50 protein-coding genes and 4 tRNA genes (2 of these 54 only partly in view) are annotated in these 57,671 nt (G+C 35.2%); 22 read left to right on the forward strand and 32 right to left on the reverse strand.

Annotation, left to right across the window (positions count from 1 at the left end):
• The 3 genes from AC51AA_RS14425 to AC51AA_RS14435 all read left to right on the forward strand — a co-directional run.
• A protein-coding gene (locus tag AC51AA_RS14425) for a M1 family metallopeptidase (protein ID WP_500702927.1) crosses the window boundary here: on the forward strand, window positions 1–229 show its final stretch. Its footprint begins 2,348 nt before the window's first position; 229 of the gene's 2,577 nt are visible here — the last part of the coding sequence; its start codon lies off the left edge, out of view; its stop codon occupies window positions 227–229.
• Window positions 226–1,152 carry a DUF58 domain-containing protein gene (locus tag AC51AA_RS14430; protein WP_500702928.1) on the forward strand — a complete coding sequence of 309 codons (927 nt, stop codon included), beginning with the start codon at window positions 226–228 and terminating at the stop codon, window positions 1,150–1,152. The genes AC51AA_RS14425 and AC51AA_RS14430 overlap by 4 nt, the downstream gene beginning before the upstream one ends.
• An 86-nt stretch (window positions 1,153–1,238) precedes the next feature.
• Window positions 1,239–1,312 (forward strand) — tRNA-Asp (locus tag AC51AA_RS14435).
• Window positions 1,313–1,663: 351 nt separating this feature from the next.
• Here AC51AA_RS14435 and AC51AA_RS14440 read toward each other — a convergent pair.
• Window positions 1,664–1,852 (reverse strand): hypothetical protein, encoded by a 189-nt coding sequence (locus AC51AA_RS14440; protein WP_500702929.1) that lies wholly within the window; start codon window positions 1,850–1,852, stop codon window positions 1,664–1,666.
• Window positions 1,853–2,169: 317 nt separating this feature from the next.
• Between AC51AA_RS14440 and AC51AA_RS14445 the strand changes: the two genes are divergently transcribed.
• From AC51AA_RS14445 to AC51AA_RS14465, 5 genes are all read left to right on the forward strand, one after another.
• Window positions 2,170–2,243: transfer RNA gene (locus AC51AA_RS14445), tRNA-Asp, on the forward strand.
• 140 nt (window positions 2,244–2,383) lie between these two features.
• A complete protein-coding gene (locus AC51AA_RS14450; RefSeq protein ID WP_500702930.1) occupies window positions 2,384–3,205 on the forward strand; it encodes a helix-turn-helix domain-containing protein in 822 nt (273 codons plus the stop codon).
• Window positions 3,206–3,484: 279 nt separating this feature from the next.
• Window positions 3,485–4,804 carry a TolC family protein gene (locus tag AC51AA_RS14455; protein WP_500702931.1) on the forward strand — a complete coding sequence of 440 codons (1,320 nt, stop codon included), beginning with the start codon at window positions 3,485–3,487 and terminating at the stop codon, window positions 4,802–4,804.
• Between the two features lie 37 nt (window positions 4,805–4,841).
• Window positions 4,842–5,894 carry an HlyD family secretion protein gene (locus AC51AA_RS14460; protein WP_500702932.1) on the forward strand — a complete coding sequence of 351 codons (1,053 nt, stop codon included), beginning with the start codon at window positions 4,842–4,844 and terminating at the stop codon, window positions 5,892–5,894.
• A 1-nt stretch (window position 5,895) separates the two neighbouring features.
• Window positions 5,896–7,479: an efflux MFS transporter permease gene (locus AC51AA_RS14465; RefSeq protein WP_500702933.1), complete on the forward strand. Its 1,584-nt coding sequence runs from the start codon at window positions 5,896–5,898 to the stop codon at window positions 7,477–7,479.
• A 348-nt stretch (window positions 7,480–7,827) separates the two neighbouring features.
• Here AC51AA_RS14465 and AC51AA_RS14470 read toward each other — a convergent pair whose 3' ends face one another.
• Both AC51AA_RS14470 and AC51AA_RS14475 read right to left on the reverse strand, forming a co-directional pair.
• Complete coding sequence (locus AC51AA_RS14470; protein ID WP_500702934.1) at window positions 7,828–8,673, reverse strand: class I SAM-dependent methyltransferase; 846 nt, start codon at window positions 8,671–8,673, stop codon at window positions 7,828–7,830.
• A gap of 360 nt (window positions 8,674–9,033) precedes the next feature.
• A tRNA-Leu gene (locus AC51AA_RS14475) sits at window positions 9,034–9,115 on the reverse strand.
• A gap of 108 nt (window positions 9,116–9,223) precedes the next feature.
• Here AC51AA_RS14475 and AC51AA_RS14480 point away from each other — a divergent pair.
• The 4 genes from AC51AA_RS14480 to AC51AA_RS14495 all read left to right on the forward strand — a co-directional run bounded on the left by AC51AA_RS14480 (window position 9,224) and on the right by AC51AA_RS14495 (window position 12,936).
• Entirely contained in the window at window positions 9,224–10,612 is a 1,389-nt protein-coding gene (locus tag AC51AA_RS14480) for a dipeptidase (RefSeq protein WP_500702935.1), read from the forward strand.
• A gap of 301 nt (window positions 10,613–10,913) precedes the next feature.
• Window positions 10,914–11,339, forward strand: a complete 426-nt coding sequence (locus AC51AA_RS14485; RefSeq protein ID WP_500702936.1) for a hypothetical protein — start codon at window positions 10,914–10,916, stop codon at window positions 11,337–11,339.
• Window positions 11,340–11,344: 5 nt separating this feature from the next.
• The gene (locus AC51AA_RS14490; protein ID WP_500702937.1) at window positions 11,345–11,716 is read left to right on the forward strand and encodes a BlaI/MecI/CopY family transcriptional regulator; all 372 of its coding nucleotides are present in this window, start codon (window positions 11,345–11,347) and stop codon (window positions 11,714–11,716) included.
• Window positions 11,713–12,936, forward strand: a complete 1,224-nt coding sequence (locus tag AC51AA_RS14495) for a M56 family metallopeptidase (RefSeq protein ID WP_500702938.1) — start codon at window positions 11,713–11,715, stop codon at window positions 12,934–12,936. The genes AC51AA_RS14490 and AC51AA_RS14495 overlap by 4 nt, the downstream gene beginning before the upstream one ends.
• Window positions 12,937–13,021: 85 nt before the next feature.
• Here the strand turns inward: AC51AA_RS14495 and AC51AA_RS14500 are convergent, their stop codons facing one another.
• Window positions 13,022–14,386: a saccharopine dehydrogenase family protein gene (locus AC51AA_RS14500; RefSeq protein ID WP_500702939.1), complete on the reverse strand. Its 1,365-nt coding sequence runs from the start codon at window positions 14,384–14,386 to the stop codon at window positions 13,022–13,024.
• Window positions 14,387–14,583: 197 nt separating this feature from the next.
• Here AC51AA_RS14500 and AC51AA_RS14505 point away from each other — a divergent pair, with 197 nt between their 5' ends.
• A complete protein-coding gene (locus tag AC51AA_RS14505; protein WP_500702940.1) occupies window positions 14,584–14,970 on the forward strand; it encodes a DUF423 domain-containing protein in 387 nt (128 codons plus the stop codon).
• Window positions 14,971–15,276: 306 nt separating this feature from the next.
• Window positions 15,277–16,881, forward strand: a complete 1,605-nt coding sequence (gene pckA / locus AC51AA_RS14510; RefSeq protein WP_500702941.1) for a phosphoenolpyruvate carboxykinase (ATP) — start codon at window positions 15,277–15,279, stop codon at window positions 16,879–16,881.
• A 105-nt stretch (window positions 16,882–16,986) separates the two neighbouring features.
• On the opposite strand, the gene AC51AA_RS14515 is transcribed toward pckA, so the two are convergent.
• Window positions 16,987–18,048, reverse strand: coding sequence for a phytase (locus tag AC51AA_RS14515; RefSeq protein WP_500702942.1), 1,062 nt, complete (start codon window positions 18,046–18,048; stop codon window positions 16,987–16,989).
• A gap of 67 nt (window positions 18,049–18,115) precedes the next feature.
• The gene (locus AC51AA_RS14520; protein ID WP_500702943.1) at window positions 18,116–20,926 is read right to left on the reverse strand and encodes a TonB-dependent receptor; all 2,811 of its coding nucleotides are present in this window, start codon (window positions 20,924–20,926) and stop codon (window positions 18,116–18,118) included.
• Between the two features lie 235 nt (window positions 20,927–21,161).
• On the opposite strand from AC51AA_RS14520, the gene AC51AA_RS14525 reads away from it, so the two are divergent.
• Complete coding sequence (locus tag AC51AA_RS14525) at window positions 21,162–22,262, forward strand: DUF4407 domain-containing protein (protein ID WP_500702944.1); 1,101 nt, start codon at window positions 21,162–21,164, stop codon at window positions 22,260–22,262.
• A gap of 93 nt (window positions 22,263–22,355) precedes the next feature.
• Here the strand turns inward: AC51AA_RS14525 and AC51AA_RS14530 are convergent, their stop codons facing one another.
• From AC51AA_RS14530 to ruvC, 6 genes are all read right to left on the reverse strand, one after another.
• Entirely contained in the window at window positions 22,356–23,078 is a 723-nt protein-coding gene (locus tag AC51AA_RS14530; RefSeq protein ID WP_500702945.1) for a PH domain-containing protein, read from the reverse strand.
• 71 nt (window positions 23,079–23,149) lie between these two features.
• On the reverse strand, window positions 23,150–23,521 hold the full coding sequence (locus AC51AA_RS14535) for an MmcQ/YjbR family DNA-binding protein (RefSeq protein WP_500702946.1): 372 nt from the start codon (window positions 23,519–23,521) through the stop codon (window positions 23,150–23,152).
• Window positions 23,522–23,538: 17 nt separating this feature from the next.
• Window positions 23,539–23,940, reverse strand: a complete 402-nt coding sequence (locus AC51AA_RS14540) for a GNAT family N-acetyltransferase (RefSeq protein WP_500702947.1) — start codon at window positions 23,938–23,940, stop codon at window positions 23,539–23,541.
• Window positions 23,941–24,000: 60 nt separating this feature from the next.
• Window positions 24,001–24,771 carry a cyclase family protein gene (locus AC51AA_RS14545; protein WP_500702948.1) on the reverse strand — a complete coding sequence of 257 codons (771 nt, stop codon included), beginning with the start codon at window positions 24,769–24,771 and terminating at the stop codon, window positions 24,001–24,003.
• 82 nt (window positions 24,772–24,853) lie between these two features.
• Complete coding sequence (hemW, locus tag AC51AA_RS14550) at window positions 24,854–25,990, reverse strand: radical SAM family heme chaperone HemW (RefSeq protein WP_500702949.1); 1,137 nt, start codon at window positions 25,988–25,990, stop codon at window positions 24,854–24,856.
• Window positions 25,991–26,055: 65 nt separating this feature from the next.
• Window positions 26,056–26,610: a crossover junction endodeoxyribonuclease RuvC gene (gene ruvC, locus AC51AA_RS14555; RefSeq protein ID WP_500702950.1), complete on the reverse strand. Its 555-nt coding sequence runs from the start codon at window positions 26,608–26,610 to the stop codon at window positions 26,056–26,058.
• A 56-nt stretch (window positions 26,611–26,666) separates the two neighbouring features.
• Between ruvC and AC51AA_RS14560 the strand changes: the two genes are divergently transcribed.
• Window positions 26,667–27,611 carry a hypothetical protein gene (locus AC51AA_RS14560; protein ID WP_500702951.1) on the forward strand — a complete coding sequence of 315 codons (945 nt, stop codon included), beginning with the start codon at window positions 26,667–26,669 and terminating at the stop codon, window positions 27,609–27,611.
• A 152-nt stretch (window positions 27,612–27,763) separates the two neighbouring features.
• Here the strand turns inward: AC51AA_RS14560 and AC51AA_RS14565 are convergent, their stop codons facing one another.
• Entirely contained in the window at window positions 27,764–28,249 is a 486-nt protein-coding gene (locus AC51AA_RS14565) for a hypothetical protein (RefSeq protein WP_500702952.1), read from the reverse strand.
• Between the two features lie 381 nt (window positions 28,250–28,630).
• Here AC51AA_RS14565 and AC51AA_RS14570 point away from each other — a divergent pair, with 381 nt between their 5' ends.
• Window positions 28,631–29,131, forward strand: a complete 501-nt coding sequence (locus AC51AA_RS14570) for a DUF456 domain-containing protein (protein ID WP_500702953.1) — start codon at window positions 28,631–28,633, stop codon at window positions 29,129–29,131.
• 273 nt (window positions 29,132–29,404) lie between these two features.
• Window positions 29,405–30,001 carry a DUF937 domain-containing protein gene (locus AC51AA_RS14575; RefSeq protein WP_500702954.1) on the forward strand — a complete coding sequence of 199 codons (597 nt, stop codon included), beginning with the start codon at window positions 29,405–29,407 and terminating at the stop codon, window positions 29,999–30,001.
• A 77-nt stretch (window positions 30,002–30,078) separates the two neighbouring features.
• On the opposite strand, the gene AC51AA_RS14580 is transcribed toward AC51AA_RS14575, so the two are convergent.
• From AC51AA_RS14580 to AC51AA_RS14595, 4 genes are all read right to left on the reverse strand, one after another.
• Entirely contained in the window at window positions 30,079–30,987 is a 909-nt protein-coding gene (locus tag AC51AA_RS14580) for a pseudouridine synthase (RefSeq protein ID WP_500702955.1), read from the reverse strand.
• A 351-nt stretch (window positions 30,988–31,338) separates the two neighbouring features.
• The gene (locus AC51AA_RS14585) at window positions 31,339–32,295 is read right to left on the reverse strand and encodes a geranylgeranylglycerol-phosphate geranylgeranyltransferase (protein WP_500702956.1); all 957 of its coding nucleotides are present in this window, start codon (window positions 32,293–32,295) and stop codon (window positions 31,339–31,341) included.
• A 138-nt stretch (window positions 32,296–32,433) separates the two neighbouring features.
• Window positions 32,434–33,372: a mevalonate kinase family protein gene (locus tag AC51AA_RS14590; RefSeq protein ID WP_500702957.1), complete on the reverse strand. Its 939-nt coding sequence runs from the start codon at window positions 33,370–33,372 to the stop codon at window positions 32,434–32,436.
• A gap of 49 nt (window positions 33,373–33,421) precedes the next feature.
• Window positions 33,422–34,525, reverse strand: coding sequence for a diphosphomevalonate decarboxylase (locus AC51AA_RS14595; protein ID WP_500702958.1), 1,104 nt, complete (start codon window positions 34,523–34,525; stop codon window positions 33,422–33,424).
• Window positions 34,526–34,690: 165 nt separating this feature from the next.
• On the opposite strand from AC51AA_RS14595, the gene AC51AA_RS14600 reads away from it, so the two are divergent.
• Complete coding sequence (locus AC51AA_RS14600) at window positions 34,691–35,167, forward strand: TspO/MBR family protein (RefSeq protein WP_500702959.1); 477 nt, start codon at window positions 34,691–34,693, stop codon at window positions 35,165–35,167.
• A 15-nt stretch (window positions 35,168–35,182) separates the two neighbouring features.
• Here AC51AA_RS14600 and AC51AA_RS14605 read toward each other — a convergent pair whose 3' ends face one another.
• The 11 genes from AC51AA_RS14605 to AC51AA_RS14655 all read right to left on the reverse strand — a co-directional run bounded on the left by AC51AA_RS14605 (window position 35,183) and on the right by AC51AA_RS14655 (window position 49,438).
• Window positions 35,183–35,917, reverse strand: coding sequence for a BamP family beta-assembly machinery protein (locus tag AC51AA_RS14605; protein ID WP_500702960.1), 735 nt, complete (start codon window positions 35,915–35,917; stop codon window positions 35,183–35,185).
• A 67-nt stretch (window positions 35,918–35,984) separates the two neighbouring features.
• Window positions 35,985–36,734, reverse strand: a complete 750-nt coding sequence (locus AC51AA_RS14610) for a BamP family beta-assembly machinery protein (protein WP_500702961.1) — start codon at window positions 36,732–36,734, stop codon at window positions 35,985–35,987.
• Between the two features lie 145 nt (window positions 36,735–36,879).
• Window positions 36,880–37,533, reverse strand: coding sequence for an HAD family hydrolase (locus AC51AA_RS14615; protein ID WP_500702962.1), 654 nt, complete (start codon window positions 37,531–37,533; stop codon window positions 36,880–36,882).
• A 4-nt stretch (window positions 37,534–37,537) separates the two neighbouring features.
• Window positions 37,538–38,746, reverse strand: a complete 1,209-nt coding sequence (locus tag AC51AA_RS14620) for a BaiN/RdsA family NAD(P)/FAD-dependent oxidoreductase (RefSeq protein WP_500702963.1) — start codon at window positions 38,744–38,746, stop codon at window positions 37,538–37,540.
• A gap of 70 nt (window positions 38,747–38,816) precedes the next feature.
• Window positions 38,817–39,494, reverse strand: a complete 678-nt coding sequence (locus tag AC51AA_RS14625; protein ID WP_500702964.1) for a glycerophosphodiester phosphodiesterase — start codon at window positions 39,492–39,494, stop codon at window positions 38,817–38,819.
• 239 nt (window positions 39,495–39,733) lie between these two features.
• Window positions 39,734–41,608 carry a glycoside hydrolase family 13 protein gene (locus AC51AA_RS14630; RefSeq protein ID WP_500702965.1) on the reverse strand — a complete coding sequence of 625 codons (1,875 nt, stop codon included), beginning with the start codon at window positions 41,606–41,608 and terminating at the stop codon, window positions 39,734–39,736.
• A 76-nt stretch (window positions 41,609–41,684) separates the two neighbouring features.
• Window positions 41,685–43,799, reverse strand: coding sequence for a glycoside hydrolase family 97 protein (locus tag AC51AA_RS14635; RefSeq protein WP_500702966.1), 2,115 nt, complete (start codon window positions 43,797–43,799; stop codon window positions 41,685–41,687).
• Window positions 43,800–43,826: 27 nt separating this feature from the next.
• Window positions 43,827–46,127: a glycoside hydrolase family 65 protein gene (locus tag AC51AA_RS14640; RefSeq protein WP_500702967.1), complete on the reverse strand. Its 2,301-nt coding sequence runs from the start codon at window positions 46,125–46,127 to the stop codon at window positions 43,827–43,829.
• A gap of 67 nt (window positions 46,128–46,194) precedes the next feature.
• On the reverse strand, window positions 46,195–46,851 hold the full coding sequence (gene pgmB / locus AC51AA_RS14645; protein WP_500702968.1) for a beta-phosphoglucomutase: 657 nt from the start codon (window positions 46,849–46,851) through the stop codon (window positions 46,195–46,197).
• 21 nt (window positions 46,852–46,872) lie between these two features.
• Entirely contained in the window at window positions 46,873–48,228 is a 1,356-nt protein-coding gene (locus tag AC51AA_RS14650) for an MFS transporter (RefSeq protein WP_500702969.1), read from the reverse strand.
• A 178-nt stretch (window positions 48,229–48,406) separates the two neighbouring features.
• Entirely contained in the window at window positions 48,407–49,438 is a 1,032-nt protein-coding gene (locus AC51AA_RS14655) for a LacI family DNA-binding transcriptional regulator (protein WP_500702970.1), read from the reverse strand.
• A 236-nt stretch (window positions 49,439–49,674) separates the two neighbouring features.
• On the opposite strand from AC51AA_RS14655, the gene AC51AA_RS14660 reads away from it, so the two are divergent.
• The 3 genes from AC51AA_RS14660 to AC51AA_RS14670 are packed head-to-tail and all read left to right on the forward strand — an operon-like array spanning window position 49,675 to window position 55,141.
• Window positions 49,675–52,656, forward strand: a complete 2,982-nt coding sequence (locus AC51AA_RS14660; RefSeq protein WP_500702971.1) for a SusC/RagA family TonB-linked outer membrane protein — start codon at window positions 49,675–49,677, stop codon at window positions 52,654–52,656.
• A 37-nt stretch (window positions 52,657–52,693) separates the two neighbouring features.
• Complete coding sequence (locus tag AC51AA_RS14665) at window positions 52,694–54,301, forward strand: RagB/SusD family nutrient uptake outer membrane protein (protein ID WP_500702972.1); 1,608 nt, start codon at window positions 52,694–52,696, stop codon at window positions 54,299–54,301.
• Between the two features lie 24 nt (window positions 54,302–54,325).
• Entirely contained in the window at window positions 54,326–55,141 is an 816-nt protein-coding gene (locus AC51AA_RS14670; RefSeq protein WP_500702973.1) for a SusE domain-containing protein, read from the forward strand.
• Between the two features lie 130 nt (window positions 55,142–55,271).
• Here the strand turns inward: AC51AA_RS14670 and AC51AA_RS14675 are convergent, their stop codons facing one another.
• The 4 genes from AC51AA_RS14675 to AC51AA_RS14690 form a co-directional block, all read right to left on the reverse strand.
• A complete protein-coding gene (locus AC51AA_RS14675) occupies window positions 55,272–55,496 on the reverse strand; it encodes a DUF6814 family protein (RefSeq protein WP_500702974.1) in 225 nt (74 codons plus the stop codon).
• Between the two features lie 15 nt (window positions 55,497–55,511).
• The gene (locus tag AC51AA_RS14680; RefSeq protein ID WP_500702975.1) at window positions 55,512–57,008 is read right to left on the reverse strand and encodes an MFS transporter; all 1,497 of its coding nucleotides are present in this window, start codon (window positions 57,006–57,008) and stop codon (window positions 55,512–55,514) included.
• A 185-nt stretch (window positions 57,009–57,193) separates the two neighbouring features.
• A tRNA-Phe gene (locus AC51AA_RS14685) sits at window positions 57,194–57,266 on the reverse strand.
• 273 nt (window positions 57,267–57,539) lie between these two features.
• On the reverse strand, window positions 57,540–57,671 hold the 3' portion of the coding sequence (locus AC51AA_RS14690; RefSeq protein ID WP_500702976.1) for a DUF2200 domain-containing protein. The gene runs 234 nt beyond the window's last position; 132 of the gene's 366 nt are visible here — the last part of the coding sequence; its start codon lies beyond the right edge, outside the window; it ends in the stop codon at window positions 57,540–57,542.

Raw genomic sequence — 57,671 nt, forward strand, 5'->3', positions numbered from 1 at the left:
TAGGTTATCATTAAATTTGGTGGAAGAAATCCAGCGCACAGGGGATATCTTCTTTCCTAAAGACTGGTTGAATAATACGGTTGGAAAATACTCATCTAAGGATGCTTTCGATCAAGTACAGCAATTTTTAAAAGAAAACCCTAATTTCAGTCCTATTCTTAAAAGGAAATTATTGCAGGCAACAGACGGTTTGTACCGAGCCCAAAACATTAAAAAGGAAATCGAATGAAAATCGAATCGGAAATAGAAAAAGTATCGAGCTTTCAGCATTTGGAAATGTTGGCCAATCAAGTGGTAGAAGGTTTTATATCTGGAATGCATAAAAGTCCATTTCATGGATTTTCGGCTGAATTTGCGGAGCATAAAGTTTATAATGCTGGAGAAAGCACCAAACATATCGATTGGAAGTTGTTTGCTAAGACAGATCGTTTGTATACGAAATGTTTTGAAGAGGAAACTAATTTACGCTGTCATCTTATAGTGGACAATTCCTCTTCCATGCATTATCCAGAGTTAAAATCAAATCAATCTTTTTATGAAAAAAAGATTGGGTTTGCGGTTTTGGCTTCAGCTGTATTGATGAATATATTGAAGAAACAACGTGATGCTGTTGGTTTAAGTGTGTTTTCGGATCATTATGAGTATTATGCGCCTGAAAAAGGAAGTGATCGACATCATCGGATGTTGCTCAATAAGTTGGAGCAATTGTTAGAGCAATCTAAGGTTAGGAGGCGTACGGATACCATTACGTATTTGCATCAAATAGCGGAGAAGATGCATCGACGTTCCATGATCATCTTATTTACGGATATGTTTCAATCTGAAGATGATGAAAGGCTGTTTAATGCATTACAACATTTAAAACACAATAAACATAAAGTAGTGCTGTTTCATGTAGTTGAGAATAAAACAGAGCTTAAATTTGATTTTGATAATGCTCCACGTAAGTTTATCGATATTGAAACAGGTGAAGAAGTGTCGATCTTTGCGGATAATGTTAAGGTGGAGTATGAAAAAAGGGCAAAGGAGTACTTTACTAATTTGGCTTTAACCTGCGCGAAGAACCAAATTAAGTATGTTCCGGTCAATGTTGGGGATAATTTTGAAAAAATACTTACTACGTATTTGGTTGAAAAACAAAACTTTGGATAATAATTTGAATATTAATTTAAAATATTTTGTAAAAACGCTTGCAGAAACGAAATTCTATACTATCTTTGCAACCGCAATAACGCAGAGGTTTGGTAGTTCAGTTGGTTAGAATACATGCCTGTCACGCATGGGGTCGCGGGTTCGAGTCCCGTCCAGACCGCAATATTGGGAAAAGCCTTTCTTAACGGAAAGGCTTTTTTGCCCAAATACGGTATCTAAAATTAGTTGTGTTGTTTTGCTACGACTTTGTAACTCGTAGCTGGTTTAGTAGTTAGACCAATGAAAAGCTTTCCACTTTTGTGGATGGCTTTTTTGATTTAAACCCTTTTTGGTTTTGCTGAATTTTGAAACAAACGCAAAGGGGATAGGAGTAGCATTTACTTTTAAAGATGCTGTTTCTGCTAGAAGCTCCGCAAAAAAGAGCAATACAAATACAATTATTTGGACTGGAGTCTATTGATCTCTTTTTAACAAGACGTAAACTCTTGCGTTACGCCAGTTCTGTCCGCCACTAAATTCCAATTTCTAAAAACGACTTTTCCGGTATCCTCATTAAGTCATCTTCTTCGAGTGATATGAAGATACACTGATGTCCACGAATAGGAAAATCTTGAATTGTTATCTCAACAAAGAATCCTTTTTGCGTTAGCTTAAACCCTCTGTATTCTTTAGGAGTCAAATAGATCTCTCTTAAGTACAAGTGAAGTTTTTTATTTTCCTTTTTTGTAACTTTTTCACAACTGTAGATTTTAATTCGAAGTAGGTGTATTTGTTTTGAAGGAGGTTGTTGAGGTGTTTTTTGTATATAAATAAGAGAGTTTTGTTTTATAAAAGGGTGTAAAGCGGTGCTATTGTTATTGAGATATTTAACTAGTAAGAAAATACATCTTTTTGTGTTTTTCTATTTTAATAGAAATCAATAGGTTAAAAAAAATATTGATTTTATTCGTTTAAAAATCGAAAAAAACCTTGTAGAATCAAACTTCTATTGTATTTTTGCACCACAATAACGCAGTAGGTTTGGTAGTTCAGTTGGTTAGAATACATGCCTGTCACGCATGGGGTCGCGGGTTCGAGTCCCGTCCAGACCGCAATATTGGAGAAAGCCTTTCTTAACGGAAAGGCTTTTTTATTTTAATACAATTCTACATTGTATAATTTTCTTCCTTATATTTATATAGCGCAAAAACTAGATAATCCAATAAAGCTTGTTTATATCCTTATTGCCTAAATGGAACAATTCAATAATAAAATTGAGAAGTATTACACCAAGAAAGTTGATGCTGATAAAAAAAGTATTTATTGTCATCATGATTTGATGGGAGAATTGTTTGTTACGACACATAAACATAATAAAGCACAATTACTATATGCTGAAGGAGATGTTGTGTTTGTGACTACGGAGACTAAAACTTATTTTTTACCTGCACGACATTTGATTTGGATTCCAGCTGGTGTAGAGCATAGTATTCATCCGAAGTCCAAAAACGTGATGATGCGAAATTTGTATTTTCCAGTAGAGAAAGAAGAGGATGTATTTTATCAGAATGAAGGTATTTATCCGGTGAATAATCTACTGCTACAAATGATGCTTTTTACCAATCAATGGAATGGTGATCTTAAGAAAGGAAGTTCTAACTTTGTGATCGCTAAAGCTATTAAAGCTATATTGCCGCAAATTTGTCTAACAAATCTACCTTTAGAATTGCCTTTGCCTAAAGATCCACGATTAGGTAAAATTTTGCGTTATATCGAGAATAATTTAGGAGAAACTATACTTTTTAGTAATGTGGCACAAGAATTTGGATATAGCGAGCGCTCTTTGTATCGTTTGTTTCAAAAAGATCTCAAGATGTCATTCATTCAGTATTATACGATTAGAAGGATTTTGAGGGCAATTGAATTACTTCTAGATAGAAAACTTTCGGTCAAGGAGGTGGCTCAGGAAGTAGGATATAGTAGTGTGCCGACATTTAGCAATACTTTCTTTAAAGTTCTGGGGCAGCGTCCATCAGATTACTTGAATGGTGAGGATATTTTGAAAAGCAGGTAATACCATAGTTATTTAAGTTTTGGACTTGTTTTTTGACTGGTGGCTTAATCTCTGAAGTCAACTGAAAAATTTTTGTTTGCTACTGTTTTGAGTAAATGCTTGATTTTTAATTCATTGAAGTTGTGTCTTCTTAGTGTGAAAAATTAACATTTGTCCGAAATGAATATGTTATTGACTTTTTAGAATTATCAGTCAACAAAAAAATGAGGGAACTTTGCATTATAAATTATTTATGTATTCATGTTCCTTAAAAAACAGATTTCCGCACTACAGTGTTTCTTGAAAAAAACTGCGATAGCCTTATTTTTTCTCGGATTCACCACTTTACAAGCGCAACAAATAAATTCGATTTCATTAAGTGAAGCGATTAAAATTGCCAAAGAGAATAATAGAAATATTCTCAGATCTCAACTCGAAGTAACACTTTCCGAACAAAACATCAAAGAAAACAAGGATCTTCGATTGCCTGAAATTGAGCTAAACGGTGCCTATTCCAGAATTACCAATATAACTGAGTTTAAAGGTGGTTTCTTGAAGGGTAAAGAAGTTACGCGTACAATTCCTGAAATTTATGAAGTTGGAACTACTTTTAAAATGCCACTTTATGTTGGGAATAAAATCAACAATGCAATAAAAATTGCGAATCAGGAGAGTCAAATTGCACGTATAAAAAAAGAAAAAACCGAAAATGATATTGAATTAGAGGTTATCGGAACTTATTTGGGTATTTACAAAATGAAGGAGCTTCAGAAGATTATTGAGGAGAGTATCAAAGAAGAGCGAAACCGATTAAAAGAAGTTCTGTCTCTGCAGAAGCATGGGACAGTAACTAAAAATGAAGTGTTGCGTGCAGAGTTACAACTTTCCGACCGTGAGTTGAATGCGTTGACTAATTCTAAAAATATTAAAATTTCACTTCACGATTTAAAAACCTTGCTTCAATTGCCGGAACAGCAAGATGTTGATGTTGATATGGCTATGGATATTGATGAAATGCAAGGTATTGATTCCTATGATTTGTTTTTGAATAATGCATTAAGAAATGAGGAAATGCGAATTTCAAGTCAAGAACTGGCTGTGAAGAAAACTGAATTAAGTGTGGTAAAAGGGAATTATTACCCAAGTATTAATTTCTTTGGAAATTATAGTTTTAACTATCCTAATTATAAATTTTTCCCTCCAAATCCATATTTGTACACCTTAGGACAAGTTGGGATCGAAGCTAGTTTTGATTTGTCGGGCTTGTATAAAAACAAGACTAAGGTCCAAATGGCGACAACCAGAATTCAATGGCAGGAAATGCAGTCTGAAATTGTAAAAGATAAAATTCAAGATGAGTTATATCGAAATCATACGCAATATCAAGAAATCACCGAGAAGTTTAAGGTTGTTGATAAGGCTTTAGAATTGGCCGATGAAAATTACCGAATTGTAAAGCTAAAATACTTGAATCAGCTGGTTTTAATAACAGAGATGGTGGATGCTGATAATGCGTTGCTGCAGGCAAAATACAATAAAATTTCGATTCGAATTGATGCTGTAATGAAACATTACGAATTGCTCCGTACTGCTGGAATGTTGCAAACGAAATTTAACTAGATTAAGAAAATTAAAGTAGAATATAGAAATAAAGTATATGGTAAAGATTAAAAATGAAACTAGAACAAATAAAACATTTCATATTGCAATAACGATTATTGCATGTGCATTGGTTGTTAGTGGAATTATTTTGGGAATTTGGTTTTATGTATTCAATCAAAATCACGAAGCGACCAATGATGCTCAGGTGGAGCAATATGTAACGCCTATTATGTCTCGTATCACAGGGTATGTACAGGAAGTTCGTTTTGAGGAAAATCAATTTGTTCATAAAGGAGATACGTTGGTTGTTATTGATAATCGCGAATACAAATCGAAGTTAAATGTGGCCTTGGCTGATGTTCAAAGTGCAAGGCAGAGTAGTGTTGTAGCTGAGAGAAATGTTGTGACAACGGCAAGTACAACGGCAATTGGAGAATCACAGTTGGCGGGTGCAAAAACAACTCTTTGGAAAACGAAATTAGAGTATGAGCGCTATAAAGCTTTGGTAAGAGAAGAGGCTGCAACTTCGCAGCAATTAGAAAAGGTAAAGGCGGATTATGAATCGGCACAAGCTCATTTTCAGGAAATGAGAGATCGAATTCAATCTTCAAATTTAAGTACGTCTCAAGCGCAAGCAAATGTTCCTACTTCTCAAACTGTTATAGTGTCTAAGCAAGCTGTTGCCGATAATGCTGCATTGTTTCTTTCTTATACCGTAATTACGGCACCTTATGATGGATGGGTAGGGAAGCGAGTTTTACAGCCAGGACAGTTGGTGAAAGAAGGTCAGTCCTTGGTTTCTATTGTGAGTAAGGAAAAATGGATAACAGCCAATTTTAAAGAAACGCAGTTGCAATATTTAACCGTTGGTCAGGAAGTGAGAATTCAGGCTGATGCGATAAGTAATAAAGAGTTTACAGGAGTTATTACGTCATTATCGCCAGCAAGTGGTGCAAGATTTTCGCTATTGCCTCCTGATAATGCAACAGGAAATTTTGTGAAAATTGAACAGAGAATCCCAGTGCGAATTCAGTTAAAAGATACAGACAAACAGGCTGAGTTTTTAAGAGCAGGGATGAATATTTCAGTTACTGCTGAACATCAATAAAATGGAAGATAAGAGTATTTTTAAATCCTGGGTCCCGAATTGGGCGATCATTATTATTTTGTTTGTGTGTTTGTTGCATTCGATGATATTATTGGGTGTTTATAGTTCTAATGTGGCTTATGCAGCCAGTTTTTTGGATATCGAAGCAGAGGATTTGCAGTTTGCTATGTGTGTGACCTATGGGACTTTGCTGGCTACGATTTTAATAGAGAGTAGGTTCTCGAATTATTTTCCGGCCAAAAGTTATTTGATGGCTATTTATTGTCTGATTGCTGTGGTTATCGCAGCATCTAGTTATGTGACTAACTTTGCTGTATTTATTGTTTTAAGAATACTTGAAGGGGTTCTAATGGCTCTGCCCGTGATGATATTGAGGCAGTTGCTGGTCGAGCGTTTTAAATCTAAGAATGCTATTATCATTGGTTTTTCGGTTTATTATGGATCGCTTTTATTGGCGACGCCTTTTATAATGAATATTGCGGTTTGGTTTCTGGATCATTACGATTGGAAATACATGTTATATGTTTCGGGTATGCTTCAAGTTATTAATGTTTTTTTGATATTGGTAACTTTTAATAGTCATCGAATCACTAAGAAAATTCCGCTTTATCAAGTTGATTTTCTGAGTTTTGTTTTGATTTTAACATCTGTTTTGACTGGTGCTTACTTCTTTGTTTATGGGGAAAGAAAGTACTGGTTTGAATCGTCACAGTTAATTTTGTCTTTAATATTCTGTTTGATTACGGGAGGTTTGTTTGTATATAGGCAATTATTATTAAAGCGACCAAGCTTTGATTTTGAGGTTTTTAAGTATGCAAATTTAAGAATCGGTTTTCTGTTATTTTTTGTTTTTTACATCGCCAGGGCTACCTTGAGTATTTGTCATAGCGCTATGTTTACGATCTGGAATTGGGATCCGTCACGGGTTGCGGCTGTGCAATATGTAAATGGGCTAGGAAATGTAATAGGACTTGTTCTTGCAGCTTTTTTTCTGATGAGATCTGTGTCGACAAAATATATATTTATGATTGGGTTTTCGCTTTTAGCAATTTATCATTTTTGGTTTACTTTTCTTTTTGTTGCCGATGTCTCTTTGATGGATATCATAGTTCCTTATGTTTTGCAAGGAATAGCTGTTGGGGTTTTATTTGTTCCTTTGGTGTTGTTTACCGTAACGGCGGTTCCGTCAAAGATGATGACATCATCTGGGGTGATTGGAGTTTCTGGTCGTTTTTGGGGGAGTACCATTGGATTTTGTATCATGCAGAATGCACAGGTGTTTTTAAATAAAAAGCACTTTTTGAAATTGAGTCAATTTGTAACTGGAGAAAATACCCAGGCTCAGGAAGTCATCGCTAGGACATCGGAAGGTTTTATGTCAAAAGGGTATTCGCTTGACGAATCAAATGCTCTTGCGTTAAAAAAGGTTTTTAGCACGGTTGCCAAACAATCTGCATTGTTGTCTAATATGGAGATTTACACTGTTGTAGGGTATTCGTTGTTGATTTTAGTTGTTTTAATCGGAGTGAATCAACATTTAAAGCATACAGCGAATTTGTTTAAAAAGAAGATTTGGATAAGCTAGAGAGCTTTTGATAATAAAAAAATATTGAGGAGTGATTACCTTGATTTTTTCGATTGATGATTGATGCCCGTGCTGATTACACGGGTTTTTTTGTTTGTAAAAAAAACGAAATAGGATTGATCTCTAATGTGTGTTGAATTGAAAATTAAATCTCCTAATTTTTGTATTTTATATATCGGAATTAAGAGTGCGGGTAGTCTTACAATAGAAGCTAAAAAATAGATTAATTGATTTCTTTTATAGTGGTACCGAAACAAGATGTATGGCAAGATAATACGTTGCTTAAATTATGTTATTGTCTTGGGAATAATGCGAGATCTTGAAACGACTCTTTCGATGTCGAGTTGGTTATTTTTCACCATAAATTATAAGCGCAGTTCCGTCTATAATTACATTTTCTTCTGGATATTTTTCATTAATTAATTCATAAACCTCTTGTTTTATTTTTTCTTTCATGCTATCATCTGCGTTACTGAGAGCGGCAACAAAAGGCGCTGCGATTTCGGTCATCATGTTCCAATAAACCTCGGACGTTCCACAGTTTAATTTACCGACTATTTCTTTTTCAGAAATGTTTTTAAAACCAGCCTGACTAAAAATATCTATCATTAAACCAGGTCTTGCACAACGAAACATTCCAGGGGCTTCTGGCGCAGGTGGAGCTAATTGCATGTTTCTGTTAATAGTACCGCCAACGGCAGTTACCCAGAAATTTTTCTCCGGTACGCTCCAAACTGCAATTGCAATTTTTCCGCCAGGTTTTAAAACCCGATACATTTCTTTGGCGGCCAAAAGCATATCAGGGAAAAACATAAAGCCCATTCGGCAACTAATGGCGTTGAAAGTGTTGTCAAAGAAAGGAAGTTCGCTTACATCGCAGGCATGAAATTCAATATTTGTTATTTTTTTTTTAGCCGCATTTTCACGAGCAATATCGAGCATGTCATCTGCAAGGTCGGTAATAATCACTTTTCCGTCTGAAAGCATAGATGCAATGCTTAAACCAGGCTCGCCAGTTCCTGCGGCAACATCTAAAATTACTTCTGCATTTTTAGGGTTTATCAGGCGAATAATTTCATTAGCAAAAGGCTTCATAAAGTCTAGAATTTCAGAATCCCATTTCTTCCAACCGGGAGAAAATTTATTCCAAGCCGCTTTTTGCTGTTCGCGAATTTCTTGAAGTTGTGGTTCCATTTCGTTTGTTTTTAAATGAAAGACTCAATTGCAGAGTTATTAAAGTAACAACTGTTAATTTTTTAACCGAAACAAAATTTGAAAATCGGTTTCCATGTAGGTGAATAGACGAAGTTGGTTTAGTGTTTTTAAGCTTATCAAAGGTAAGGAAGAATTCTTGAAATTAGCTATTTAGCCGTGTGTATTTATTTGATTTTTAGTTGACTATCGTTTAATTTTTTTTGGGAATGTTTTGGTGAAAAACGGATTACAAATACGGATATCAAGCTCTAATTCTTTTTCTATATCATGTTTGTGTAATTAAGAAGAAGACAAGTTATAAAAACAAAAAAGCTTCTGATTTCTCAGAAGCTTTTTCAGTGCGGATAATAGGACTCGAACCTACACGCCTTGCGGCACCAGATCCTAAGTCTGGCATGTCTACCAATTTCACCATATCCGCTCAATTGTGGTGCAAAGATAAGCATAACTTCTATATTTCAAAGTATTTTATGAAAAAAATATTCATTCTATTTTTTGTACTTTTGAAACTCTATAAAAAAATATTTAAATGGAAATCATAAAAGCTTACGTTCAACAGCATAAAGATCGCTTTATCAGTGAGTTGGTGGAGTTATTAAAAATTCCGTCGGTAAGTGCCGACACTGCATATTCGCAAGATGTGATTGATACTGCAGAAGCAGTTAAAGAAAGTTTATCAAAAGCAGGCTGCGATTTAGTCGAAATTTGCGACACTCCGGGCTATCCAATCATCTATGGAGAGAAAATAATCGATCCAAATTTGCCTACTGTTCTAGTGTATGGTCATTATGACGTTCAGCCGCCAGATCCAATAGAGTTATGGACATCACCTCCTTTTGAGCCAGTTATTAAAAAAACAGAAATTCATCCAGAAGGTGCAATCTTTGCTCGTGGAGCTTGTGACGATAAAGGCCAAATGTATATGCATGTAAAAGCTTTAGAGCTTATGGTACAAACCAATACTTTGCCTTGTAATGTAAAATTTATGATCGAAGGTGAAGAAGAGGTAGGTTCAGCAAGTTTAGCTTGGTTTGTAGAACGCAATCAGGAGAAACTAAAGAATGATGTGATTTTAATTTCAGACACTGGAATGATTTCTAATCAACAGCCATCAATTACTACTGGTTTACGTGGATTAAGTTATGTAGAGGTTGAAGTTACAGGTCCAAATCGTGATTTGCATTCAGGTTTATATGGAGGTGCAGTAGCTAATCCTATTAATGTTTTGGCTAAGATGATTGCATCGCTTCATGATGAAGACAATCATATTACTATTCCAGGATTTTATGATAGAGTTGAAGAATTATCCCTTGAAGAGAGAGCTGAAATGGCAAAAGCGCCGTTTAGTTTAGAGAAATATAAAAAAGCTTTAGACTTAAACGATGTGTATGGTGAGAAAGGCTACGTAACCAACGAGCGCAACTCGATTCGTCCAACATTAGATGTAAACGGAATTTGGGGCGGGTATCAAGGAGAAGGAGCAAAAACGGTTATTGCAAGTAAAGCTTTTGCGAAAATTTCGATGCGTTTGGTGCCGAATCAAGATTGGGAAGAAATAACGACTCTTTTTACGAAACATTTCACGAACATCGCTCCGGCTGGAGTTACTGTTAAGGTAACACCACATCATGGAGGACAAGGTTATGTGACGCCGATTGATAGTATTGGTTATAAAGCTGCAAATATGGCGTATACAGAAACTTTTGGAGTTCCTGCTATTCCAGTGCGCTCAGGTGGAAGTATTCCAATTGTGGCATTATTTGAAAAAGAGCTTAAAAGTAAAACTATCCTAATGGGATTCGGTTTGGATAGTGATGCAATTCATTCGCCGAATGAGCATTTTGGAATTTTTAATTACTTAAAAGGGATTCAGACTATACCATTGTTTTACAAATATTTTGTAGAACTTTCTAAATAATCCAAAGATCATTTTTTTTAAGTTGTTAAATAAAGATAGCTTATAATTCTTTGATAAAGGAGGAAATTGTAAATCCGCTTATTCTTAAAAAGAGTAAGCGGATTTTTTATTGGTATGGCCTCCCTTAGGACTATTTCCTCAGTTGTTATAGGTAAGGTTTGAATTTTAAGGAGCAAAAAATATATTTATTATGGATTTAAAGTCATTGTAGTCAGAAAGTTAGAAAAACATATTGTATATTAAAAATTTATCTCTACGTTTGTAGAGCTAAATCTACTGTTGTAGAGTAAAATGAAAAAATATGCGTCAACTTTTTATAGTCTTGTTTTTTGGAATAGTCTTGTCAGGCTGTAAAACCAAATTAGTTAATCAGAAAATTGACAAGAAGAAAGAAGGTGCTTGGATTGATGATTATACCCAAGATGATATAAATTACAAATCATATGAGTATTACAAACATGACCAGCCGGTAAGAAAGTGGAAATCCTACATCAACGGCAAAATCTACAAAACCGAAAAATACAAAAACGGAAGCTGTACAGTTAAAAATTATTATGAAAACGGAAAAGTGCAATCCAAAGGGAAAACAAAAATAGAAGGAGAATCAAGACAACTACATTGGTTTTATTTTGGCGATTGGAAATTCTATTCAGATAAAGGAAGATTAACAGAAATCAAAAAATACAATAACGGGGTATTGCTTTCGGAACAAAAACTAAAAAACTAAAAAAAATGCAATTATCAAACTCAGAAGAACAATTAATGGAACATCTTTGGAAGCTTGAAAAAGCTTTTATGAAAGATTTGCTCGAAGCGTATCCAGAACCAAAGCCAGCAACAACAACAATTGCTACGCTTTTAAAACGAATGATCGATAAGAAATTTGTGGCCTATAATGAATTTGGGAATTCAAGAGAATATTACCCACTGGTTAAAAAAACAGCCTATTTTTCAAAACATGTAAACGGATTAATTAGTAGTTTCTTTAATAATTCAGCATCTCAATTTGCCTCTTTTTTCACAACCGAAACCAATTTATCAACTTCGGAATTGGAGGATCTTAGAAAAATAATTGATTCAGAAATTCAAAAAAAGAAAAAATGACAACTTATCTTTTAAAATCAGGAGTGCTACTTATCTTATTCTATGTAGTGTATAAATTGTGGTTAGAAAACGAAAAGATGTTTCGTTTTAATCGTGCTTATTTGTTGGCGAGTTTGATTTTTAGTTTTATAATTCCGTTGCAAATTGTTTCGTTTGCCACTTCTTTTTCGGCAAAAACGGGAATTGTTCAATTGGATGAGTTGGTGATTCGAAAAAGTAATGAAAACCTCAAGACAATTTCTGAGAGTGATATTGTAATGGCATTAATTATTGGGTTTTATGCGGTGGTGGCCTTGTTGTTGATTGTTCGTTTTGTTTTGAATATTTATTCGTTTTATAAAAGAATTAAGGAAAATGAAGTGGTGTTGGTAGATGGGACGGAAGTTGTTTTGCTCGACCAGACTCTTTTACCGCACTCATTTTGGAAAACTGTTTTTGTAAGTAAGGATGAATTTACGAAAGGTAAAGTGCCATCTGAATTAATAGCTCACGAAAAAGCACATTTGGATCAAAAACATACTTTGGATGTTCTTTTTGTAGAGATTTTACAGATTGTGTTCTGGTTTAATCCTCTGTTGTTGTTTTACAAAAGAGCAATCAAACTCAATCACGAATTTTTAGCGGATCAGGCCGTAAATGCGCAATTTCAATCCGTTAAGAATTATCAAAATCTATTGTTAGCTTTTGCTGTAGATAAAGGTACAATTCAATTGGCGAGTAATATAAATTATCTAATAACTAAAAAACGTTTACTTATGATGACTAAAAAAGAATCTCAGGTTAAAATTATGTTTAAGGTATTTGGTGTGGGGGTAGTTTATGCATTGGCATTGTTTGTCTTTAGTGCAGAAATGAGAGCCCAAGAAGTGGTGGATAAGTCAAATTCGAAAGATACAACGCTTCATAAACTGGGAGAAATGGAGAGAAAACCAAGTTTTCCTGGTGGAACGGCAGAATTCTACAAGTTTATTGGTCAAAATTATAAAGTGCCAGCAACCCCTACAGGTATAAAATTAAGTGGTAAGATTTATATCACTTTTGTCGTGGAAAAAGATGGTTCTTTGTCAGATTTTAGATCATTAAGGGATATTGGATATGGAACAGGAGATGAAGCCATCCGAGTACTAAAGGTGTGTCCAAAATGGATTCCGGGTTATGTTAAAGGAGAGCCTGTTCGTGTAATGTATAGTCTGCCTATTACAGTACAGTCAGCAAAGTAGAAAAAAAATCCGCTTCTATAATTTTAGAAGCGGAAATTTAAAAACTAAAAAAAAAATTCTAAAAAAAAAAAAACAATTGCAAAAACTAAAACAGATCTGCATTGTAACCAAAATAGGGCATAAGCTGTTCGTTAAAAACTACCCCATATTCTTCTAACTCTTTTAAAATAGGTAAGTATACTTCTTTTCTTATAGGAAGTTGTACACCAGGAGTTGTTATTTTACCATTTAAAATTAATAAGGTGGCCATGGCTACAGGTAATCCAACTGTTTTGGCCATTGCGGTGTAGGTTTGGTCTTCACCAATGCACACCATTTTTGAGTCTATTTGCTGTTTTTTGCCATTTAATTCATATCCAAATTTATGATACATTACGATCATATCTTTGTCGTGAGGGGCTAATGTCCAGCTGTCTGAGAGTATCTTCTCTAATATTTGGGCAGGAGTTGCATGGGGTAAATTCACTTTCTTGTCTGGATTGAACAAGTCTAATTCCAAAAGTTTGTCCCACATAATATCGTCCTGATCAATTTTTAGAATCAATCTGGTTTTGATCTCCACAGAATCTGTTGGATGATACGGTAAAAAGGAATTTACAAATTGACGGTAACTCATGTTTTCAGAATCCTCCATGATATAACTATCATCCGTCATTCCGAGCTGCACAAACATGTTCCAAGCTTTTGAATAACCAACTCTTCTGATTGTGCCTCTATATAAGGTTAGGATATGATCTAATCCGTAAATCGACCTGTATTTTAATGAATCTCGGTTGGAATAAGCCTCGAATTTGCCGTAACCTTCCACTTCTAGAAATTCCGTTCTGCGAAATAAAGCGCTGTACGGAATGTATTTATAAGTACCTTCTTGAATAAATTTTGCTGCTCCACCTTGTCCAGCTAAAACTACGTTTCTTGGAGCCCAGGTAAATTTATAGTTCCATAGATTGTTGTCGGATTCAGGTGCTACTAAACCACCGCAGAATGACTCAAAGAGTAGCATATTGCCGCCTTGTGATCTAATTTCATCAATGGCTTTCATGGCGCTCATATGATCAATTCCTGGATCAAGGCCAATTTCATTCATGAATATCAAATTATGCTGCTTTGCTTCTTCATCAAGTGCCTGCATGGCATCACTTATGTAGGAAGCTGTTACTAGGTGTTTCTTAAATTGAAGGCAATCTTTTGCGATTTCTATGTGTAAATGGGCTGGTAACATCGAAATGACAATTGAGGCCTGCTCTATAGCTGATTTTCTTTCTTCAGTATTAAAAATATCTAAAGCTATTGGAGTAGCATTGGGGTGCTGCTGCGTTTTCTTCTCGGCTAGAGCCAAAGACAAGTCCGCTACAACAAGGTGTAAATTTTCGCTTTCTGATTTTGATAATAAATAGCGAATTAATGAAGAGGCTGATCGACCAGCTCCGATAATTAAGATCCTTCTCATTTTTTAAATATATAACACAAATGTATTAAAATGTTATAGATATAACAATGTAATTTTTGTAAAAAAATGAGTTATTTTAAATTTTAACAAAAATACATATAATTTCATTCTCTATAAGGGTATTTTAATGGTGTTGGAAAATGCTTTTTAAATTGTATTGAAGTACATTTGTTATATAACATTGAAATACAAATAAGATGAATAGGAAAATAGTTTTAACTGGGATTTTTATGGGTGTGTTAGCCATCATACTGGGGGCTTTTGGCGCTCATCTCTTGAAAAAATGGCTGTCAGTAGAACAACTTGTTAGCTTTGAAACAGCTGTTCGTTATCAGATGTACCATGCTTTTTTCCTGTTTTTTCTATCTACTCAAAAAGAGATTTCTGAAAAAGTATTAAAAAGTGTTTATAATTTGACGGTGTTTGGAGTGCTATTATTTTCGGGCTCAATCTATTTGTTAGCCACAAATAATCTTACTTCATTTGATTTTAAAATTATAGGATTCGTAACACCTTTGGGTGGATTGCTATTAATTGTTGCTTGGAGCTACTTATTCTTCAGTATTCTAAAAAGAAAATCATAAAATTCAGTATAAAAAATCTTATCTGAAATTTAATCTTTAATTTTGCATTATATATAACATATGACGTTGCTTATGTGAATTTATAGTATTGTTTTGTCTTAAAAGGCAATAATATAACAAATTCATTTAGTTAAAGTTATAAGAAATCAATCTAAAAAGTATTAATTTTTTTTTATTTCGAGAAAGTAAATTGTCATTTTTTACTTTTTACATATAAATAAAAGGGAAATTTAAATAATTTAAAGGGATTGAAAATAAAATTATATTTTTGTACTGGATCAAATAACATACACAACATTAAAATTTATGGACGCTAACACACTTTTTACGCAATCGATTTCGTTAAAAGAATTAGGAATTGAAAATGCTAAAGTTCGCTATCAATTATCAGCAGATGAATTGCATGCGGCTACTTTGCAATCAGGCCAAGGTGTTGAAAACTCTACGGGAGCATTGGCAATTAACACGGGAGAATTTACCGGACGCTCACCTCAAGATCGTTTTATTGTAAGAGATAGTATTACCGAGGATCAAGTTTGGTGGGGGAAAGTAAATATTCCTTTTGCGCCTGAAGCTTTTGAGAAATTATATAATAAAGTAACCCAATTTTTATCCAATAAAGAAGTTTTTGTTCGTGACTCGTATGTTTGCTCTGATGCAAATTATCGATTAAATGTTCGTGTTGTTACCGAAACGGCTTGGTCTAATTTGTTTTGCTACAATATGTTTTTGAGACCAGAAGATGCTGAATTGGCTAATTTTACACCAGAGTGGACCGTAATATGTGCGCCAAGTTTTATGGCAGACCCTGCCGTGGACGGAACGCGTCAGTCTAATTTTGCGATTTTAGATTTTACTAAAAAAGTAGCTCTTATTGGAGGAACAGGATACACAGGAGAAATGAAAAAAGGAATTTTTTCTGCCTTAAATTTCATTTTACCTGTTTTCAAAGATACCTTGCCAATGCATTGCAGTGCCAATGTGGGTGAAGCGGGAGATACGGCTATCTTCTTTGGATTATCTGGAACTGGAAAAACAACCTTATCTGCTGACCCAGCTCGTAAGTTAATTGGCGATGATGAGCATGGATGGACCAGTGAAAACACAGTTTTCAATTTTGAAGGGGGTTGTTATGCGAAAGTGATTAATTTATCCGAAGAAAATGAACCAGATATTTTTAGGGCGATCAAAAAAGGAGCGCTTTTAGAAAATGTGGTTTTTAAAGCAGGAACAAATGAAGTGGATTATGATGATATTTCCATTACACAAAATACACGTGTGAGTTATCCAATAACACATATTGATAATATTCAGCCAGGTTCTATTGGGCATAATCCTAAAAATATATTTTTCTTAACAGCCGATTCTTTTGGTATTTTGCCTCCAATTTCTAAGCTTACTCCAGGACAGGCTGCTTATCATTTTATCTCAGGATATACGGCAAAAGTCGCAGGAACTGAAGCGGGAATTACAGAGCCACAACCTAATTTTTCAGCTTGTTTTGGTGCGCCATTTATGCCTTTGCATCCGACGCGTTATGCAGAAATGCTTACTAAAAAAATGAAAGATGCAGATGTAAAAGTTTGGTTGATCAATACAGGTTGGACAGGTGGAGAGTACGGAACAGGAACTCGTATGAAGTTAAAATATACACGTGCTATGATTACGGCGGCGTTAAACGGAGAATTAGATAATGTGGAATACAAAGACCATAAAGTATTTGGGATTGCAAAACCACAATCTTGCCCTAACGTTCCGAGTGAAATTTTAAATCCTAGAAATACTTGGGCAGATCCTGAGTTGTATGATAAAAAAGCGTTGGAATTAGCTCAGAAATTTAAAGCTAATTTTGCAAAATTCGAAGAGTTTGCAAATGCTGAAATCTTAGCTGGTGCACCGATTACCGAATAAGGAAGATTACTAATTCAAACTAAAAAAAGCTGTTCGTTAGAACAGCTTTTTTGCTTAATACGGTTTTTATGAGACAGAGCACTAATTCTGCAGAGGTGATCTGTTTTATTTTTTTGCTTGAGCGTCAATTTGTTGTTGAATCAAATCCCATGCGTAATAATGAAATGTCATGCCATTGCTCATGGCAACAAGAAGGCCATTTTTAAATTTCCCTCCTAAATTGATGTTTGTTGCATCAGCGCCATCACATTCGATTGTTGACGTTGGAATTTCAGCCAATAGGGGATAATGGTTCGGATTGCCCTTGGCACCTTCTCTAGGATAAACCATAAAAGTATTCGCTTGTTGATTGGATACTAAAATATAACCAGTAGTGGCTGTTTTTTTGTAAATCGCGATTCCTTCGTTATCTGATTTAAAACCAGTTTTTCCAAAAAGCACCAATTCTTTATTGTTTTTTAAGGCAGGATCAGCATTGTATTTTCTAATTCCGAATTGTTCATCGCAATAAAAAATAGCCCCTAATTCGTTGTCAACTGCAATGGCCTCAATTTCTTTCTTTCCGCTGTAAGCACCAAATTTGCGAACGACTTTTGCTGTAGCAAATTTCCCAGAAGCTAAAAGTTCGTATTGCCATAAATAACTGCCTGAAGGTCCAGACTTTCTTCCTACTACAGCGAAAATTTTACCATCGGTTGGGCGTGTATACAAGGCAATTCCCATTGGATCACGTAATGCCTCACCTTCAAAAACTGGAATTCCACCGTTGTCAATTGCTTTTAAATCAGGTAAACTGAAGATTCTTATTTTGTTAGATTCGCGTTCAGTGGTTACGGCAACATCTACTTTTTTGCCATCAATAAGAAAACCATAAGCGATATCTACATTGTTTGGACGCTGTAAAGGGATCGATTTTTTAAGGATTTTGCCATTTAAATCAAAAGCATATAAACCACCATCGGTATCTTTATCTGTTCCGACGATAATACTTTTTGAGGCATCAGTGGGATGTATCCAGATAGCAGGATCATCGGTATCATGCGGTAAAGCTTCTGTAACAGTTGTTGGCTTAATAGCATTCGGAGCAATAAGAGCTAGTTTGTCGTCTTTACAGGCTGTACATAAGAGGCTTAAGAGTAAAGAAGAGAGTATAAGTTTGTTTTTCATTCGATTTTATTTGAATATTTATGAGACAGAACTGTTCTGTCTCATATAAGGATTTGTCATTTGTAGTTTACAAGTCAAACTTTAACCCCAAATTGTATCGAGCTTGGTAGTATTCGGCTTGTTTGGTATGTGCTTCAACTCCTTGATAATAACGTAACGGCTGATTGGTTAAATTGTTGGCTTCAGCAAAAACACGAAGATGAGAAGTAATTTTGTAAGAAGCATTGGCATCTAAGAAAAATTGTTTGTCATAATAACTGTCTTTGTACGATTCAGAGCCTAATTCATCTAAGTAATCTGAGGTGAAATTAGTTGAAATTCTAGCTGAAAAACGTTTGTTTTCCCAAGATAATGACCCATTAAACATATGAGGAGTTGTTCCTGGTAGACTGATGTCATTTCTTTCGTTTCCATCTTCATCGGCGATTCCTTGGGCTTTAGATTTGGTGTAGGTGTAATTTAAATAGATACCAAATCCTTTTAAAAATTTCCCGGGTAAGAAATCTAACTGACGTTGGAAAGCAACTTCAAAACCATAAACATCAACTTTGTCTCCATTCCTAGATTGAATAAATGACCAATTTTCCCCTGCAGGAATTGGGTTAGACTGATTTGGGAAATCGTTTGCAAATTTTGTGTCGGTATATTGATTATCACTATAATTGTAAATGAAATCATTTAATCTTTTATAGAAAACACCTCCAGATATTAATCCAACCGATTTGAAGTAGTTCTCCGCCATGAAATCATAATTGTATGAATAGGTCACATTTAGATCTGGATTTCCAGCTGTAATTTCTTTATCGGCTGCAATATTGTTTACATAAGGAGCTAATGCATAATAATTTGGTCTTGCTAAAGCAGTAGTCGCAGCGGCTCTTAAAACTAAATCTTTTGTAGCGTTGTATTGAAAGGAAATACTTGGCAATACATTGGTATAAGAGTTGGTGTTGTTGATTTTGCTTTCTAATTCTTCTTCGTCTAATACACGATTTCCAGTATAATCAATGTGAGTATTCTCAACACGGAAACCTAGAACCATAGATAATTTGTCATTAAAGTCTTGATCCCATCTCACATAAGCAGCATAAATGCTTTCTTTGGCATTATAATTTACGGCTAAATATTCTGCTGGGTCGGCTTTTTTATCAAATAGGATAGGGTTATTTAGGTCTAAACCTCCTAAGAAGGCTGCTGAAGCAAATGTTCCTGGAACATATTTGCTACCTTGGTTAAAGTTTTTTCCATCATAATGACTTGTTGGAATTTGAGACAACAAAGCCATGTCATCATTGATTGGGTCATAAGAATAGAAAACATTGTTTCTTTCCTTTTCCTTTAAACGAAGTCTAAGCCCAGTTCTAAGCCTTCCTTTTTGTGAAGGAATGATGGTAAAAGGAAAACGGATATTTATTTTGGCTCCAAATTCACTCTCACTTGTTTCATCTGTATTTTCGGTAACGGAATCAAATTTGAATTTATCCAACAATTCTCCCGTTGCAGTGATTAATGGAAATCTTAAGTCAGTTAAATCTTCCATCATTTCCAAGCCTTTTTGACGATATTCAATATAACGTTCTCCGGGTCTATATTCTCTGGCTTTTGCATAATTTGCTGACCAATCCAAATCTAATTTAGAGTTGATTAAGTGTTCTCCACGAATCGAGTAATTTTGGACACGTTGGTCTTCTAATCTCCTGCTTTTGTTTCGGCTATTATCAATACCACCTTTTGTCTGGTGTTTTACGCGGCCTTCAAAACCAGTAATTTCTTCGCCATTGTAAATGGGTTCAATATCGTCATAAGTTGTTCTGAAGCGATTCTCTCTATCATCTCTCCAGTTGTAGATGGCATTTGCAAAAATGGTATTGTTTTCATTGAATTTATAGTCTAGAGCTACAGATCCACTGCGACGAATACGTTGGACGTCGTATTTTCTAATCTCTGATGCCTGTAGATATTCATTTCCGAAATCATCTTTTACCCACTCGTTTTCGATGTTGTCAGATCCATAATCAACATTATTATAGGATCCACTCAAAACGGCTCCTAATTTACTATCAAAAAAACGGTTTCCATACACTAAACCTGCGGTGTAAGAAGCGTGTTCGCGTATTGGCAAGTACCCTCCGGCAACTGTTGCTGAGATTCTTTCTCTGTTAGGAGTAGCTCTGGTTACTAAATTTACGGAACCACCAATGGCGTCAGCATCCATATCAGGAGTTAAGGTCTTGTTGACTTCAATAGTCGAAATCATATCAGACGGAATTAAATCCATTTGTACGTTTCTATTATCTCCTTCTGCTGACGGAATTCGGTCACCATTTAAAGTAACAGAGTTCAATGAGGGAGCCAAACCTCTAATAATAATATTACGAGCCTCACCTTGATCGTTTTGCATCGTAATACCGGGAACACGCTTTAAAGCATCTCCGACATTGGCATCCGGAAAACGACCAACTTGATCAGATGAAATTACATTTCCAATATTTTTGTTGTTTTTTTGTTGGTTTAATGCCTTGGCCTGACCTTTCAATATGTCTCCAACAACCACTTCGTTCAACTCAGTTCCTGAAGTTTTAAGTGAAAAATCAATTACATTGTTTTTTCCTTGCTGTACGATAATCTCTTGAGTTACGGCGGTATATCCGATGTATTTTACTTGTACCTGGTAAGTTCCAGTGTTGATATTTAGCAGTTCAAAACGGCCGTTATAATCTGAAACAGTGTATTTATTTTCTCCTACAATTTGAATCATCGCTCCAGGTAAGGGAAGTTTATCATCGATATCGAGTATTTTTCCTGAGATTATCGCTTTTTGGGCATAACCTGAAAAAGCTAATAATAAGAATGTTACTAATAAATAAATTTTTCTCATGTGTTTTAGTTTGATTTGGATGCGAAACTAGTATCTAAATGTTATTAAAACTCTTACAAAAAAATAACAATATGTTATGGTTTGTGCAGAGTTTTAGAAATAGATTAACCTTAAAATAACATCGAATAAAAAAAGTAATTCTATTGGTATAAGCAAAAACAAATGAACTATTTATCTCATAATTAGATTTTTGGCGCTAAATTTGCCTTATCAATCACAATCAAAATCATCAATCATGTTAAAACAATTTTTCATTCTATGTTCAGGGACAGATCGAGATCTTCTCGAAGGCTGTTCAGAAGGCGAGCAAACCAAATATGTCGGTATTGGCGCCACTGTTTTTTTTACTGCAGTTATGGCTTTCTTGGCCAGTGCTTATGCGCTTTTTACTGTTTTTGATTCTATTTACCCGGCTTTAATTTTTGGATTCGTTTGGAGTTTACTCATCTTTAATTTGGACCGATTTATTGTTTCTACAATAAAAAAAAGGGACCGTTTTTGGGATGAATTTTTACAAGCGACACCGCGAATTATGTTAGCAGTTATTATTGCTATTGTTATTTCTAAACCGTTAGAAATTAAAATTTTCGAAAAAGAAATCAATACCGTTTTATTGAAAGAAAAAAATGAAATGGAATTGGCGAACAAAAAGCAAATTGGTAATTATTTTAAATCAGATCTGGATAAAAACAAAGGGGAGATTGCGGCATTAAAAGATGGAATTCTAAAAAAAGAGAAAGAAGTAGAAGCGTTGTATTCAACGTATATTACTGAAGCAGAAGGTACAGCAGGAACTAAAAGGCTTGGTAAAGGACCTGTTTATAAAGAAAAACGAGAAAAGCACGATGCTGCTTTAAAAGAGTTGGCCGCTTTAAAAACGACCAATGAAGCTAAAATTGCTGAGAAAGAAAAAGCAGCTCAACAATTGCAAGTGGATTTAGATAAAAAAGTATCTCAAACCCAGCCGATTATTGAAGGATTTGATGGTTTAATGGCGAGAATAAATGCGCTTGATAAATTGCCTTGGTTGCCATCATTTTTTATAATGTTGCTATTTTTAGCTATTGAAACCTCTCCGATTATAGCAAAACTGTTGTCTCCTAAAGGGGAGTTCGATTTTAAACAAGAAGAAGCTGAAACGGCAATAAAGGCAACTTTAGCACAAAACAAATACCAGCGCGAATTATTGGTTAAGACAAGTGCTTCCATGCATGATAAAGTGTATGCGGATATAGCCGAGGATAAGAGCTTGTACGATTTGCAACGCAAGAAAGCAACAGAGTTATTAGAATTACAGGCCTATCATTTTTCGGAGAAGCAAAAAGCTACTTTTTAAACCAGCAGTATTGCGATTGTAAAAAGGATGCTAAAAAAAAGTCTTAAGTTCAAACTGAACTTAAGACTTTTTTTATTTTAGAGGTGTATATTTTTACATATAGCTCAAGATTTCTTTTTTAAAGGTGTCGTATTCTCCTTGAAGAATCAAACCATTGTCTAATAGTTTTTTATAATTCTGTAGTTTGTCAAAAAGCTCTTCTTTTGATAATTCATTAAGCTTGCGCTCAGCGCTCGAAGCTTGAGTTGCTTGAGCTGGCTCAAAAGTCTCATAAGAAGGAGTTGCCGTTGCGGGCATAATTTCTGCAAAATGGGTAACTTCTTCAGCCTCCATTTCTTCAATTTCTTCTTCAGCTTCTAGATCACTTTCAGTATCTATTATTTGTGCTGCTTCTGAAATTGGTGTTTCGGTAACAACTGGATTTTTAAGTAGATCTAATTGTTCTTTAGCGTAAGTATAAATTTTTCTCGCCTGTGTTTTTGGAATATAATCTATAGAAATGGATAAATCCGTCTTTGTTCCAAATGAGAATTCAGAACCTAAGATGTTTTCTTTTACAAAAGTACTCGCTATATCATCCCAAGTATAATCAGTAAAATCCATTGAAAGCCCTAAGTTTTTAGGCTTGCACATAATAATACGTTTGTTGGTTAAGATGATACTATCTGGAAAAACTGTAATTGCTGGTTTTTTTTGAACTGCGATATAGCCGATTTCTTCACCTTTCATCAATAAATCATTGAGTTTTGAAGTGATTTTCTCAATCGCTTTTGGATCTTGTTCTTCGTTCAGGAATTTTTTAAATTGTTCTTTCATATTCTATAAGTTGCTTAAATGCAAGTTTATTGAGTGATTAAGTGTTTTTTCTTATGGTGCAAAAGTAGTGCCTAATTTTCTAATTCGATAATTTCATTCTGAATTTTCTTAGTTAAACTTTTGAAAACCAACTCATAGGAATGATCTATTAATTCTTTGACAAAGGCGGTGGATAAAGAACCGTTTAGAGCAAGGGTATTCCAATGAACTTTACTCATATGAAAACCCGGTTTTATTTCATCATACTCAGCTCGTAATTCTTGTGCTCGATCTGGGTCGCATTTTAAATTAACCGAAGGTTCGTTCTTCTCCCACTGTGATAAAGAGGATAAAGCAAACATTTTTCCGCCCACTTTAAAGACTAAAGTATCTTCATCAAAAGGGAAGTGTTCGCTAACCCCTTTTTTAGAAAGGCAATATTCGTAATAGGTTTCTAAATCCATTTTTTAAATTATAAAAATTATACGATTTTCTTTTCCATCATTTTTTCGGGATGCTCTAATGCCGTAAAGCCAAATTTCTTATACAGAAAGTGGGCGTCAGTTGTGGCTAACCTCCAGATTTGAATATTTTTCAATAATGGTTCATTCATCATGCTTTTAATTAAAATAGAGGAATATCCTTTACCTTGATGTTCTGGCGTGATAAATACATCCATGACATAGGCAAAAACAATATAGTCGGTTATGACTCTGGCAAAGCCAATTTGTTTTTCGTTTAAGTAAATTCCAAAACAAACCGATGCATCTATGGTGGTTTGCACTTCTTCTATAGTTCGACCTGCAGCCCAGTAAATATCTTTTAAAAAGTGCTGAATGAACGGTACATTAAGTTTATTTTTATCGGTCGAAACGGTTATCATTTTCTTGGCAAGTTTAAAATAATAATAGGTGATTTTTAGAAGATTATAAATATAGAAACATTAATGGGGCTTTGGAAAGCTCATTGCATATAGAATGGGTTTTGATGGACTAGCATCATTTTCAAACGAAGCTATTTGTAAATTTAGGACATAATCTCCATCTTTAATTTCGTCCGCTACAAAAATCATTTCTGTAATTGTGGCTTCTATGCGCGCATCAGCATTTAGATGTACGGTGTCTTTTACATTCCAAAATGCTTTGTGGGCTAGTAATTTTCCTTCATCATGTTCCTTGTCTACGCTTGGTAGATCAATTAATAAATGTTTGATTTCACATTCTCGGATGAATAAGGCAGCTTCTTCTGTTAAATAAGGGGGATTGGTATTGGAGTATTTTTTGGACTTTTTATTTTTTTGATTGGGATGGGTTCGGATGATAATCGCTTCTGGTTTTGCTCCATTTAAAGCATGAGAAATTTGATTTTTGGTAATCACCAAATCGTTTCCCCTTTTTTCAGGTTCAACACTAAGGAGTTTTGCGAGAAAGAAAAACTGCTTTAAGCATTGATTAATGCTGTAAAATTCATGGGTAATATGCCCTAAACACTCGGTATGGGTGCCATGACCATGAGGATTGAAAAAGATATTATTGAAATTCGTAGAAGACTTTCCCTCTGAAACTTTTCCAATCCAATCGCCAAAAACGACAGGTTCAATACTGGGTTTTTCGATGTACCAAGCAATCGGATTTTCGTCTGTATTGGTTAACGGAATCGAGATGTCAATAGGCTTTGATAGGTCTATTTCGAAGTTGTTGATTTTTGCTAGCACAGATTAGTTTTTTATGCCCCAAAGATGTTAAATCACAAAGTGCATTGCTTTATTTTGCGCTTGTATGTCTTCATGGCTAATTTTATTCTTCCAAATTTAAGTAAAACAAATCACTCGCAATTCCATCTGTTAGAAATTTTCCTTTTGCTGTTGGTTTAAGAATGTTGTGGTCAATAAATAGCAAGCCGTCGTCTAAGAATTTCAGACTTTGTTTTTGTAAATAGTGCAAATAATCCAGGCCAAATTCTTTTTCGATTCTTTCTAAGGACACGCCCCATATGGTGCGTAATCCCGTCATTATGTATTCATTGTATCGATCAGATTTTGATAGTGTTTCTGTTTCAATAGGCAGAATATTGGTCTGTATTGATTTTAGGTAAAGCGAGTTATTGGCTATATTCCAGCCTCTTTTCTCTCCATCATAGCTATGCGCAGAAGGTCCTATTCCGATATACTTTTTGCCTAACCAATAAGCCGAGTTGTTTTTAGAAAAGTAATTTTCTTTTCCAAAATTGGATAATTCGTAATGGATGAAATCATTTTTTTGAAGGGTCTCTACCAAAATCATGAAATGATTGGAGGCAGCTTCATCTTGAGGTTCCGCTATTTTACCGGTATCAATTAATTTTTTTAGAGCGGTTTTGGGTTCGACTGTCAAAGCATAACTTGAGATATGTGGAATACCAAAGCTCAAAGCTGTTTCAATATTTTGCAACCATTTTTCGTCACTCATCCCGGGAATTCCATATATTAAATCAAGTGAAATGTTATCAAAATACTGGGTAGCTTCTGTTAAACAATTCTTGGCTTCAATTGAATTATGGGCACGATTCATCATTTTTAAATCTTCTTCAAAAAAAGATTGAATACCGATACTTAAACGGTTGATAGGGCTTTTAGATAATTCAATAATTCGCTCAGTAGATAAGTCATCAGGATTGGCTTCTAGAGTTATTTCTGGATCCTGCGAGACTTTAAAGTTGTCATAGATGGTATCAATTAAGAACTTTATTTCTGCAGTAGATAAAACAGAAGGAGTTCCTCCACCAAAATAAATCGTTTCTACAATGTCATTTTTAAACTCATTTTTGCGTAGGGTGATTTCCTTGGCTAGTGCCGAAACCATTTCTTCTTTTCTTTTCATTGAAGTAGAAAAGTGAAAGTCGCAATAATGGCAAGCCTGTTTGCAAAAAGGGATATGAATATAAATTCCTGACATTTTTATGAGATAATCGTTGCGTTATAAGGGCAATGAGGTAATTAAATTAAATGGGTATTGATGAACTATTTGCTGATTTTATCCTCGTTTTGTTTTACAAAGGCATCCCAACCAGAATAGCTTTTTCCAGCTACTATTTTTCCAGAATTAAAAAAATGGCAAACCGCTGCAGCCAAACCATCGGTTGAGTCAAGATTTTTTGGTAATTCTTTTAAGCCTAAAAGTTGCTGGAGCATTTTGGCTACTTGTTCTTTACTAGCGTTTCCGTTTCCGGTAATGGCCATTTTTATTTTTTTAGGTTCATATTCCGTAATGGGAATGTCTCTGGATAATCCAGCTGCCATTGCTACGCCTTGGGCACGACCTAATTTTAACATCGACTGCACATTTTTACCGAAAAAGGGAGCTTCAATGGCAATTTCGTCAGGATGGTGGGTTTCGATCAGTTCGATCGTGCGCTCAAAAATAATTTTTAGCTTTTGGTAATGATTGTCGTATTTGGAAAGTTGTAACTCATTAAGCTGCAAAAATTCCATTTTCTTGTTGATGACTTTTATCAATCCAAAACCCATGATTGTTGTTCCTGGGTCGATTCCTAATATGATACGCTCTTTTGTCAAGTGATTTTGTTTCAGGTTTGAGGTTTCAAGTTCAAAGTTTTCTGTTTCTTTGCGCTATGATTTCAATTCCTCACAAAGCTAAACAATTCCTAGTTCTTCTAATCAAACTTTTGATAGTAGGTGGTGCATTTTATTTTATTTATGATCAGTTAGCACATAATGATAAACTCGATTGGCAAAAGTTTATCACGCTATTTCGCAAGAATCAGTCAGTTTTAGGAATCACATTCCTATTGCTTTTAAGTGTGCTGAATCGCTATTTTGAGATTTTGAAGTGGCAAAACTTAGTAAAGGTCATTCGTGAGATTTCGGTAGGGCAAGCGACTAAAGAAGTGTTGGCCGCTTTAACAGCAGGGATTTTCACGCCAAATGGAGTAGGTGAATATGCTGGAAAAGCATTGTTTTATGCGAAGGATGAGACCAAAAAAGTGATTTTCCTGAATTTAATTTGCAATGGAATTCAAATGGTATTGACCATCATTTTTGGGCTTTTCGGATTATTCTATTTTAATGCGATGTATACTATCATTACCACGCAAACGGTGCTGATTTTGTTTAGTGTTTTTGTATTGGTTTTGGTGTTTTTGTTTTCTGTAAAGAAAATAAATATCAAAGGATATTCCATCGAAAAATTAGCACATAAGATCAATGAGATTCCCCAGTCAATTCATAAAAAAAACATTTTGTTAGGTACTTGTCGCTATGTGGTTTTCTCCCATCAATATTACTTTTTGTTTCTGGCTTTTGATGTTGATTTGCCTTATTTTACGTTGATAGCAACTATCGCAGTCGTATATTTTTTGGCTTCATCTTTGCCTACGTTTCAGTTTTTAGACTTTGCAGTAAAGGGAAGTGTGGCTATTTATTTCTTTAAATTTCTAGGCGTAAACGAATGGATAGTCGTTTTCATCAGTACTTTAATGTGGTTTTTAAATGTGGTGCTACCCGTTGTTTTTGGGAGTTATTATGTACTGAATTTTAAAACGAAAATGGTCAAGTAAAGTGAGTTTTGTGCTCTTCAGTACTGCAGTTCAATGGTGGCTCTCAGGGAAACACCACAAATCTTTTATATGCGGCTATCCGTTTTATGTGATTGGTGATAGTAAGTACTAGGCCTTTTAAGTAAACAGATTAGTGTAAAAGAATAAAAGAACTATTTCGGATCTTTTACTTTGATTATAACGGGTAAGATAAATTGAGTTTTTACAGGAATACCGCGTTTAATGGCAGGATTTACTTTAGGAAAATCGACCAAGCGAGCGTGTAATATACTGTCAATTTTGATCGTATCGTAGGCTACAGAATCTTTAGGGAATTGAGGCTCAAATTTCATGGTGGCATTAGGGAAAACGGTCACTTTCACTTCGATAGTATCGAGTTCGGGATAAAGGATTGAGAGGGTGTCGATGTCCAGTTTTTCCTGAATAAGTTGCGCCATTACTTCAAAAAAGCATTGTTGACGTTGTTTTTTATCGCTAATTTTTTCGCAATCAACAACTGTTGGATACTCATCTACTTCTTTCCAGTTGATTGATTTTAATTCTTTTTGAAGTAATTCTTTTTCAGAAGGAATCTGCTTCTCAAAATATTGACAAGAATTAAGGGCTAAAAAGAGTAAAAGAATGGAAAACTGCTTCAAGATTTTGATATTGAATTGAACTAACTGAATTAGGGTGTAAAAATACGATTATTTTTTTTTAGAAGCTTTGTATTGTTAATATTCTTCGCGGCTTCCAAATAAGTATTTTTCTTGCTTTTGATTTGCAACTTCTTTTAGTTCAGTGGTTAAGGGGGATAGTGCATTTATGAAAAGTAGTATTGATGTGGTTTTGACAATGAGTGTCAGGTTACCTTACAATTAAATGGGTCAGATAAAGGCAATTGAGAAGCGAGAAAAATGAGGTATTAATTGGTTTAGATAGGAAAGGAATGTTTTTTCTTCTTACTTTTATAAATGCTTTTGGGTAACGAGTACTCCTATTAATTGCAAATTTTGACAGACTAATTTATAAAATGATATATGGATTTATTATTGTTGTTGCTCGGTTTTATTTGTATGATAGTGGGTGTTTTGGGAAGTTTTATGCCTGTTTTGCCAGGCTTGTCTTGTAGTTGGATAGGCCTGTTATTGGTCTATTTGACAAAAGCAGTTGATAATAATTATTGGATTTTAGGTACTACACTTTTATTAACCATTATCATTACCATTCTGGATTATGTTATTCCTGCGCACGGGACAAAAAAATTCGGAGGGAGTTCATATGGAATTTGGGGTACTAACATTGGTCTGATTGTGGGTATTCTTTCACCTGTGCCTTTTGGAATTATTCTAGGTCCCTTTTTAGGAGCTTTTTTAGGTGAATTACTATATGATCGTAAGAATCATCAGAGAGCATTTAAAGCAGCAACAGGATCGTTACTAGGGTTTTTAGCGTCTAGTTTTGTTGGTTTTCTCTTTGCCGTAATTTATCTGGGCATTTTCATTAGTATTGTTTGGCAAAATCGTCAAGTATTATTCTAAAGTTAATTTTTGTTTAAGTTTTTTCCTATATTTTTAACAATTGCTTGAAAATAGTACATTTGGTTTTGAAATGTTTTTTTATTTCGTCTGATAACGAAAGTGTTATATTTATTGAGATTAATTGATTTTTTTGTTAAACGACTGTTAATCGCGTAACGTTTTTTTTGAACTTCTTTTTTGGATAGGTTGATTTTTTTTATATTTTTATCCTGATAAACGATAAAAAGCCTCACTTTATCGGTTATTTCGAACGAATTTAAATAGCGAATTGTTATGACCCCGAACCTACAAATTGAACTAAGACGATTTATTTCTTCTAATGTTGTTTCCAAGTTAAATAAGTTTTATTTTGAAAATGACGCGTTATTAATTAAAGGAATTGATGTTTCAATAGGAACCATTTTGTTGGGTTTGTATAATAAAGCTGAGGACTTAGATTTTTATAGAAAAATCACCTCGTTAATCAGTGAGGATTCTACTTTTTATGAAGAATTGGATTTTAATTCGGGTAGTATTTTAGCTGTGGATGATTGTTATCAGTTAGAGGGGAATGTTATTCTAAAAGAGATTTTCACTTCTAAAAAAGCAAGGATTTCTGAAATGGTTTCTAATGAAGTAGGTATTAAAAGCGAGACCGCTAGAGAGATTCTTAACTTTTCTGCACTACTGGTGGTTTCTTATCTTAAAAACAATATGCAATTGATAGACAGTCTAAGGCTTTTATTGGAGGAGCAAAAACGGGACATATTAAATAGCATACATCCAGGGATTAAAATCATTTTAGGATTTTCGTGTTACGAAACAGTAGATGATAAAAACCAATCCATAGGAAGGTCTATTTTTAGCCTTTTTGGTCATAACTTCTTTTAAGTATTACACTTTTCAAAAAAAAATCCCATTTTACCAAGGTAAAACGGGATCTAGTATTTCTAATTTTAAAACGTTTCTTATACGTTTTTCAAATTAATAATTTCTTGTTCAGTTAGCATACGCCAATTACCTCTTGGTAAATTCTTTTTAGTCAATCCAGCAAATGCTACACGGTCAATACGTAAAACGTCATAGTTAAAGTGTTCAAAAACTGCGCGAACTACTTTTACATTAGAAGAACGTAATTTAAGACCGATTTCACTTTTTGCTTCACCATCAATATAGCTTACTTCTTCAACGTAAACACGGTGCCCGTCAAGAACTAAACCTTTGCTGATTTTTTCTAAATCTTCATATTTCAAGTTTTTATCTAAAGAAACCTGATAGATTTTAGAAGATTTTTGACTCGGTAAAGTAAACTTACGAATCATATCAGTATCGTTTGTAAACAACAACAAACCAGTTGTGTTTTTATCCATTCTACCAATTGGTGCAATTTTAGCGGTTGTAGAACCACGAACTAATTCTAGAACGTTACGGAATTCTTGACCTTCATCAAGAGCTGTAGTAAAGTTTTTAGGTTTGTTCAACAAAATGTATTCTTTCTTTTCAGGAGTCAAAAGAACACCATCAAAATTGATGACATCAGTTATCTTCACTAAATAGCCCATTTCAGTTACTGGAATCCCATTTACTTTAACGTTTCCAGATTGAATGTATATATCGGCATCACGACGAGAACAAGCACCTGAATTAGAGATGTATTTGTTCAAACGAATTTCGTCTGCTGCTTTTTGTCTTTTTGGTGCCTGATTCTGTTTTTTAAGTTTTTGTGCCGCTTCTTCTTCGGCAGCCTTAACAGCAGGTTTTACTTTTTTCGGCCCTTGTGCACGCTTTTGCATGGCAGGTTTTGGCTTGTTAGAGTTTGGTCTAGAGCTATTTGGTCTAGAACCACCTCTTTGATTATTGCCTTCCTTATTGTTCATATAATTCTGTAATTTGTGCAAAGATAGTTTATTCTTGCTAAATAATCCTAAGTTGATTGTTCTTAGATTAATAGCTATGCTTTTTTGTGTCTATAGAAGCATGATAATGGGCCTTGTACGGGATGATTTTTCTCTTTTTTGTTTTGATTTATTCTTTTTTTTAGAAAAAGAATAAAGACATTCCCACAAATGAGGAGTTAGTTTTTAAAGTTGGGTATTTTTTAAATGTTTAAATATTTGTAAAACAGCTTTTTAAGTAGGTTGGGCTAGTGTTTTTCAAAAGCCGTATTAATTTAAAATTAATAGAAGTGCGTGATTCTGAAGAAATAGTATAAATGAAGCTGGTTGTTCTTAAAACTTCAAGAGCAAATTCTTTCCATGCCATAAAACACTAGGGTTAATTAAAACAATGCAAAATACACCTGAAACAATCAAAAATTTAAGCACATTGTGCAGAATTAAAAACTGTTCTTTTGAGTTTGATTTCCAGAGAAAAAACAAGAAGAACAGCAAGATCATAAAGCAGGTATAGAAATAGATGTCCATATAACCCACGTCATAGATATTAATTAAAATATAAACAGGAATCACTGTTAAAAAAGTCAAAGCTGTTATGATTTGTTTGGAAACCGTTTCATTATAAAGTATTGGAATAGTTTTGTAATCATTGGCCAAATCACCTTTTAGATTCTCTAAATCTTTGATCATTTCACGAATCAATAACAACAAAAATAAAAACATGGCATGTGCTGAAATAACAACAAAATGGCTCATGTGATTCTCTATTTCTTCAAAGGATATTTTATTGTAGAAATACAGTAGGATAGCAAAAAAGGGCACAACAGCTAATAAAGCCGAAGTTAAGTTTCCAATAATGGCATGTTTTTTTATTTTATGAGAATAAAACCAAATGAGGAAAATGTAAACCGAAAAAAACAAAAATGCTCGCCAACTAACAATTAATGCCATCAGAGCAGCAATGAAATTAAGGGTAAAGTAAACCGAAAGCTTTGTTTTCTGACTGACCAATCGGTCTAACATCGATTTGTTGGGTCTGTTGATTAGATCCTTTTGACTATCGTAAAAATTATTGATAATGTATCCAGAAGCAATTGTGATCGCTGAGGCAAAAACGATTAGAAATAAATTAAAATCGAGTAAAATATCCAGTGCTCTTTTTTCGGGAGCCAAAATAAATATAGCGGATAAGTACTGTGCTAAAACTATAATCGGAATGTTATACCCTCTCACTACAGAGAACAAACTAACAATTTTCATTACTAAAAGTTTGTGCTGTCTGCTTAACATTTTTTATAAAGTATAGGTTATCGGTTAGGGTAGTGTGCAAAAAGCTGTTTCTTTAAAAACTAACTTGATGTATTCTACGCTTGAGGCCTCAGTTTTAAGGCTGTTGCTGCTGACTAACGTAAGCAATAGTTTTGTAGTTTAGAACTGATACACTACTTCTAGTTTGTAGTCTTTTAGGGCAGCTTTAGCGCGTTCTAAGTCTTGTGTAAAACCTAAAATATAGCCACCTCCACCAGAACCACAAAGTTTTAAATAGTAGTCATTAGTATCGATTCCGTTTTGCCAGATTCCGTGAAATTGCTCAGGTATCATTGGCTTAAAGTTGTTTAAAACAACTTTGGATAATTTTTTAGTATTGGTAAACAATGATTTCATATCTCCATGCAAAAAATTCTCTACACAAGCATCAGTGTATTTTACGAATTGGTTTTTAAGCATAGCACGAAATCCTTTGTCTTTTAGGTTTTCCATGAAAATGTTTATCATTGGAGCGGTTTCGCCTACAATTCCAGAATCTAATAAAAATACGGCCCCTTTTCCGTCAAAACTTTGGGTAGGAATACCAGTTGCTTCAATATTATCTTTAGAGTTGATCAGGATTGGAATGCTTAAATAACTGTTTAGAGGGTCTAAACCTGAGCTTTTTCCGTGAAAAAAACTCTCCATTTGAGCAAATATATTTTTGAGTTGTAACAGTTTTTCGCGTGTTAGGTTTTCTAAAACCGTTATTTTGCGAGTAGCGTATTTGTCGTAGATAGCGGCCACAAGAGCACCACTACTGCCTACTCCGTAACCTTGTGGGATACTAGAGTCGAAATACATTCCAGTTTCAACATCGTTTTTTAATGTCTCAAGGTCAAAAGCTACCAATTCTGGTTGTGCTGTTTGTAAAGTTTCTAGGTAGGCCGTGAAACGTTTTAAACTGGCATTTGAAGCGATTGCTTCATTTGATGGCTCTTCAGATTTCTTTAAAGCCCCATTGTAAAAATTATAAGGAATAGAAAGTCCTTTAGAGTCACGAATGATTCCGTATTCTCCAAAGAGTAATATTTTTGAGTAAAATAAGGGTCCTTTCATGTTTGTTTTATGTCTTAGAATCTGAAATTATAATTAAAGATACGCAAAATTATAATGCCATTGCGCCTTCTCCAATTTGGTCACAAATGTACTGACCATTCTGGCAAAATACAACTAATTCGTCCTGAATAAATTGTAGTACTTTTTCGCTAACGTTTTCGGGATATAAAACGTGAACATTTGCACCGGCGTCGAGTGTAAAACAGACCGGGATCTGTGTTTGACTTCTGAACTTCCAAATCGCGTTGATGATGTGCAAAGTATTTGGTTTCATCAGTATAAAATAAGGCATCGAAGTCATCATCATGGCATGTAAAGTCAGAGCTTCGCTTTCGACGATTTTTATAAATTCATCTAAATTACCATTTTCAAAAATGTGGATCAATTGATCCATATTTTCATGTGCCTGTGCAAAACGTCTTTCTGCGAAAGGGTGGTTATGCATTAAATCGTGTCCAACGGTACTTGAGACTTGTTTTTCTCCCTTATCGACCAATAAAATGGTGTCTTGATAGTTGTTGAAATTTTGATGAATGGTATATGGGAATTCAACTCCAAATAAGTCGGAGCTTCCTTTGATGTTGTTTTGATTTCCCCAAGCTACTACCTTTCCCTTTACACTTCTACAAGCACTTCCTGAGCCCAGACGAGCTAAGAAGGACGCTTTTTGATTGAAGTATTCCTCAGTCATTTGTGGATTTAATACTTTTTCTACACTCATGAAGTTCATGGCTAAAGCTGCCATACCTGATGCAGATGAAGCAATTCCTGAACTGTGTGGGAAGGTATTTTGGGTATCAATGGTAAAGTGGTAGTCTTTTAAAAAAGGCAAATAGATTTCAATTCGCTCTAAAAACTTTTGAATTTTAGGTTTAAAGTCTTCTTTTGGTTTTCCTTCAAAAAGTAAATCAAAAGAAAAGCTATCAGCTGCTGCGTTGGCTAAAGCCGAAAGGTCTCTTTTCTTAAATCCTAGTTTGGTTATCGTTTTGCAATTGTTAAGGGTAAAACTAACCGAAGGATTGGCTGGAATTTGATTGTCTTTTTTACCCCAGTATTTTACTAAGGCAATATTGCTGGGAGCACTCCACTCAAAATTTCCGTTTTCGATAATCGAAGTGTACTTTTTAGGAATAAAATCAGTTGCTGTAAACATGAATTATAAAATTTTGGCAAAGATAGTTTTTCTTATTTATTCTGAAGATGTAAATGAAAATTTGAATTTTGCTACTTTAATGGAAATGCGAGAAGAAAGCAACTTGTATGGCTTAGTATGGTTTAAACTTTCTTTTTGACTATTTTTGAACAAAAATTGAGAAAAATGAACAAGTTTACCAAGATCGTAATAGCGCTAATAGTTTGTTTAATGGTGGGGTATTCTTCAAGTCTGGTAACCAAGCCTAGTATTGAAACGTGGTATACGACTATTGAAAAGCCCAGCTTTAATCCTCCTAATTGGGTTTTTATGCCTGTATGGACATTACTTTATATTTTTATGGCTGTTGCTGCTGGATTGGTTTGGGATAAAATAAAAGAGCAAAATGAGACAGTGAAAACGGCATTAGGCTTCTTTTTAATTCAATTGACATTAAATGCCATTTGGTCGTATTTATTCTTTGGATTAAAAAATCCGATGTTGGCTTTAATAGAAATAGCATTGCTATTGTTGATGATTTATGAAACCTACGTAAAGTTTGTGAAAATTAATAAAATAGCGGGATACTTACTGGTTCCTTATTTGATTTGGGTTAGTTATGCTGCTGTATTGAATGCGAGTATTTGGTGGTTGAATAGTTAATTATTTGTTCTTGGTTTAGGGTTTAGTCTCTGTTTTTAATTTTTTAAACTCTTCATTTTTTGCATATAAAAAATCCATTGTTCTTAATACATTTGGGTTTACAAAAAGAGGTTGAGACTCTGGATCAACTTCGCAGAATTCAATAAAAAGATTTTTTTCTTCAGGTAGCAGTTTTAACTGCTTAGCGAAAAAATCTGCAGGTATTGTATTGGTAACAAACTTTTTGAAATCAATTGGAGGACTTTCAATTTTGTTTTTTGTTTCTTTTTCTTTTGACAATAGATAGTATAGTTGTTTGCCTAAAAGAATAAAATCAGTTCCGTTGGGGATAGGAGTATCATTATAACCTTTGGTTTTGTGTGAGTAGAGTTTTATATCACGAATCTCTTGTTTGCTAAGTTTGATAGAGGCTAGTTTTGTTTTTGAAATAATAACTTCATCTAGTTCTAGAGGTTTGATTAACATATTGATCACAAGGTTATTTTGATCAATATGTTGTGGGCTGACTTTGATTCTTTTGAAAAAATAATCTTTAGAGAAAAATATCAAGCTGTCTTTTGCCTTAACTGCTATGGAGAATTCCCCAAGATTGTTTGTAGTGGTGCTAATTTTTGTTGTCTTATTAATAACCTCCACTTTGGTAAGTGGGTTATTTTGTGAGACAACTTTACCATGAAGTAATTTGTCTGTTTGGGAAATAGAAAGCTGATACGTTAAAAAAGAAATCGTGGTGAGTAATTTTACTTTCATATAGCTGATTTTGTCGACACTAATGTGGTTGATGCCTGCTTGTGGAGAAGGCAAAATTCTGGTGTTTTTAATTTTTTATTTGTGCTTTAAGTTTTTTAAATTCTTCGAATTTAGCAAACAAAAAGTCCATAGTGGCTAGAATGCTACGGTCGTCAAGAAGTTTTGCATATCTGGGGTCAGCATCACAGTATTCAAGAAATAAATCAACTTCTTCGGGCAGTAATTTTAGTTCTTTGGTGAAAAACTCTCTAGAGATCGTTTCTGCAGTGCGTTTTTTAAAATCAGGTGGAGTAGTTTTTGTTTTCGTTTTTTCCTTTTTCTTGCCGAACAAAGAAAAAAGGTCAGCTCCTATAGCCCCAAAATTAACTCCGTTTGGGATAGAGCCGTCGCGGTAGCCTGGAATAAATCGCGTCAGATCATTTTTCTGTTTTTCTATTTTTATTTCTGAAATAGCTTCGTGGTCATAGGTAACTTTCGGGAATTTAATGGTGGTAATGAGCACTTCATCGAGTTCTTCTGGTTTTAAAATCATATCTATAACAAGAGTAGTTGTTTCAAGGTCTTGTTGACTGACTTTCATTCTTTTGAAAAAATAATCCCTAGAGAAGAATATCAAGCTATCTTGTACATTGACCAGTATGGAGAACTGTCCATTATCGTTTGTCCTCGTACTTGTTTTGGCTGTCTTATTGATTACCTCGACTTTTTTGAGTGGGTTATTTTGTGAAACAACTATTCCGTGAAGTAACTTCTCTGTTTGAGAAATGGAAAGTTGGTAAGTGAAAAAAGAAATTGTGGTGAGTAATTTTACTTTCATCTAGAGGTATTTAGCTGATAGTAAAATTATTAGAATTGTCTTAATGAAAACTTAGTGAATGTGTAAATTCTTGTTAATTAATTTTTTTCGTTGTTTGTAATAACTGTTTTCAGTTGCTGATAGCGCAACTGAAAACAGTCAAGATCTATTCTTGAATTAGCGGAATTAAATCTAAAGGACCGTTTAGGACTACTTTAGCCCCGCTACTAATTAATTCGTTTTCGCTGCGATAGCCCCACGAAACACCAACGGGAAACATAGAGGCATTAGTGGCAGTTTGTATATCGATATCAGAGTCTCCGACGAAGATAATTTCTTCTGTTTCTAAATTCCAGCTTTTACTTATGGCAATAGCTTCAAATGGATTAGGTTTTTTAAGGGACTCGATGCTTAAACCCACAGCATTATGAAAATAGTCTGGAAATATTTCGGCAACTATTTTTTTTGTAAGTTCATCTGCCTTATTAGAAAAGACAGCTAATTTAATTTCTTTCGAAACCAAATGATCCAATAATTCGACTATGCCGGCATAAGGTTTAGTCTTAAGGGTACAAATCTCACGGTATACTTGAACCATACTTTGGAAGCAACTTTCAATTTGATCTTCAGAGTTGTTGGATTTCGGTAACGCTTTGCTAACCAAATTTCTTAAACCATGACCGATAAAAGATTGATATGTTGCATAGGTGTGCGTGGGGTAATTTAGCGTTTGGAGTACCTTATTCATCGCATCTGCTATATCTTCCAATGAATCTACTAGTGTTCCGTCTAAATCAAATATTATTCCTTTAAATTTCATCCTTTTATATATTATGGGCTAAAATAAATCCGCTAGTCCAGGCATTTTGAAAATTAAAACCTCCTGTAATGGCATCAACATTAACTATTTCTCCAGCGAAGTAGAGGTTTTGATGTAACTTGCTTTCCATAGTTTTAAAGTTGATTTCTTTTAAATCAATTCCACCAGCGGTTACAAATTCTTCTTTAAAAGTACTTTTCCCGTTTACTTGAAATTGGGCTTTGGTCAATTGAGCAGCTAGATTTTGAAGCTGTATTTTAGATAAATCGGCCCATTTGGTTTCCACTTCAATGCCTGAAGCTAAGACTAGACTTTCCCATAAGCGGTTAGGAAAATCAAAAGGAGATTTTTTAGAAACTGCTTTTTTAGCGTGTTCTTGTTTTAAGTCCTTGAGGATTTTTTCAGCTTGTTCTGTATCTATGTCATTCAACCAATTGACAAAAATAGTGAACTGGTAATTTTTATCGAATAAAGTACGGGCTCCCCAGGCTGAAAGCTTCAAAATGGCTGGGCCACTCATTCCCCAATGTGTGATTAACAAAGGTCCAGTTGATTCGAGTTTGGTGTCTTTCACCTTAACGGTTACCTGCGCTGCTACACCTGGTAATTCTTTAATACGCGCATCTTTGATGTTGAACGTGAATAAGGAAGGAACAGGGCTTACAATAGCATGACCTTGAGTTTGTAGCATTTCCCAAATCTTTGGATTGCTTCCCGTGGCTAGTATTAATTTTTCAGTTGCATAGTTGGTATCCTGAGTGTCAATTTTCCAATGATTTTCGGCTTTAAAGATGGATTGAACACTTTGTCCGGTTAATAGCTTGATGCCTAATTTCCCGGTTGCTTCTAAAAAACAATCAATAATCGTTTGAGAGGAGTTAGAAACAGGAAACATTCTGCCGTCATCTTCTATTTTGAGTTCGACACCATGTTTTTCAAACCACTCAATAGTATCACCAGAACAAAACTGGTGAAATGGACCACGGAGTTCTTTTTCCCCTCTGGGATAAAATTTGACTAATTCATTCGGTTCAAAACAGGCGTGTGTTACGTTGCATCTTCCACCACCAGAAACACGCACTTTAGAAAGGACTTCTTTTCCTCGTTCTAAAATGGCAATTTTTAGTTTTGGATTTTTTTCGGCAATATTAATGGCTGTAAAAAAACCTGCAGCGCCACCGCCAACAATGATGATATCGAAATTTTGATTCATATTTTTAGTTTAACCTCTTAAATAGACATTGTCAGAATTTTAAACTTTGACAATAATTATTCTGATGGGTTTATATTTTATCGGGAAAATCAGTAATGATTCCCTCTACGTTATAGTTTTTTATTTTTTGTATGTCTTCTTCTTCATTTACGGTCCAAGGCAAAACCCATAAACCTTTCGCTTGTATTTGCTTGGTGTTTTCCTGATTCAATAAGAGATAATAAGGATGAATTGCTTTTGCTTGAATAGACTCAGCGAAAGTCAAAGCTAAATTGAGATCCGTTTCTGTCAAAACACCTATTGGAATTTTTGCATTCAAATCATGTACTTCTTTCAACGAATTCCAGTCAAAACTCGATACAATGAACTGAGCGTAAGTCCAGTTTCTTTTGGAAACATATTCTTCGATTAAAGACACCACTTTAGCTGAAGTTTTGGGACCTTTCAGTTCGATGTTGATCAGGCATTTCTTGTTTACCAAATCAAAAACTTCATTTAATGTGGGGATTTCGTATTGATTTTCAATTAGAAAAGTTTTTAATTCGGGCAAAGATAGTGTATTTACAAAACCTTTTCCGTTGGTCATTCTGTCAATCGTTTCGTCGTGTATGACCATTAGATTTCCATCAGCACTTAGGTGTACGTCTAATTCTATTGCATCTGCGTTTAGCTCTAATGCTCTCTGAAAAGCTTTTAGCGTATTCTCAGGTTCGTATCCTTTGGCACCACGATGCGCGATTTTTAGCATATCTAAAAAGTTTATCCGCAAAGGTCGCAAAAAATAGATTCTCTGACTGCTGTTTGTTATTAAAGAGCACGATTTTTTTTGGAAGGGGTATAAACGCGCTTGAGATAAAGGGATAAAAGGTGGGGTTTTAAGAGACTATAAAAAAAACAAGGTTCACAAAGAAGGGAGCTCTTTGCAAACCTTGTGTGTTTGGCGTTTAAAATTTTCTCGAAAAACACCTACTAGTTGCTGTAGTGGTTTTATTCTAATTCTAAAACGACTGCTGATTTTGGGGCTAAGGTTATTTCGGAAGATAAATCAAAGGTTTTTCCGCTTAGGATGTCTTTACCAGTGGTAAAACTTTTGATGTTTTCCTTAAAACGATTTGTCTTTAGAGTTTGTTCTTTTGCATTGTTGTTAAAAACGACCATCACTGTTTTGTTATCAGTATATCTGAAATACACATAGGTATTGTTTTCTGGAATATAGTGTGTCATTTTTCCAAAATGAACGGCTTCATTGGATTTTCTCCAATTGAATAGTTTAGACGTAAAATCGAAATATTTGGTTTGCTCCACTGTTCTTCCGGCTTTTGTAAAAGCGTTGTTTTTATCGCCATTCCAACCTCCAGGAAAATCCTGACGAATGTCAGCATCCCCTTTGCTTTTGTCGCCGCCCATTCCAATTTCTGAACCGTAATACAATTGTGGAATTCCACGAACGGTAGCCATTAAAGTCATGACTAGTTTGTATTTTTCGAAATCATATTTATAAACGTCATTAATTCTATTGGTATCGTGATTTTCGGCAAAAACCAAAAGGTTGTTGGTATTGGGGTACAAAAAGTCTAAAGCAAAATTGTTGTAGATTTTAATCATACCATTGTCCCAAGTTGGATTATCGTCATTAAAAACAGTCCCAATTTGATTGTGCAGTGTAAAATCCATTACGCTTGGCAAATTCGAATTATAGTTTTCGATGGCGCCAATTTTACTGTCTTTTTGCCAATAGGCTAAACTGGCCTGATTGTGCATCCATATTTCTCCAACAATATTAAAATTGGGATATTCATTGGTAATGGCTTTGGCCCAATTGGCCATGGCTGCTGGATCAGAATAATTATAAGTATCTACTCTAAATCCGTCAAGATCGGCGAATTCGATCCACCAAATAGCGTTCTGAGTCAGGTATTTGGCCACTAGTGGGTTTTTTAAATTCAAGTCTGGCATTGAAGGAACAAACCAGCCATCAATACAAATTTCCTGATCTAATTTTGAAGCGTGAATATCGGTAATCACTTCACGACGGTGGTGTGTTTGTGTGAAGTTTTCAAATTGATTAAACCAGGTTTTTGTTGGGATATCTTTGATCATCCAATGCGTAATTCCCCAGTGATTAGTTACATAATCCATAACCAGCTTCATGTCTTTTTTATGCATTTCTGCAGACAAACGAGCATAATCATCATTGGTTCCGTAACGAGGATCTATTTTGTAAACATCGGATTGTCCATAAGTATGATACGAATGTTGTTTATCGTTGTCCTCACATAAAGGTGTACTCCAAATCGTGGTGGCTCCCAAAGACGAAATATAATCGAGGTTTTTGATAATTCCTTCAATATCTCCTCCATGGCGTCCACTTGGATCTTGTCTGTTTCCTTTTTCTGTTAATAGGGTATCGCTATCATTTTTCGTATTTCCATTAGCAAAACGATCCGGCATAATCAAGTAAATCATATCCGATGCATCGTAGCTTTTTCTGTTTGCAGAGTTAGCTCTTCTTTCTTTAAGCGCATATTTTTGAGTAAACGCGACTTTGTTTTTGGTTTTGAATGAAAAAACCAATTCTGAAGCTTTGATGTTTTCAGTGTCAATCGTTACGAAAAGGTAGTTTGGATTCTCTGTTTTTTCAATGTTTATAATCACTACATTATGGGAAACAGTAGCCTCATATTGTGCAATGTTTTTTCCGTAGAACATTATTTGTAACTCAGGATTTTTCATTCCTGCGTACCAAAATGGGGGTTCTGTTTTTTGAATTTGTGCTTTCATGATGGTTGAAAATAAAAAAACGAATAGAACTATTGAACAGAAGGTAAGGTTGGTTTTTCGAGTCTTTTTTTGGATATTCATAAGCTGCTGGGTATTGTTATACGATTTAAAAAAAAAGACAAGCAATTTTGGGGGAAATTACTTGTCTTTGAAAAAATTATTTGGTTTCAATTATGCTAATAGCATAACCACCGCCTGCTGCAGATAACTGCGATAATTTTGATTTATTGGTTACGGCCATTTTTTTGATAATGTAAGCTTGCGGATTTGTTTTGTAATGCGCATCTTTTGCATCAGCATATAGGGTAGCAGTATATTTTTTGCCTTTTTCTAGGAAACTAAAATCGATGTTTGAGGTACGAGGCGCTTCCCCGTTTACGTTTCCAACAAACCAATTGTTCGTTCCTTTTGCTTTACGGGCAACGGTGATGAAATCTCCTGGTTCAGCTTCGATATATTTGCTCTGAGACCAATCTACAGCCACATCTTTAATGAACTGGAAAGCATCTGGGAAACGGTTGTAATTCTCTGGAGTATCAGCAGCCATTTGCAACGGGCTATACATGGTAACATATAAGGCCAATTGGTTGGCAAGGGTACTGTTTACATGTGATTTATTATCAGGATTCATTTTGCTGATATCCATTTCGAAGATTCCAGGCGTGTAATCCATTGGGCCTCCTATTAAACGTGTAAAAGGTAAAACCGTTACGTGGTTTGGTTTAGAACCTCCAAAAGCTTGGTATTCTGTTCCTCTAGCAGCTTCGTTTCCAATTAAGTTCGGATAGGTTCTGCAGATTCCTGTTGGACGTACTGCTTCGTGAGCATTCACCATAATTTTATAGTCAGCAGCTTTTTCGATAGCGTATTGATAATGATTGACAATCCATTGGTCGTAATGGTTTTCACCACGAGGTAAGATATCTCCAACATAACCGCTTTTTACAGCATCATATCCATTGTCTTTCATGAATTGATACGCTTTATCCATGTGGCGCTCGTAGTTACGAACAGAACCTGAAGTTTCATGGTGCATCATTATTTTAATACCCTTAGATTTCGCGTATTCGTGCAAGCCTTTTACATCAAAATCTGGGTAGGGCGTCAAGAAATCAAAAACATAATCTTTTGAATGTCCAAACCAATCTTCCCAACCTTCATTCCAACCTTCCACTAAAACAGCGTCGAAACCATTTGCGGCAGCAAAATCAATGTATTTTTTTACGTTGGCATTATTGGCTCCGTGTGTACCATTTGGTTTAGCTTTTGAGAAATCAGAAACACCCAATTGTACTGTTGGAAAATCATTGGTGTAAGACCAAGAACTTTTTCCAGTAATCATTTCCCACCAAACCCCTACATATTTTACGGGTTTAATCCATGAAGTATCTTCAATTTTAGATGGCTCATTAAGGTTTAAGGTCATTTTAGAAGCTAAAATTTCTCGGGCGTCATCACTTACCATGATGGTTCTCCAAGGCGAGTGACTTGGTGCTTGCATATAACCTTTATCTCCTTTTGCATCTGGCGTTAACCAAGATTGGAAAATCATGTTTTTGTCATCTAAATTCAAGTGCATACAAGAATAGTTGATCAAAGCAGCTTCGTGCAGGTTGATGAATAAACCATCGTTTGTTTTTAACATCAAAGAAGTCTGAACTCCCGTTGGAGAAAAGTTCTTTTGCGAAACATTAGCCGTATACGCCTTTTCAGACAAACCTCTAATTTCGGATAGTTTTGATTTTGTATAATCGTATTCTTGGGTATCATAATCTCCAGGGATCCAGAAAGCAGTGTGGTCGCCGGCCATGGCAAACTGAGTTCTTTCTTCTTTGATTACGAAATAGGTGAGGTTTTTTTGAGTAGGGAATTCATATCTAAATCCTAAACCGTCATCAAATAAACGAAAACGAATTACGATTTGTCTGTCTGTTCCTTTTTGGTTTAAAGTAACAGCCAATTCATTATAATGATTTCTAATGTTGTCTACTTCTCCCCAAACTGGTTTCCAAGTTTCATCAAAAGTGGTTGTTTTAGTATCGACAACCTTAAAATCATTCAATAAAGATTTTTTATCATCTTTAAGTTCAAGACCTAATTTACTGGTTTTTACAACTTCTTTGTTTTTGTATTTTAATTGGTAAGTTGGAGTCCCATCGTTTTGAAGAGAAAATTCCATTACGAACTTGCCTTCGGGTGACTTTAATTGTTGTGCTTTTGCAATGGAGCTAAAAGCAAACAAGATTAAACTTGCGAAAAATAAGTTTTTCATGTTTTTTAGTTTTTAGAGTATTATAAATTAATTGTATATAAGTTTTCTTGCGATTTGCGGCTGTCCGTTTACAACGATAGCTAAATCTTGATCGCCATCTATAGTAAAAGTAGTTTCCTTATGCGATACAGCAACTTTTAAAATTTTGTTTCTGAAATTAATTTTAAAGGAATAGCCTTCCCACTCTTTGGGGATCTTCGGAGAAAAATGAAGTTGGTCGTTTTTCACACGCATTCCTCCAAATCCTTCGACAATACTCATCCAAGTTCCGGCCATTGAAGTAATATGACAGCCTTCTTCCACTTCTTTGTTGTAATCGTCTAGATCCAAACGAGAAGTTCTTAGGTAAAAGGTATAAGCCATATCCATTTTGTCTAAAAGGGCCGCTTGAATGGAATGAACGCAAGGAGAAAGTGAACTTTCATGTACAGTAAAAGATTCATAAAATTCGAAATTGCGTTTTAATTCTTCTGTAGAAAAATGATCCTCAAAAAAGTAGAAACATTGTAAAACGTCCGCTTGCTTGATGTAAGGTGAACGTAAAACGCGATCCCAAGACCATTTTTGGTTAATAGGACGTTGTGATTTATCTAAATCTTTTACAGGAACTAGATCTTTGTCTAAGAATCCGTCTTGTTGTAAGTAGATGTCAAGCTCTTTAGAAAAAGGGAAGTACATATTGGTAGCTACTTCCTTCCATTGCTGAATTTCAGCAGCCGAAAGTTTTACTTTTTCTAAAATACGTTTGTAATCTGAGGGGTATTCTAGCGCAACTTTTTTAAGTTGTTCTTCGGTATAATCAATACACCATTTTGCAACATAATTGGTGTAGAAATTATTGTTGATGTTGTTCTCGTATTCGTTTGGACCTGTAACGCCTAAAATGACATACTGATTTTTGTCTTTTGAAAAGGAAGCTCTTTGATGCCAAAAGCGTGCAATGCCAATAAGTACCTCTAAGCCTTTTTCTGGAATATAAGAATAGTCTCCAGTAAAACGGTAGTAGTTAAAAATGGCAAAAGCAATCGCACCATTTCTGTGGATCTCTTCATGTGTGATTTCCCATTCGTTATGACATTCTTCTCCGTTCATCGTCACCATTGGGTAGAGTGCTGCTCCGTTGGTAAAACCAAGATTATCTTTGGCATTTTCAATCGCCTTGTCCAATTGATTGAAACGGTAGGTCAATAGGTTTCGAGCCACTTGCTGGTCTTTAGTGGCCATGTAAAAAGGAATGCAATAGGCTTCAGTGTCCCAGTAAGTTGATCCGCCGTATTTTTCTCCGGTGAATCCTTTAGGGCCAATATTCAATCGGCTGTCTTTTCCAAGATAGGTTTGATTCAATTGGAAGATGTTAAAACGAATTCCCTGTTGCGCTTTTACATCACCTTCAATGGTAATGTCAGACATCTCCCAGATTTTGCTCCAAGCCTCAATTTGATTTTTCAGCAAGGTATCATATCCCAAAGTTACGGCAACTTTAATGCATTTTTCTGCTGCAGCTAAGGTGTTTTCGTGGTTAAGAGAAACGGTATACCCTCCTATTTTATGGATTGAGGAGGTTTGTCCTTTAGCGATAATAGTGCCATAGGTAAACTGAACTTTATCTGAGCTAGAGTCGATTGTAGATGGTGAAATGTTAACATTTTCTCCATTGGCCAAAATCGTATTGTGCATGAAAGTGGTTACCTTAAAATGCGTTTTAAAAGTCTGGGCTGTTACAAAAGCCTCGTGAGTTCCTTTTTTTACCTCTAATGGTTCCCAAAATTTTTCTTCCCAATTCGCATCTTCGTTGCTTACGCCAGCGTCGATATAGGGTTTGTAAAGAATTTTAGCATCTTTGTTTAAAGGGGTGATTTCGTATTTAATTAGGCCAACTTCATCTAAATCTAAAGAGAGAAAACGCTGCACATTTACAGCAATTTCAGTTCCGTTTTTTAATGTAGCTTCAAAAGAACGATGGTACCATCCTTCTTTCATGTTCAATTCTCTGCGAAAATTCTTAACGGCTGTACAAGTGTTTAAGTCTAGTTTTTCTTCATTGATTTCAACGTCAATTCCGATCCAATTAGGTGCATTTAATACTTTTGCGAAGTATTTTGGGTAGCCATTTTTCCACCAACCCACTTTGGTCTTATCAGGGTAATAGATCCCGGCGATATAACTTCCTTGAAAAGTTTCTCCCGTATAGGTTTCTTCAAAATTGGCACGTTGTCCCATAGCACCATTTCCGATACTAAAAAGGCTTTCAGAGGACTTTACTCTTTCTACATCAAATCCTTCTTCTATGATTGACCAATTGTCTGGTTTTATATAATCTTGATTCATCTTCTTTTCTATTGTTTAAGAAAATCAAAAGCGGTAATTCTTCTGTTTTCTTGGTGATCGCTTGGTTTTATTTTTTGATTAATGTTTCGATAAAGCTTTCTTCTATGGAAGTGAAATCTTTAAAGATATAATCCGCCTCGTGTAAAATGGTTTCCTCACCAATTCCTATGCTTAACATTTTGCCAATGTTTGCAGCTTGAATTCCGGCCACGGAATCTTCAAATACGATAGCATTCTGAGGATCTATTTTTAATAATTCAGCCGCCTTGAGGAAAACTTCAGGATCAGGCTTAGCATTGGTTACGTCATTTCCATCCACAATAACATCGAAAAAGGAACGGATGTTCGTTTTTTCAAGGATAGGTCTTGCATTTTTGCTGGCAGAACCCAATGCGATGCCTTGATTGTTTTCTTTTAAGAATTGTAGCACTTTAATAACTCCAGGAAGAACCTCACTTTGGTCCATGTCAACTAAATAAGAAAGGTAATCCTCGTTTTTTTGAATGAGCCATTTGTCTTTGTCTTGCTGTGAAGCCTGAACGCTTCCTAGTTCCAATATAATATCCAAGGAACGTACTCGGCTTACTCCTTTGAGTAGCTCGTTATGATCGTGTGTGAAATTGATGTTTAGTGCTTTTGCAATTTTTTGCCAAGCTAAAAAGTGGTATTTAGCCGTATCGACGATGACACCGTCAAGGTCGAATATGAATGCTTTTCTGTTCATTATCAGTAGGGTATTCTTATTTTATGATTGTGCTGTGATGTCATCTACATCTTTTACTTTGTAGACTAAGAGAGCGGCGATTAAGAAACTTACTCCGCTGGTGATTAAGGCATAAATAGCCTCTCCATTGTAAAGGTATTTTACAATCGGACCTCCAATAAGCGCATTTACAATTTGAGGAATAACGATGAAAAAGTTAAATATTCCCATGTAAACACCCATTTTTTTAGGGGCTATCGATCCTGCAAGGATAGCATAAGGCATAGCTAATATACTCGCCCAGGCCACTCCAATTAAAATCATTGGAAGTACAACCCAATCTTCATTTGGCATAAAATAAATGGAGATCAATCCGATTCCACCAATGATTAAGGATAGGGAATGTGTGGATTTTCGCCCAATCTTTTTAGCAATGTAGGGTAAGAAAAACAGTGCGATAATGGCGGAAACTAAGTTGTATACACCAAATAGAATACCGACCCAGTCTCCAGCATCTTGATATTGTTGACTCGAGTTATCGGTTAGGGGTAATCCATAAATGTGGTGTGCAATAGCTGGGGTGGTAAAAACCCACATCCCAAATAAGCCGAACCAGGAAAAAAATTGAACCCAACTTAACTGGCGCATCGTAGTGGGCATTTTGGCAAAGTCGGTAAAAATGTCCGTTAGCTTTGATTTTTCTTGATCGGTAACATCAACTTGGCTTTGCGGATCTTCAAAACGGGCTAGTTCTTCAGGGGAATACTCCTTAGTGGTAAATAAAGTAACCAGTATAGAAGCAATCAGAACGGCTGCTCCAATAACAAAAGACAGGGTTAGATTTAAAGGCACGCTTCCTGGAACCGTACTGTTTGAAATGTGAAACCACTTGGTTAAAACATAAGGCAATGCGGAACCCATTACAGCTCCAAAGCCAATTAATGAAGTTTGAATACTGAATCCTGCGGTACGTTGATCGGTTCTTAAATTATCACCTACTAAAGCGCGAAAAGGCTCCATGGCAATGTTGAAAGAGGCATCCATAATCATTAACATTCCGGCTCCAACCCATAGAGCAGGTAGCACAGAAATGAAAATATTAGCCTGGGGCATTAAGATTAATCCAACCGAAGCCAAAATAGCCCCAACCAGAAAAAAAGGCTTTCGTCTTCCGAATTTCCCCCAAGTCTTATCGCTGTAGTGACCAATGATAGGTTGTACTATTAAACCCATTAAGGGAGCAATAATCCAAAACCATGAGAGTTCATGTACGTCGGCGCCAAAAATTTGAAGAATTCTACTGGCATTTGCATTTTGAAGTGCAAATCCCATTTGTATTCCTAAGAAACCGAAACTCATGTTCCAAATTTCCCAGAAACTTAATTTACGCTTTTCCATTATCGTAATTAAAAAATTAATTAGACGATAAGCGCTTTGCTTATCAAAACTTACTGTTTTTTCGAAGTAAAAGTAAAAGCCTTGATGGGCGTAAAAGTATAAATTATTTTTTTAAATATGCTAACAAAAAAGCCATAAATATTATTTATGGCTTTGGAAAAGGTTGATTTTAAGAAAATTAGTCTGTCGATTCTCTTTGTATAAGGTGGGTTTCAATCACTTCTGTAGTGTAATTTTCATTTTCTTCTTCCTCATCGTCATGTTCGGCTTCGAGCCTTTCGATGAGCATTTTAGCTGCTTTATTACCCATTTTTTCTCCACTTTGACTTACCGTGGTAATGCTTGGGGTGGAGTATTTTGAGATAATACCATCGGTGAAAGCAATTACGGCTAGATCTTCAGGAACTTTAAGTCCCATTTTATTGGCTGTTTTGATGATGGTTACGGCAAAAAGTTCATTTACGGCAAAAACGGCATCAATAGCTCGGTCCTGTAAAAGCTGACTAATGGTTATTTCGCAGGTGTCGACATCTTCAATTTTTATAATTAAATTTTCGTTAAAGGGTAATCCATTGTCTAAAAGCGCTTTTTCATAGCCATCAGTTCTAAGCTTTCCAACACTTACATAATCAACTGTAGTGACCAAAGCGATTTTTTTCCTACCACTATCAATTAAACTTTGAACGGCTTCGTAAGCGGCAGCTTTATCGTCAATAATTACTTTATCACATAAGATATCATTGGTGACGCGATCAAACATGACCACGGGCATCCCTTGGTTGATTACTTCTGTAATATGATGAAAATCACCTTTGAATTGTGTTTCTTTAGAGAGGGACATGATAAAGCCATCGATACTTCCGTTGGCCAACATCTCCATATTTAGGACTTCTTTGTCGAAGGAATCATCAGATAAACAAATGACAACACTATAGCCATTTTCATTGGCAACTTGCTCGATTCCATTAATGACGGTAGAGAAGAAATAATGCACAATTTCGGGAATGATAATACCAATACTTTTGGTCTTTCTATTTTTAAGACTAAGGGCAATATTGTTAGGCTTGTAGTTGTAGAACTTGGCGAAAGCTTGGACTTTTAGACGTGTTTCTTCTCCGATTTCTAGACTGTTTCTTAGTGATTTTGAGACCGTTGAGATCGATACATCAAGTTCTCTAGCAATCTGTTTTAAGGTTATTTTTCTTTTCATGGCGTTTATTTGGAAAAAATCTAATTGTTAATAAAGGTATCTTTTATTTTTATAATTGACAATTTTAGGCTTAAAAGATTACAAAATATAGAAAGTTTTCAACACTACCACGTTTTCGTAAACCAATTAAAAAGGCGATCCGTTGGGCGTGTTAATAAATTCCTAATTTTGAAATTCGAAGTAAAATTAAAAACTTAACTAACAATCAAAAACTCAAACTAATTTAAATAAAAAGTATGAAAACAATTTATAAAAAGTTGTTATTTTTATTCCTATTGTTGCCGTTTACTGTGCTGGCTCAAAGTACGTTAAGTGGAACAGTTGCTGATTCGGCAACGGGACAACCAATCCCAGGAGTAAATGTAAGTGTACAAGGTTCTCCAGGTGGAACAGCTACGGATTTTGACGGTAAATTTCAGTTATCCAATTTGAAAAGTGGGGACAAAATTTTGGTTTCCTTTATCGGATACAAAACCTCTACCGTGATTTTTAGTGGTCAGAAAAATCTAACAGTTTCTTTAGAAGAAGACACCAATCAACTGAAAGAAGTTGTAGTGCAGGTAGGTTATGGAACTGTGAAGAAAAAAGATGCAACAGGTTCTGTATCTCAAATCTCTTCAAAGGAATTTAATAAGGGGATCAACGTGACTCCGGAGAGTTTGATTAGCGGCCGTATCGCGGGTGTTAATGTTGTTGGTGGTGGAGCTCCAGGAGCGAAAGCTGACATTAGAATTCGTGGAGGATCTTCCTTAAGCGCTTCCAATGAGCCATTAATTGTAATAGATGGACTTCCGATGAGTAATGGTAAACCAGAAGGAGCTACCAGTATATTGTCTACAATCGATCCTAATGATATCGAATCTTTTACTGTTTTGAAAGATGCTTCTGCAGCTGCGATTTACGGTTCCAGAGCAGCAAATGGTGTAATTGTAATTACTACTAAAAAAGGAACCAAAGGAGGTGTAAAAGTAAACTTTAGTTCTCAAGTGGGTATTAATACAGTGGCCAATACAGTAGATGTTTTAAATGCTGATCAATTTCGAGCTTTAGTAAATGAGAAAGGTAATGCTGCACAAAAAGCTTTATTGGGTACAGCAAATACAAATTGGCAAAATGAAATTTTTCATACTGCTTTAACGACAAACAACAATATCTCTGTAAGCGGTTCTTTGTTTAACAAATTACCTGTACGTTTATCTGTTGGAAATGTTGATAATCCAGGGATCTTAAAAAACACTTCTTTTGAGAGAACTACGACATCGATATCGTTAAATCCGGTTTTATTAGATAATCATTTAAAAATTGATATTACTGGAAATTTATCCTTTGGAAAAAATCAATTTCAGGATGAAGGTCCAGTAATTGGGAGTGCCATCATGTTTGATCCCACACAATCTGTTTATCAGGAAGGTTCTCGTTACGGTGGATATTTTGAATGGTTGGAGGCAAACGGTAACGTACCCTTACTTCCAGCAAGAAACCCTGTTGCTAGACTAAATCAAGACGAACGTAGAGCTACCTCTACTAGAAAATGGGGTAATATTAGATTAGATTATAAACTTCATTTTTTCGAAGATCTGAAAGTGGTTGTTGAAGCAGGGATTGATAAGTTTAATAGTAACGGTTATACACGTGTAAGTACTGAAAGTATTACAGGGTATCAACCAACTACATTTGATAAAGGGAACTGGACTAATTTAGGAGGTTATACACATTATACTGATGATCGCCAGAATAAAAATTTAAATGCGTATTTTAACTACACTAAAGATATAGGGAAACTTAAAATCGATGCTACTGCCGGATATAACTATCAGTTGTTTCAACGTGAAGGATTTAACTCTGGTGATATCGTGCGACCAAATCCACCTACGGATGTTACGACAGATGCCGATGTTAACTTACAATCGTATTTTGGACGTTTGAACTTAGGGTATGACAGCAGGTATTTAGTAACTTTAAATTATAGAAGAGACGGAACTTCACGTTTCTCTAAGGAGAATCGATGGGGTAATTTTGCTGGAGGTGCTTTTGCATGGAATATGAGTGAGGAAGCCTTCTTAAAAGACAACGAGACTTTGTCAAGTTTGAAATTAAGAGTGGGGTACGGAACAACTGGACAGCAAGACATTCCACCTGCCTATGACTATTTGCAACGTGTAACCTTAGGAACGCTTAATACACAATACCTTTTTAATGGTGTGATTTACAGGGCTGCAAAACCTGAAGGTTATAACAAAGATATAAAATGGGAAGATTTAGCGGAGATGAACGTAGGGGTTGATTTCGGATTCTTAAACGATAGAATAACGGGTTCGCTTAATTATTTTGATAAAAAATCGAGTGATCTTTTAGCAGAGATTATGGTTCCAGATGGAGCAAATATCAGAAATCAGGGGTATAGTAATATAGGTAGTGTTAGAACAAAAGGTGTTGAGTTTAATCTTCAATCAGACATTATTAGAAATGACAAATTAACTTGGAATCTTGCGGTTAACGCCACGTATATTGATCAAAAAATCTCTGATTTAGGAGCGACTGTTCCAGGATTTCAAGGATATATTACAGGAGATATTATTGCTGGTGGTACAGGAAACCGAGTATTGATACATTCTGAGGGCTATGCTCCAAATTCATTCTTTGTATTTGAGCAATTGTATGATGCGAACAAACGACCTATTCAAGGTGCTTACGCTGATCGAAATGGCGATGGAGCGATTACAGATGCCGATCGTTATAAATTTCACAAACCAGCGGCAGATTATACTTTTGGATTGTTTTCTACTTTGAATTATAAACAATTCGATTTTACAATGAACTGGAGAGCTAGTCTTGGGAACTATATTTATGATAACGTAAGTTCGGACAAAGGATATTTACAAGCTGGTTTAAGAAGGGACTCTGATTTATCAAATATTAGTGCAGATTATTACAATACTGGCTTTACCACTGAAAGTAATTCAAATGCAACCCAACGTAATTACTCCGATTATTTCGTGAAAGATGCTTCTTTTATTAAGTTAGATAACGTAGTACTGGGTTACACTTTGGATAAAAAAGTATTAAAAGCTGCGACCTTAAGATTTACGGCAGGGGTTCAAAATGTTTTAGTACTTACTAAATACAATGGTTTAGATCCTGAAAAATTCAACGGGATAGACAATAATGTTTATCCAAGAGCAAGAACATTCTTGTTTGGCGTAAACGCAAATTTCTAACAGTAGATTGAAAAACAAAATTTTAAAAACAAACAAAATGAAAATATCATTTAAATATATATCTTATTTTCTCCTATTTATTTTAGGAATGAATATGACGCTTACCTCATGTACGAGCGACTTAGATGTGACGCCAAAAGATGATGATGAGTTTCTTTCAGAAACCTTTTTTCAAGATCCAGCATCCTACAAACAAGTACTGGCAAAGTTGTATGCCGGTTTATACGTAGGAGGAAATGATGGAGATGGTTCTCCTGATATTTTTGGACTTGGAGGGGATTTTAGTAGTTATCTGAGATTGTTATTTGTGTCACAGGAATTCCCTACTGACGAGGCGATTGTCGCATGGGCTGATGAAGGTTTGCCAGCAATCAATGGGCAAAAATGGAGTCCTAGTAATCAGTTTCTATACGGGATTTTTTCAAGAGCTTTTTACGAAATTAGTGTTGCCAATGAGTTTTTGAGACAAACAACGGACGAAAAGCTAACCGAAAGAGGCGTGGATGCTACTTTAAAAGCAGAAATTGTTAAGTTTAGAGCAGAGGCTCGTTTCTTAAGAGCTTTCTCCTATGTTAATTTAATGGACTTGTTTGGCAATGTGCCTATTACAACAGAGAAGGATCCAGTTGGTTTCTTTTATCCAGAACAAAAAACAAGAGCAGAAGTTTTTGCTTTTGTAGAGTCAGAATTAAAAGACATGGATGCTACTTTAGCACCTTCTAAAGCGAACGAATATGGTAGAATTGATAAAACAGCAGCTCAGTTTTTATTAGCACAAATTTATTTGAATGCTAAAGTATATACGGGAAAAGAAAGAAATAATGATGCAGCAATTGTATGTAATGATATTATAACAGGTTCTGCCTATACTTTTGCAAATGTGCCTTACCGTTATTTGTTTTCTGCTGATAATGACAGAAATGGTGCTCAAAGCGAGGTGATCTTCCCAATTGTTGGAGATGGTAATGCTATTAGAGCCATAGGAGGTGGAATGAGTTTTATAATTCACGCCTCTATCGGTGGAAGTATGGTAGGTGCTAATCAAGGAATGGACGGAGGTTGGTCTGGAATGAGAGCAAGACCAGAATTTGTGCAATTGTTTCCTGATGCAACTGCAACAGCGGACAAAAGAGGAACTTTTTATACCACTGGACAAACTTTAGACATTGCGGATTATGGAGTGTTTACCAATGGGTATGCAGTGACCAAATTTACGAATGTTAATTCTGATGGTAGTGCGGCACAGCGAAATGATATGCCGGATACGGATTTTCCAATGTACCGATTATCAGATGTGTATTTAATGTATGCAGAAGCCACGTTAAGAGGAGCTTCTTCAGGGAATAGTACAACAGCTTTGGGTTATGTAAATAAAATTAGAGCTAGAGCGAATACCACTCCTATTATAGCTTCAGATTTAACGCTAGACTTTATTTTAGATGAAAGAGGTAGAGAATTGTTTTGGGAATGTCATAGAAGAACAGATTTGATTCGTTTTGGTAAATTCACTGGAGGATCTAAAATCTGGCAATGGAAAGGTGGCGTTAAAAATGGAAGTGGTACAGAATCTTATAGAGATTTAATGCCTATTCCTTCAAAAACCATTCAAGCGAATCCAACTTTAAAACAAAACCCAGGATATTAACTAACCATATAAAAAAATAATAAAATGAAAAATACATATAAGATTTTAATCGCATTCATTGGTGTTTTAGCGGTTTCATGTAATGCAGATGATGTAGAAAACAGACCAATAATAGCGCCAATTACAGCTCCAGTTTTACTAAGTCCTCAGAGCGATTTTAATATTGTTCTAACAAAAGACAAAGAAAAAGAAGTTGCTACAACTGTAATTTGGAATGATGCTAAGTACGATGGTACTCAGACGGTAGTGAATTATACAATTGAAATTGCAAAAGCAGGAACTAAATTTGCTGCTCCTGTTGTAGTATCTACAACTACTGATCGCTTCAAATCTTTAACCGTAGCGGAATTGAATTCGGCTTTGGTTAATGGTGGTTTTGTTGAGAAAGAAGAAAATGAAGTTGATATTCGTATCAAATCTACTGTTGGGATTGGTGCAGAAGCGCAATATTCAAATTTCCATACTTTTAAAGCGACTCCTTATCATACACCATTGGCCACTTCACACTGGTTGGTTGGTGCAGCTACACCTGGAGGATGGAGTTGGGATGGAGATGCTGAAACTGAATTTCCTTTAGTTGTTGGTCAGACAAATATTTATCAAGTAACGCTTGTTCTTAAAAGTGGAGAAGCTTTTAGAGAATTTTTAGGAAATAATTTTACCAGTAATGGAAACTGGGAAGCAAGTCGCAACTATGCTTATTATACAGGATTAGGTTATGCTATTGATTCAGAATTAGTAAATGCTGGAGATGGTGATAATAATTTCAAATACACTGGACCGACAGGAGTGAGAGTTTTGAAAATTGATAATGTGGCAAAAAAGATCACATTAGATTAGTTTTTAGGAGAAATAATTAAAAGAGGCTATTTATGCAATAGACTGTACCTAAAAAGCTAAACGAATTTATAATTCAATTTAAAAAGAATGAGCGCGATATTATCGGGCTCATTCTTTTTTTTATTAAGTTTTATTCTTCTTTGTTATACTCTCCCACTAAGGAAAAATAACCAAAGGTGCCAAGTCCTAAAACGATTAGCGGTGTAAGGATAAAGAGGATGATAATGCCAAATACAACATCATCTTGTTGGTCTGAAAGGAATTTAGGTAAGCCAAATTCGAAGATGCAAAAATAGGCTGCAGCAATTGCTAATAAAATCCACAATATGCCTAAAACTTGTTTTATAGTGTTCATTTTGTAAAGATTAAATTAAAGGTGGTTGGTTTGGTTTTTGTTATCAATGTAAATCATGCCAATTACAAAGCAAACGGAAGCTATAATGATGGGGTACCAAAGGCCATCAAGATAGAAATCTGATTTTCCGGCTTGTTTAGCATGTGTTACAAAATAAGTTGAAATTGCAGGGAGTAGGCCACCAAAAATTCCATTCCCTACGTGATAGGGTAAGGACATTGAAGTGTATCTAATTTTTGTCGGGAACATTTCGACTAAGAAAGCGGCAATAGGGCCGTAAACCATAGTTACAAAAAGGACCTGAATGAAAACAAGAAATATCAAAGTCCATTTATCGTCTTGATTAATGGTGATTGTGGTTGTGATTTGGGCTTCTTTTTTGTTGCTGAAATGCGTCTTTTTTTCTACAGCCGTGGTTCCGTCACTATAGGTTCTGGAAGTGGTATATAGAGCATCGTTGTTCTTTGTTGTCTCGAGTGTTTGTTTAGTTTTGGGAGTAAGTTCAATTTTGTGGTTGGGGTCCGTAGTGTTGTACATCATCTGGTATATAGGTCTATAAAACAAAACGGCCAGTAACATTCCGCTCATCATAATATATTTTCGTCCTATTTTATCACTAAGCCATCCAAAAACAATAAAAAATGGCGTTCCTATCAATAGGGCAATTCCTAAAAGACCATCTACTTGCGAGGATTCAATATTCATTACTGTTTTCATGAAACTCATAGCGTAAAACTGTCCAGTATACCAGACAACACCTTGTCCCATTGTGGCTCCAAAAAGAGCTAGTAAAACAAATTTTAGATTGTAGCGATTGCCAAAACTTTCTTTTAGTGGATTGGTGCTTGTTGTTCCTTCTTTTTTGGCTTTAGCAAACACGGGAGATTCATCCATATTTTTACGAATCAAATATGAAATCCCTACCATCACAATGGAAACCCAGAAGGGAACACGCCATCCCCAGTGGTCGAAATCTTCAGCAGAAAGAATGTTTTTTGTCGCTAGTATGACCATTAAAGAGATAAATAGCCCTACAGTAGCGGTAGTTTGTATCCAGGAAGTCCAATATCCTTTTTGTCCTGCTGGAGCATGTTCGGCTACATAGGTAGCTGCTCCGCCATATTCTCCTCCAAGGGCCAGTCCTTGTAGTAAACGCAGAATTAGTACCAGTAAAGGGGCTAAAAAGCCTATGGTTTCATAACTTGGAATGCAGCCTATTAAGAAAGTTGATCCCCCCATTAATAATAAGGTAACCATAAAAGTATATTTGCGTCCAATAATATCACCCAGTCTTCCAAAGAACAGTGCGCCAAACGGCCTTACTACAAATCCTGCTGCAAAAGTGGCTAAAGTGGATAAGAAGGCAGCGGTGGGGTTGTCGCTTGGGAAAAACTTTGTTGAAATGACCACGGCTAAGCTTCCGAAAATATAGAAGTCGTACCATTCAATCATAGTGCCCATTGAAGAGGCTGAGATTACTTTCCAAATGCCCTTTGTGGTGTTTTCTTCCATAAATCAATATTGTGTATTTTATTGTAAATAAAAATATTAAATAAGTTTTTACGAATATATGAGATATTACTTTATTTATTTGATATTTTTTTAACAAAATAGCTAACCTATTATTGCTATGGAAAGAGAGGTGAAAAAGATATAAAAAACAAAAAACCCAAATATTTCTATTCGGGTTTTAACGGTGGTGCCTCCAGGGATCGAACCAGGGACACATGGATTTTCAGTCCATTGCTCTACCATCTGAGCTAAGGCACCGTGCTAGTTGCGGGTGCAAATATAGGATGTTTTTTAGTTTATCCAAAACATTTATGCGTTGATCCGAAAGAGATTTCTTTTTATTTTGAATAGTGTTTTCTTGTGGGTTGATAACGAGTGTTTTGGGGTCTTTTGTTTTTGAAGAAATTTTTCTACCAAAAGTGAAAAACTTCTGGATTGGTAGCTGAAATGCATGCGGTTTGGTCCTTATTCCATCGGTTAATCTTTAGGATTGGCTTAATTTAGTTCGAACTCTATGCAATTTTTAAAGCTTTATGAGCTGCGTAGAATTTTTTCCATTTTCCTGTTTTTTGCTAGTTCGTCCACCAGTTTGTCTAAATAGCGAACTTGTTTGGTAAGGGGGTTTTCGATGTCTTCTATGCGATACCCACAAATTACACCAGT

The organism is Flavobacterium sp. OHVDL-2026-0007 (assembly GCF_059882335.1).

Excerpts from the sequence above, each read along its gene's own strand:
- AC51AA_RS14430 (WP_500702928.1), top strand. The coding sequence starts at position 226 with ATGAAAATCGAATCGGAAATAGAAAAAGTATCGAGCTTTCAGCATTTG.
- AC51AA_RS14450 (WP_500702930.1), top strand. The coding sequence starts at position 2,384 with ATGGAACAATTCAATAATAAAATTGAGAAGTATTACACCAAGAAAGTT.
- AC51AA_RS14460 (WP_500702932.1), top strand. The coding sequence starts at position 4,842 with ATGGTAAAGATTAAAAATGAAACTAGAACAAATAAAACATTTCATATT.
- AC51AA_RS14465 (WP_500702933.1), top strand. The coding sequence starts at position 5,896 with ATGGAAGATAAGAGTATTTTTAAATCCTGGGTCCCGAATTGGGCGATC.
- AC51AA_RS14470 (WP_500702934.1), bottom strand. The coding sequence starts at position 8,673 with ATGGAACCACAACTTCAAGAAATTCGCGAACAGCAAAAAGCGGCTTGG.
- AC51AA_RS14480 (WP_500702935.1), top strand. The coding sequence starts at position 9,224 with ATGGAAATCATAAAAGCTTACGTTCAACAGCATAAAGATCGCTTTATC.
- AC51AA_RS14485 (WP_500702936.1), top strand. The coding sequence starts at position 10,914 with ATGCGTCAACTTTTTATAGTCTTGTTTTTTGGAATAGTCTTGTCAGGC.
- AC51AA_RS14490 (WP_500702937.1), top strand. The coding sequence starts at position 11,345 with ATGCAATTATCAAACTCAGAAGAACAATTAATGGAACATCTTTGGAAG.
- AC51AA_RS14495 (WP_500702938.1), top strand. The coding sequence starts at position 11,713 with ATGACAACTTATCTTTTAAAATCAGGAGTGCTACTTATCTTATTCTAT.
- AC51AA_RS14500 (WP_500702939.1), bottom strand. The coding sequence starts at position 14,386 with ATGAGAAGGATCTTAATTATCGGAGCTGGTCGATCAGCCTCTTCATTA.
- AC51AA_RS14505 (WP_500702940.1), top strand. The coding sequence starts at position 14,584 with ATGAATAGGAAAATAGTTTTAACTGGGATTTTTATGGGTGTGTTAGCC.
- pckA (WP_500702941.1), top strand. The coding sequence starts at position 15,277 with ATGGACGCTAACACACTTTTTACGCAATCGATTTCGTTAAAAGAATTA.
- AC51AA_RS14515 (WP_500702942.1), bottom strand. The coding sequence starts at position 18,048 with ATGAAAAACAAACTTATACTCTCTTCTTTACTCTTAAGCCTCTTATGT.
- AC51AA_RS14520 (WP_500702943.1), bottom strand. The coding sequence starts at position 20,926 with ATGAGAAAAATTTATTTATTAGTAACATTCTTATTATTAGCTTTTTCA.
- AC51AA_RS14525 (WP_500702944.1), top strand. The coding sequence starts at position 21,162 with ATGTTAAAACAATTTTTCATTCTATGTTCAGGGACAGATCGAGATCTT.
- AC51AA_RS14530 (WP_500702945.1), bottom strand. The coding sequence starts at position 23,078 with ATGAAAGAACAATTTAAAAAATTCCTGAACGAAGAACAAGATCCAAAA.
- AC51AA_RS14535 (WP_500702946.1), bottom strand. The coding sequence starts at position 23,521 with ATGGATTTAGAAACCTATTACGAATATTGCCTTTCTAAAAAAGGGGTT.
- AC51AA_RS14540 (WP_500702947.1), bottom strand. The coding sequence starts at position 23,940 with ATGATAACCGTTTCGACCGATAAAAATAAACTTAATGTACCGTTCATT.
- hemW (WP_500702949.1), bottom strand. The coding sequence starts at position 25,990 with ATGTCAGGAATTTATATTCATATCCCTTTTTGCAAACAGGCTTGCCAT.
- AC51AA_RS14560 (WP_500702951.1), top strand. The coding sequence starts at position 26,667 with ATGATTTCAATTCCTCACAAAGCTAAACAATTCCTAGTTCTTCTAATC.
- AC51AA_RS14570 (WP_500702953.1), top strand. The coding sequence starts at position 28,631 with ATGGATTTATTATTGTTGTTGCTCGGTTTTATTTGTATGATAGTGGGT.
- AC51AA_RS14575 (WP_500702954.1), top strand. The coding sequence starts at position 29,405 with ATGACCCCGAACCTACAAATTGAACTAAGACGATTTATTTCTTCTAAT.
- AC51AA_RS14580 (WP_500702955.1), bottom strand. The coding sequence starts at position 30,987 with ATGAACAATAAGGAAGGCAATAATCAAAGAGGTGGTTCTAGACCAAAT.
- AC51AA_RS14585 (WP_500702956.1), bottom strand. The coding sequence starts at position 32,295 with ATGTTAAGCAGACAGCACAAACTTTTAGTAATGAAAATTGTTAGTTTG.
- AC51AA_RS14590 (WP_500702957.1), bottom strand. The coding sequence starts at position 33,372 with ATGAAAGGACCCTTATTTTACTCAAAAATATTACTCTTTGGAGAATAC.
- AC51AA_RS14595 (WP_500702958.1), bottom strand. The coding sequence starts at position 34,525 with ATGTTTACAGCAACTGATTTTATTCCTAAAAAGTACACTTCGATTATC.
- AC51AA_RS14600 (WP_500702959.1), top strand. The coding sequence starts at position 34,691 with ATGAACAAGTTTACCAAGATCGTAATAGCGCTAATAGTTTGTTTAATG.
- AC51AA_RS14605 (WP_500702960.1), bottom strand. The coding sequence starts at position 35,917 with ATGAAAGTAAAATTACTCACCACGATTTCTTTTTTAACGTATCAGCTT.
- AC51AA_RS14610 (WP_500702961.1), bottom strand. The coding sequence starts at position 36,734 with ATGAAAGTAAAATTACTCACCACAATTTCTTTTTTCACTTACCAACTT.
- AC51AA_RS14615 (WP_500702962.1), bottom strand. The coding sequence starts at position 37,533 with ATGAAATTTAAAGGAATAATATTTGATTTAGACGGAACACTAGTAGAT.
- AC51AA_RS14620 (WP_500702963.1), bottom strand. The coding sequence starts at position 38,746 with ATGAATCAAAATTTCGATATCATCATTGTTGGCGGTGGCGCTGCAGGT.
- AC51AA_RS14625 (WP_500702964.1), bottom strand. The coding sequence starts at position 39,494 with ATGCTAAAAATCGCGCATCGTGGTGCCAAAGGATACGAACCTGAGAAT.
- AC51AA_RS14630 (WP_500702965.1), bottom strand. The coding sequence starts at position 41,608 with ATGAATATCCAAAAAAAGACTCGAAAAACCAACCTTACCTTCTGTTCA.
- AC51AA_RS14635 (WP_500702966.1), bottom strand. The coding sequence starts at position 43,799 with ATGAAAAACTTATTTTTCGCAAGTTTAATCTTGTTTGCTTTTAGCTCC.
- AC51AA_RS14640 (WP_500702967.1), bottom strand. The coding sequence starts at position 46,127 with ATGAATCAAGATTATATAAAACCAGACAATTGGTCAATCATAGAAGAA.
- pgmB (WP_500702968.1), bottom strand. The coding sequence starts at position 46,851 with ATGAACAGAAAAGCATTCATATTCGACCTTGACGGTGTCATCGTCGAT.
- AC51AA_RS14650 (WP_500702969.1), bottom strand. The coding sequence starts at position 48,228 with ATGGAAAAGCGTAAATTAAGTTTCTGGGAAATTTGGAACATGAGTTTC.
- AC51AA_RS14655 (WP_500702970.1), bottom strand. The coding sequence starts at position 49,438 with ATGAAAAGAAAAATAACCTTAAAACAGATTGCTAGAGAACTTGATGTA.
- AC51AA_RS14660 (WP_500702971.1), top strand. The coding sequence starts at position 49,675 with ATGAAAACAATTTATAAAAAGTTGTTATTTTTATTCCTATTGTTGCCG.
- AC51AA_RS14665 (WP_500702972.1), top strand. The coding sequence starts at position 52,694 with ATGAAAATATCATTTAAATATATATCTTATTTTCTCCTATTTATTTTA.
- AC51AA_RS14670 (WP_500702973.1), top strand. The coding sequence starts at position 54,326 with ATGAAAAATACATATAAGATTTTAATCGCATTCATTGGTGTTTTAGCG.
- AC51AA_RS14675 (WP_500702974.1), bottom strand. The coding sequence starts at position 55,496 with ATGAACACTATAAAACAAGTTTTAGGCATATTGTGGATTTTATTAGCA.
- AC51AA_RS14680 (WP_500702975.1), bottom strand. The coding sequence starts at position 57,008 with ATGGAAGAAAACACCACAAAGGGCATTTGGAAAGTAATCTCAGCCTCT.